Source organism: Staphylococcus sp. HMSC077D08 (genome assembly GCF_001837945.1).
Classification (GTDB): Bacteria; Bacillota; Bacilli; order Staphylococcales; family Staphylococcaceae; genus Staphylococcus; species Staphylococcus epidermidis.
In genome coordinates this window covers 1-57671 of sequence record NZ_KV834805.1, presented here as the reverse complement: position 1 = coordinate 57671, position 57671 = coordinate 1, and the positions used below count along the sequence as shown (strand labels likewise).

Genomic DNA, 57671 nt, shown 5'->3' with positions numbered 1-57671 from the left:
CCATAATTAAAACGAAATGTAATTATAGTATATAGACTTTACTTTAAGCACACAATCATTATTTAAAATATATGAGGAGTTATAACATGTTTATCAATGCAAAAGATTTCGGATTAAAAGGAAAAAGTAAATATAAGGATACAAGAGCGATTCAAAAAGCATTAAATTACGCAAAAAAAGGCAGACACACTGTTTATATACCTAAAGGAACTTATTATATCAGAAAAGCTTTAGTTATTTATGATTCTACAACATTGTTATTGGATGAAGGTGCAATACTTTTAAGACAAGGGAAAGACGCACTATTAAAAAATGGTAGACGTTTAAAGCTATATCACGGCTATAATGGAAATAGTCACATTTATATTAAAGGAGGAACTTTTGATATGAATGGAGGCGAATATCCATATAATAATACAGCCATGTGCATGGGACATGCAGAAGACATTCAAATTTTAGGTGTAACATTCAAAAATATTGTTGGGGGGCATGCACTCGACGCATGTGGAATCAATGGTTTACACATATCAGAATGTGATTTTAAAGGATTTCTTGATATTGATGGAGATCGTTCTTTCTCTGAAGCAGTACAATTGGATATACAAGTACCTGGCGCTTTTCCTAAATTTGGAACTACAGATGGAACGATTACGAAAAATGTTGTCATTGAAAAATGCTATTTTGGTCGTTCAGATCATCCTAAAATGAAAGCGTGGAATAGAGCTATTGGCTCTCATGCCAGTAGATATAACTGCTATTATGAAAACATTCATATCAATCAAAACATCTTTGATAATTTAAATGAGTATGCTTTAACTCCTCTAAAGTCAAAAGACACATTTATTACAAAAAATAAATTTATAAATTGTAATGGTGGAATAAGATTTCTTGGAGTGAAGGATGGTAAAAATGCTGCCGATCCTATTACAGGACAAGTGATGGAAACTCAAGCTGGCGAGAATTTCAATGTGATAGGTAATACTTTTATTGGGAAGATGAAAAGAGATGCGATTCATATTAGAAGTTATCATAACGTCCGACATCAACACGTTTTTATAGCGGCAAATCAATTTGAAGATGCTTCACAATCAATACATTTAGAAAATATTAATGGACTTACTTTAAATCAGGAACAAACAAAAATCAAAATCAAGAGTATTGATGTGAAAAAAATTAGTAATTAAAGATTCAGAAATATATTAATCATTGAATCATTTAGTAAAAATATAAGAGTACAATCTTTAATAGGTAAAATGATTAACGAAATTTTGATAGAACTTGATGACCAACACATATTCACACGATTAAAATAGAAAATGTGACAAGAAAAGATGTTGCACCACGATAATGTCTGTATTCAGTCTTAGGAATTGTTTCTACACTATCATTAGTGGGGATAAGGACTGAAGTTTCCTTTGGTAAAGTAAGTTGAGCCGCATTATATTCTTTATACATTAGGCACCTTGTTAATTTAGTTTAGTGATGTTTATTAAATTATACGAAAGGGCCTTATTTTTTAAGTATTTCAATGTAAAATGGCATATAAACATAAAGTATTTTGGAGAGATTCTTGAGGGAACAGGACAATCTGAAGACTACAGGATGAAGCTGTCCCCTAAGAAAGCAATCCAACTATACGAAGTATTGTAAATAAAGAAGCCCGTAAATGAATTTATAAAAAACTCATTTACGGGTTATTTTGCTAGGAATTATGTCCTAGCCTTTTAACTTTATGGAATTGTAAAAAAATATAGTGTTTTCAAGAATTTTTACAATTCATGTAAAGTTAGTTTTTCTTGTTAAAAGCGCCTATGATTTTAACTTGAAAATCCAAAGTCTCTAAAATTGAAACAATTTTATTCACATCATTATTTATAGCAGTATCGGCTTGAACATAAAAATGATACATTCCTAATTGAGTTTTAAGTGGTCTAGATTCAATCCACGATAAATTTATGTTGAATAAAGTAAAAGTATTTAAAACACTGGCTAAAAGTCCTGGTTTATCATACTTAGGCGTGATAAGAAAGATAGTAGTGTTTGGATGTTCAATAAAATGAGTATGATTTTTTACTACTAAAAATCTAGTTACATTATGAGGATAATCTTGTATATGTTGATCTAAAGTATGGTAACCATAAGTTTCCCCACTCCCAAGAGGAGCTATTGCTCCAATACCATCTTTTATCATGTTAAGGCTTTGAATAGTGCTATCTACATAATCATAGTCAAACTGTTGACGATGAATATAGTTTATTGTTTGACTGATTGCTGGAGCAATTGAATATACTTTATGAATATCATCAAGTGAATTTGAATGATGACCGTAAAGTGAAAAATCTATATCTAGTTGAATTTCACCATGTGCGTATACATCATGATGTGCTAATGAATCTGCCACGATGTTGATAGTACCTTCAATAGAGTTTTCAATAGGGACAATTCCTACAGCCTGTTTATCTTTAGATACGGATTGAATGACTTCATGCAAGTTAGATAATGGAATGAAGTCATACTGTTCATGTGATTCAAATTGCTTAGCGGCTAGATATGAAAAAGTTCCTTTAGGTCCTAGATAATATAAATGCATTATGCCACCTCGTTTAAATTAATGGAAAGGGCACTTCATAGGTTCTTCTTTTTTATAGAAGAAATTCGTATGATGCATTGTATTATCATATCCATGATGATAGTTAGAAGTTAAAGTTGGTGAAAGTGGAGGTGCCAGCCAAGACCACTTACCAGTAACATCTCTGTTTTGTTGATGTTCATTTCGTTCAAACATTTCAAATTGCTTCGCTGCAGTTAAGTGGTCAACAATAGAAACACCATCAGCTTTAAATGAATGATACACAGCATGATTTAACTCTACGAGTGCTCGATCTTTATTAAATGAATTATTTTTAAGTGTATCAAATTCAAAAGCTTCTGCAACTTTTTCTAAAAGATTATAACGATAGGTGTCTGTGAAATTACGTACAGCAATTTCGGTTACCATATACCATCCATTAAAAGGTGCTGTAGGGTAAGTAATACCACCGATTTTTAAATCCATATTTGAAATAATAGGTACTGCATACCATTTTAAACCTAATTTTGAAAGCTTGGGATAGTGTTCATGATGTATAGAAACTTCTTTTACAATATCTTTTGGAAGTTCGTGTATTTTTATAGTGTCGTTAGGCAATTGATAAATCAGAGGTAAAATATCAAAATTTGAACCTTTACCTTTCCAACCTAGATGTTCAGCCAAACGAGTAACCTTTTTTTCAGATGGATCGCCAGCATTTTCATAACCAGCATAACGAATCAATTGATTATTATAAATTTTAGGTGCATCTTCAGGACTAAAAATTGTAATATATGGTTTGATTTTTCCACCGTTTGTAGCTTCTTTAATATGTGTATGTATAAATTTTATAAATTCTTTTTCGTCACATACATCTCGGGCATCTTTAACATTTAAAGAATCCCAAAACAATCTACCAATACAACGATTTGAGTTTCTCCATGCCATTTTTGCACCGTAAGATAATTCTTCATAAGTATGTGTGTAACTACCAGTCAAGTTAATTTCTTGCTCAATCTCTTTCATTCTATTTTCAATTTCATTAGCATTATATTTTAATTCGCTATACATGGTCTGAATAAATGATTTTGCTTTATCTATTAGCATTTAAAACACCTCAATCGTCATTATACGTGAGCATATACTGTTTCTTGAATAATATAGGGAATTGTCATAAATTTGTCGACACTAAATTAGAATTTATTAAGAAATAAATGTAAATCAAACATGCAAGTACCTACTATATATGAATTATGATAAACTAATTGTAAATATTTAGGTCGATTGGAGAGGTTAATGTGTACCAATATAACGACGATAGCTTAATGTTACACAATGATTTATATCAAATTAATATGGCTGAAAGCTACTGGAATGATGGTATCCATGAAAGAATAGCTGTTTTTGATTTGTATTTTAGAAAAATGCCATTTAATAGTGGATATGCGGTATTTAACGGATTGAAACGCGTTGTGAATTTCATCGAAAACTTTGGGTTTACAAATGAAGATATCACATATTTAAAATCGATAGGTTATAAAGAAGATTTTCTAAACTACCTAAAAGATTTGAAATTTACTGGGAATATTAAATCTATGCAAGAAGGTGAAATTTGTTTTGGCAACGAGCCATTATTAAGAGTTGAAGCCCCTTTAATCCAAGCACAACTTATTGAAACTATTTTGTTAAATATCATTAATTTCCAAACATTAATTGCAACTAAAGCCAGTCGAATTCGTCAAATAGCAACTCATGACACTTTGATGGAATTTGGTACAAGAAGAGCTCAAGAAATTGATGCTGCACTGTGGGGCGCTAGAGCAGCCTTTATTGGAGGGTTTGATTCGACAAGTAATGTTAGAGCAGGAAAACTTTTTAATATACCTGTATCTGGCACACATGCACACGCACTAGTACAAACATATGGTGATGAGTACATAGCATTCAAAAAGTATGCTGAGCGACATAAAAATTGTGTGTTCTTAGTTGATACTTTCCATACTTTAAAATCAGGAGTACCAACCGCAATTAAGGTTGCGAAAGAGTTGGGAGATACTATTAATTTTATAGGTATCAGATTAGATTCTGGTGATATTGCGTATCTATCTAAAGAAGCCCGTAGAATGTTAGATGAGGCAGGTTTTACAGAAGCTAAAATTATCGCATCAAATGATTTGGATGAGCAGACTATTACAAGTTTAAAAGCACAAGGCGCTAAAGTTGACGCATGGGGAGTAGGTACAAAACTCATTACAGGATATGATCAACCAGCTTTAGGTGCAGTTTATAAATTGGTTTCTATTGAAACAGATGATGGCACAATGAGTGATCGCATTAAATTATCAAATAATGCTGAGAAAGTCACTACACCAGGCAAAAAAAATGTTTATCGTATCATTAATAACAAAACAGGCAAGGCTGAGGGCGACTATATCACGCTTGAAGGTGAAAATCCTAATGACGAATCTCCATTGAAAATGTTCCATCCTGTTCACACTTATAAAATGAAGTTTATTAAATCATTTAAAGCTGTTAATCTACATCAATCTATTTTTGAAAATGGCAAACTTGTATACAATCTTCCAGATGAATTTGAAGCTCAGGACTATCTTAAAAATAATCTAAATATTTTATGGGAAGAAAATAAACGATATCTTAACCCGCAAGATTATCCAGTAGATTTAAGCACTAAATGTTGGGAAAATAAGCATAAGCGTATTTTTGAAGTTGCTGAACACGTTAAAGAGATGGAGGATGAAAATGAGTAAATTGCAAGATGTTGTAGTTAATGAAATGAAAGTAAAAAAACAAATTGACAGTGTGAAGGAAATCCAAGAAATTAAGCAATTTATTAAAGCGTATGTAAAATCACATTCATTTATACAAACTCTTGTTCTTGGAATATCAGGCGGTCAAGATTCCACTCTAACAGGTAAGTTAGCACAATTAGCAGTAAATGAATTGAAGGAAGAGGGACGTAACTGTAAATTTATAGCAGTGAAATTACCTTATGGTGTGCAACAAGACGCTAATGAAGTAGAAGATGCACTTGAGTTTATTAATCCTGACACAACGTATACAGTTAATATTAAACCAGCAGTTGATCAGAGTGTTCAATCACTTAGTGAAGCAGGCATCAAACTTACTGATTTTCAAAAAGGTAATGAAAAAGCACGTGAACGAATGAAAGTTCAATTTTCAATTGCTTCTAATACTCAAGGTATAGTTTTAGGAACTGATCACTCTGCCGAAAATATTACAGGATTTTACACTAAATATGGAGATGGTGCTGCGGACATTGCACCTATCTTTGGGTTAAATAAAAGACAAGGTAAACAATTACTAGCTTATCTAGGAGCACCTAAACACCTTTATGAAAAAGTGCCAACAGCTGATTTAGAAGATGATAAACCTCAGTTACCAGACGAGGAGGCACTAGGCGTATCTTATCATGATATTGATGATTATTTAGAAGGTAAAGAAATTCCTGCAACTGCTCGGGAAACAATCGAAAAACATTATGTTAGAAATGCACATAAGCGTGAACTTGCTTATACACGATACTCATGGCCTAAAAATAACAAATGAAAATTTTATAAGTGACAAAATGATTGGCGACTGATAAAATAATCTGGATTTAAAAGTAAGAAAAGAGGAATAATATGTCAGCAATTGCTCAAAATCCATGGTTAATGGTCTTAGCAATTTTTATAATTAATGTATGTTATGTCACATTTTTAACAATGAGAACGATATTGACTTTGAAAGGTTATCGTTATGTTGCAGCAGTAGTTAGTTTTATGGAGGTCTTAGTTTATGTCGTTGGTTTAGGGTTAGTAATGTCTAGCTTAGACCAAATTCAAAATATTTTTGCTTATGCATTAGGGTTCTCCGTCGGTATTATAGTAGGAATGAAAATCGAGGAAAAACTTGCGTTGGGTTATACAGTTGTCAATGTTACTTCATCGGAATATGAGTTAGATTTACCAAATGAATTAAGAAATTTAGGATATGGTGTTACCCACTACGAAGCATTTGGTAGAGACGGAAGTCGAATGGTAATGCAAATATTAACACCAAGAAAATATGAATTAAAGTTAATGAATACTGTAAAGAACTTAGACCCTAAGGCATTTATTATAGCGTATGAACCAAGAAATATTCACGGAGGATTCTGGGTTAAGGGTGTACGTAAACGTAAACTGAAAGCTTATGAACCAGAGCAATTGGAAGTTGTAGTAGATCACGAAGAAATAGTAGGTGGTAGCTCAAATGAGCAAAAAGTTTAGAGTTGAAGATCAAGAAACAATTGCAGATTGTCTCGACAGAATGAAAAAAGAAGGATTTATGCCAATACGTCGTATTGAGAAACCAGTTTATAAAGAGAACAAAGATGGCAGTATAGAGATTTTAAAACAGGATATTATATTTGTAGGTGCGTTAATCCAATAAATATGATTAACTATAGAATAATAAAGCCTAGGACATCCACTATTGTCCTAGGTATTTTTATGCATTGATTACTGATCATAATGTTAATGCCAGTCTTATATCAATTGCTTTTAGACACTTGGTGATTCAACTGAAAAGTGTTGTTCTAAAATTTTATAGGCAAAACGAGTTGAAAATTTCACACTAAGAATTAAATAAAGCATTATCTTACATCTAATTATAGTTTTTACTAGATTGTGTTTCTAGATTGATTCAAATAAAATAGTAATAACTAGATAAACACTTATACATTTTAATCAAGTTCTGTTAAACTATAGATGAAAGCTTAGAAACGAACTTTTCTTATAAAAAATGTGATAATGTACAGTTTTTGTAGGAGCTATAATACATACGATAGGAGTTTACAAAGAATGATAGAACGTTATTCAAGAGATGAAATGTCTAGTATTTGGACAGACCAAAATCGCTATGAAGCATGGTTAGAAGTAGAGATTCTAGCGTGTGAAGCATGGAGTGAGTTAGGTTATATTCCTAAAGAAGATGTAAAAAAAATTCGTGAAAATGCCAAGGTAAATGTTGAACGCGCTAAAGAAATTGAGCAAGAAACACGACACGATGTAGTTGCATTTACACGCCAAGTTTCTGAAACTTTAGGTGATGAACGTAAGTGGGTACATTATGGATTAACTTCCACTGATGTAGTTGACACTGCCTTAAGTTATGTAATTAAACAGGCAAATGAAATCCTTGAAAAAGATTTAGAAAGATTTATAGATGTATTAGCTGCCAAAGCTAAAAAATATCAGTATACATTGATGATGGGGCGTACACATGGTGTTCATGCTGAGCCTACAACTTTTGGCGTGAAAATGGCACTTTGGTATACTGAAATGAAACGTAATCTTAAGCGTTTTAAAGAAGTGCGTAAAGAAATAGAAGTAGGGAAAATGAGTGGAGCAGTAGGAACATTTGCCAATATTCCACCTGAAATTGAGGCTTACGTATGTGAACATTTAGGAATAGACACTGCAGCTGTTTCTACACAAACATTACAAAGAGATCGTCATGCTTATTACATTGCTACATTAGCACTGATTGCTACATCAATGGAAAAATTTGCAGTAGAAATTCGTAATTTACAAAAAACTGAAACTAGAGAAGTCGAAGAGGCATTTGCAAAAGGACAAAAAGGATCATCAGCTATGCCACATAAAAGAAATCCAATTGGTTCTGAAAATATTACAGGTATATCTCGTGTGATTCGAGGATATATTACTACTGCATACGAGAATATTCCTTTATGGCATGAAAGAGATATCTCTCATTCTTCTGCAGAACGTATCATGTTACCTGATGTGACAATTGCTCTAGATTATGCACTTAATCGATTTACGAATATTGTTGATCGACTTACAGTTTATGAAGATAATATGAGAAATAATATTGATAAAACGTATGGTTTAATCTTCTCACAACGCGTTCTACTAGCATTAATTAATAAAGGCATGGTACGTGAAGAAGCTTATGATAAAGTTCAACCTAAAGCAATGGAATCTTGGGAAACAAAAACACCATTTAGAGAGCTAATTGAACAAGATTCATCCATAACTGACGTTCTATCAACTGAAGAATTAGATGATTGCTTCGATCCTAAACATCATCTTAATCAGGTCGACACTATATTCGCACGTGCAGGTTTATCTTAATTAAATCAAATTTAATACAAGACAAATGATTCTAATTTCCTATACATTTTTCATGAAACTACTACACTTTAACGAATTAGTAAGTTAAAATAATGAGAGAATATTTGTATAGGGGTTGTTCGAGATGCAAATTGAAAAATTAAGAGGTCAGTCATTAGATGAATTATTTGATGCGATCTTAGCACTAGAAAACAGAGAAGAATGTTATCAGTTTTTCGATGATTTATGTACTGTAAATGAAATACAGTCATTATCTCAGAGACTTCAAGTTGCTAAAATGATTAAACAAGGTTATACTTATGCAACTATTGAAGAAGAGTCTGGTGCATCAACTGCAACGATTTCTAGAGTAAAGCGTTCGTTACAATGGGGTAATGATGCTTATACAATGATTTTGAATAGACTAAATATTGAAACAAAGGCATAAGAATGCATATATTTTCGTCTGATTTCACTGTTTCATTTAATACATTAATAGCTTTGAAAGATTTATTGAAATCTTTCAAAGCTATTTTTTAATGAAGCTAAATTTTTAAAGATAATTAATTTAAGCATTCTGTGTGAACTATTATAACGAATCCACACTGTATCTAGTTATTGAATTTAATAGCAAGATACTCATTTTTGCTTAAAGCATATGTTAAATTAAATATGACTTAAAATCATATATGATTAACTCATTTAGTCTTTAGAACTTAAAACTTAAAAATGCTATAATTTAGGGTATGTTAAATAAAGGAGTTTCATAAAATGTACGACATAACCAAGTGGAAACATATGTTTAAATTAGATCCGGCTAAATCAATTTCGGATGAAGATTTAGAGGCACTGTGTATGTCTAACACTGATGCAATAATTATTGGTGGGACAGATGATGTAACAGAAGATAATGTTATTCATTTAATGAGTAGAGTAAGACGTTATCCTTTACCACTTGTCTTAGAAGTTTCGAATGTAGAAAGTGTGATGCCTGGTTTTGATTTCTATTTTATTCCAACAGTCATGAATAGTAAGGATACAAAATATCATAACGAAATTTTGCTAGAAGCCCTTAAAAAATATGGACATGTGATTAATTTTGATGAAGTTTTTTTCGAGGGATATGTCGTTCTAAACGCGAATAGTAAAGTTGCAAAAATTACCAAAGCTTATACTCAATTAGATATAGAAGACGTCGAAGCATATGCACAAATGGCAGAAGAATTATATCGATTTCCAATTATATATGTAGAATATAGTGGCACATATGGAGATGTTGATAAGGTTAGAGCGATTGCAAATATGCTTCAACATACGCAATTATTTTATGGCGGTGGTATAACAAACATTGACAAAGCTAAAGAAATGTCTAACATTGCGGATACCATTGTTGTTGGCGATATTATATATAACGACATTAAAAAAGCATTAAAAACTGTAAAGATAAAGGAGTCTAATAAATGAATGCGCTAGTAAAAAATATGAATTTAGAGCAAAGTGAAGCGGTTAGAACAACAGAAGGGCCATTACTTATTATGGCAGGTGCTGGATCAGGAAAGACACGTGTGTTAACACATCGCATTGCGTATTTATTAGATGAAAAAGATGTATCACCTTATAATATTTTAGCTATTACGTTTACAAATAAAGCAGCTAAAGAAATGAAGGCACGTGTAGAACATCTTGTGGGAGAAGAAGCGCAAGTGATTTGGATGTCCACTTTTCACTCCATGTGTGTAAGAATTCTGAGAAGAGATGCTGATCGTATTGGCATTGAAAGAAATTTCACTATCATTGATCCTACAGATCAAAAATCAGTGATTAAAGATGTATTGAAAAGTGAAAATATTGACAGTAAACGATTTGAGCCGCGTATGTTTATTGGTGCAATTAGCAATTTAAAAAATGAATTAAAAACACCTGAGGATGCTCAAAAAGAGGCGAATGATTTTCACTCTCAAATGGTTGCAACGGTATACAAAGGTTATCAAAGACAGTTATCACGTAATGAAGCACTCGACTTTGATGATTTAATTATGACAACTATTAATTTATTTGAACGAGTACCCGAAACTCTAGAATACTATCAAAATAAATTTCAATATATACATGTAGATGAGTATCAAGATACTAATAAAGCACAATATACTTTAGTAAAACTATTAGCAAACAAATTTAAAAATTTATGTGTTGTTGGTGATTCTGACCAATCTATTTATGGTTGGAGAGGAGCTGATATACAAAATATTTTATCTTTTGAAGAGGACTATCCTGAAGCAAAGACAATTTTCCTCGAACAGAACTATCGTTCAACTAAGAATATTTTAAATGCTGCAAATGAAGTTATAAAACATAATTCTGAACGTAAACCTAAAGGTCTATGGACTGCAAATTCTGGAGGAGACAAAATTCAGTATTATGAAGCTATGACTGAAAGAGATGAAGCAGAATACGTTGTTAAAGAAATAATGAAGCATCAACGCGGTGGTAAAAAATATAGTGAAATGGCTATATTATATAGAACAAATGCCCAATCACGTGTGCTTGAGGAAACATTCATGAAATCAAATATCCCTTATACAATGGTTGGAGGTCAAAAGTTCTACGACCGTAAAGAAATTAAAGATTTACTTAGTTATTTAAGGGTTATTGCTAATAGCAATGATGATATTAGTTTGCAACGTATTATTAACGTGCCTAAACGTGGTATTGGACCTTCATCTGTTGAAAAAATCCAAACTTATGCACTTCAAAATAATATAAGTATGTTTGACGCATTGGCTGAGGTAGATTTTATAGGTCTCTCAAAAAAGGTAACTCAAGAATGTATCAGTTTTTATGAAATGATTCAAAATTTAATCAAAGAACAAGAATTTCTTGAAATTAGTGAAATCGTAGATGAAGTACTACAAAAATCTGGCTATAGAGACATGCTTGATCGAGAACAAAGTATTGAATCACGAAGTCGATTAGAAAACTTAGATGAATTTATGTCTGTACCTAAAGATTATGAGGAAAATACACCTTTAGAGGAACAATCACTTATTAATTTTTTAACAGATTTATCATTAGTTGCTGATATAGACGAAGCAGATACACAGAATGGTGTCACATTGATGACAATGCATTCAGCAAAAGGTCTTGAATTTCCTATAGTTTTTATTATGGGAATGGAAGAGTCGTTGTTCCCACATATTAGAGCAATAAAAAGTGAAGATGATCATGAAATGGAAGAGGAACGTCGTATTTGTTATGTAGCAATTACACGAGCAGAAGAGTTGCTTTATATCACAAATGCAACGACCAGAATGTTGTTTGGTCGTTCTCAATCCAATATGCCATCTCGATTTTTAAAAGAAATCCCAGAAGACCTACTCGATAGTCATCCCGGTCAAAAAAGACAAACTATATCTCCAAAATCTCAACCTAAAAGAGGGTTTAGTAAGCGTACTACATCAACTAAAAAACAAGTTTCCTCATCTGATTGGAAAGTAGGAGATAAAGTTATGCATAAAGCATGGGGTGAAGGGATGGTTAGTAACGTGAATGAAAAAAACGGATCTGTAGAGTTGGATATTATATTTAAATCAGAAGGTCCAAAACGATTATTAGCTCAGTTCGCACCAATAACAAAGAAGGAGGACTCATAGGGGATGCAAGATGTTAAAAAGCGTGTGGAAAAATTACATGATTTGTTGAATCAATATAGCTATGAATATTATGTACAAGATAACCCCTCAGTGCCTGACAGCGAGTATGATAAGTTATTACATGAGCTGATTGAAATTGAAGAAAAATATCCAGAATTCAAATCGACAGATTCTCCAACAGTGCGTGTGGGTGGCGAAGCCCAGTCTTCTTTTGAAAAAGTAAATCACGACACGCCTATGTTAAGTTTAGGTAATGCGTTTAATGAAGAAGATTTAAGAAAATTTGATCAACGTATTCGTGATAGTATTGGTCAGGTCGAATACATGTGTGAACTTAAAATAGATGGTTTGGCTGTTTCACTCAAATATGAAAATGGTCGTTTTGTCCAAGGACTTACACGTGGTGATGGTACGACAGGTGAGGATATAACTGAAAATCTAAGAACTATACATGCTATACCACTAAAAATTAAAGAACCTCTCAATTTTGAGGTCCGTGGAGAAGCTTATATGCCACGTCGTTCATTCATTCATTTGAATAATGAAAAAGAACAAAATGGTGAACAACCTTTTGCAAACCCACGAAACGCTGCTGCTGGTTCTTTAAGACAACTTGACTCTAAACTAGCTGCGAAAAGAAAATTAAGTGTCTTCTTATATAGTGTGAATGACCTAACCGAGTTTAATGCAACAACACAAAGTGAAGCGCTAGAGGAATTGGATCAACTAGGTTTTAAAACTAACCAAGAACGTGAACGAGTATCAGATATTGAGGGCGTACTTAATTATATAGAGAAATGGACAAGCAAAAGAGAATCTTTATCATACGATATTGATGGTATTGTTATAAAAGTTAACGATTTATCTCAACAAGAGGAAATGGGTTATACGCAAAAATCTCCAAGATGGGCAATTGCTTATAAATTTCCAGCTGAAGAAGTTATTACAAAATTATTGGATATCGAACTAAGTATTGGACGTACGGGTGTTGTGACACCAACTGCAATTCTAGAACCTGTAAAAGTAGCTGGTACTACAGTTTCAAGAGCCTCTCTTCATAATGAAGATTTAATACATGAAAGAGATATACGTATCGGAGATAGTGTTGTTATTAAAAAAGCCGGGGACATCATCCCTGAAGTTGTAAAAAGTATTTTAGATAGACGACCTAACGAATCGGAAATTTATCATATGCCAACACATTGTCCTAGTTGTGGACATGAATTAGTTCGTATTGAAGGAGAAGTTGCTTTACGTTGTATTAATCCAAAATGTCAGGCACAGCTTATTGAAGGACTTATACATTTCGTTTCAAGACAAGCGATGAATATAGATGGCTTAGGTACCAAAATTATTCATCAGCTATACGAAAATCAGTTAATCAAAGATGTCGCAGATATTTTCTATTTAAAAGAAGAAGATTTATTACCATTAGAGAGAATGGGAAAGAAGAAAGTTGATAATCTTTTATTAGCAATAGAAAAATCTAAAGAACAGTCATTAGAGCATTTATTATTTGGACTAGGTATTAGACATTTAGGTGTAAAAGCTAGTCAAGTACTTGCTGAGCGATATGAAACGATGGATCAACTTTTTAAAGTAACAGAAAGTGAATTAATTGAAATTCAAGATATTGGAGATAAACTTGCACAATCTGTTGTAACATATCTCGAAAATAGTGATATTCGTTCATTAATTGAAAAATTAAGTAATAAAAATGTTAATATGTCTTATAAAGGAATTAAAACAACTGAAATTGATGGTCATCCTGATTTTAGTGGGAAAACAATTGTATTAACAGGGAAACTCGAGCAAATGACAAGAAATGAAGCATCTGAATGGTTGAAAATGCAAGGTGCTAAAGTTACAAATAGCGTGACTAAAAGTACTGATATTGTCATAGCTGGAGAAGATGCAGGGTCTAAATTAGCCAAAGCTGAGAAGTACGGTACTGAAATTTGGACTGAAGCAGCATTTATAGAAAAACAAAATGGAATCTAATAATTAGAGGAGTACGTGAATGAAGCGAACAATATTTTTACTCATGTCGATACTGTTATTATTAACGGCTTGCGGAGATGGACATAAAAAAACTTCATCAGATAAAGAACAAAGTGAACATAAGGATAACCATAATAAAAATCAAGTGAAACAAATAGCGACTGATAAAAAAGTTCAAGGAGATAACTATAGGACTATATTGCCCTTTAAAGAAAGCCAGGCTCGTGGATTATTACAAGATAATATGGCAAATGGTTATAATGGAGAAGATTTTGAAAGTGGTTTACTAGAATTAAGTAAAGAAATCTTTCCAACAAATAAGTATTTATATCAAGATGGACAATATTTAGATAAAAAAACGATTAATGCATACTTAGATCCGAAATATACAAAAAAAGAAATTGACAAGATGAGCGAAAAAGAAAAGCAAAGCAAAAATGCTAATGAGAATCTTGGACTCAATCCATCTCACAATGGTGAAACAGATGAAGAGAAAATAGCTGAAAATTCTCCAGCCTATCTTTCAAATATACTCGAGCAGGATTTTTATGGAAACAGTGATTCTAAAGGTAAAAATATAAAAGGCATGTCAATTGGTTTAGCTATGAATAGTGTTTATTATTACAAAAAAGAGAAAGATGGCGAAACATATAGTAAAGATTTATCTGATAAAGAGATTAAAAAGCAAGGTAAACAGATGGCTAGTGAAATGCTCTCTCGTTTACGTGAGAATAGTGATTTAAAAGATATTCCTATTCATTTTGCTATCTATAAACAATCTAGTCAAGATTCCATTACACCAGGTGAATTTATAGTTGGTACTACAGTTGAAGAGGGTAAAACTAAAATTAACTCATGGGATAATATTAATGAAAAAGCAGCCTTAATTCCTTCGTCAACTGCAGCTGATTATGATGAAACGCTGAATAATAACTTTAAACAGTTTAATGATAATTTGCAATCGTATTTTTCAAACTTCACACAAGCAGTTGGTAAGGTTAAATTCGTAAATAAAAAAGCTAAACAACTTACAGTTGATTTGCCTATAGATTATTACGGACAGGCAGAAACGATAGGTATTACACAATATGTTACAGAACAAGCCGAAAAGTATTTTGATAAACTAGATGAGTATGAAATTAGAATCAAAGATGGAAATACTCCACGTGCTCTCATTAGTAAAACTAAAGACGATAAAGAACCACAAGTTCATATTTATCATAATTAGTTACCTATGAAGTATGACACCCATTTCATTGTATAGAAAAGAATAGGATAGAATTCAAATTAAGTTTACTGGTCAATCTAACACCAAAGGAATATATTTGCAATTTGATATTATTGATAATTTTGACTCATTTTTCGAGTCGTCAATAAATTTAAATATAAAAAATTAGCTATGAAGAAATTTATATTGATAGATTTCTTCATAGCTATTTTCTTAAGTGAATGAAAGAAATTGACACTGTATATTAGAAAAGTATTTAAATTATACTTGTAATTGTTATTTAATTAATCAATTTTATAATGTTGATATAGTCTGATAATTGTACATTTATTCTTTAACGATGTGTTTAACTTTATTAAGATTTTCAATAACAACATCATCAGGTTTTTTTGTTAATTTACTTACGATGTACGTAATCAATACGCTAACTATGAAACCTGGTATAATTTCATACATACCAAAGAATGCATTGATTGCAGCCAAAGGTTTAATCCAAGAAATCCAAACAATAACAACTACAGCACCAGCTACCATTCCGCTAATAGCTCCTGCACGTGTTAAATCTTTCCAATACAAAGAGTAGAGTACTAAAGGACTAAAAGCAGCTCCAAAGCCAGCCCAAGCATTACCAACTAAATTTAATATTGTATCGTTTGGATGCCAAGCAATCGTAATAGCAACTATCGCAACAAGTAAAACTGATAAGCGTCCAATCAAAACAAACTCTTTTTGGTGTGATGATGTTTTATCTGAACCTCTGATTAGTTTATAGAAATCTTCAGTTAAAGAACTTGATGTTACTAGTAATTGTGAAGAGATAGTACTCATTATTGCAGCAAGGATGGCTGCTAATAAAAATCCACCTACAAGCGGATGAAATAAAATTTGACTCATCACAATAAATAGTGTTTCAGGATCTTCTAATTTAATATGCTTTTCAGATATAAATGAAATTCCTGTTAATCCCACACCTATCGCTCCTAATAGACCGACTGCCATCCAACTTATTCCCAGACGTCTGGCTTTTGGTAGTAATTTATGTGATTTGATAGACATAAATCTTACTATAATATGTGGTTGACCAAAATATCCGAGTCCCCATGAAAATAATGAAACAATGCCTAAAATAGTGGTTCCTCTAAATAAATCTAAGTTTGTTGGTTTCATTTGAGCAACATCATGAAATGTATCCCAACCGTTGAGCTTAAGCATTGCAACGATAGGTACCATTACCATAGCAATAAGCATAATCACACCTTGAAAAAAATCAGTAATTGATACAGCTAAATAGCCACCAAAGAAAGTGTAAAAAATAACTATAATAGCCACTATCAAAAGTCCTACGTGATAGTTTAATCCAAATGCACTTTCAAAGAGTTTTCCGCCAGAAACGAAACCTGAATGCGTATATAGAGTGAAAAAAACGACAATAATCAATCCTGAAATAATTTTAATAATATTCTTCTTATCATCTAGTCTATTTTTAAAAAAGTCTGGGAGTGTAATAGCATCTCCCGCAACCTCAGTAAATACACGTAGTCTTGGAGCAACAACAAAATAATTAATGTATGCACCTAAGGTTAATCCAATTGTTATCCAAATGGCGGATAAACCTGTACTGTAAACTGAACCTGGAAGTCCCATAATCATCCATCCAGACATATCAGAGGCACCAGCTGATAATGCTGTGATATATGGTCCGATACTACGCCCTCCCAACATAAATTCACTTAAGTTTCCAGTAGCTTGTCGATAACCATAGAAGCCGATAATTAGAAGGATTAAGAAATAGACAATAATCATAACGTAAGTCTGCCAATTTGCATCAATTTGATTACTGAGAGCTGTACCTAATGTAAACATAATTAGCACTCCCTTTTTTTAATAATGATATAAGATACATGTAACATTATACAATGTAACTAAATGTTCAGAAAAGTAAAACTTTTGATGGTAGTATTAAAAGTCTTTGATAAAGGGTGTTTAATCCTAAGTGTGTTTTATGATTAATCAATATCTATTGCATAAATATGTACAAAATTATTATTAGAATTAAAATTTAATTCATCTATCATTTTAAGATATAGAGATGACAATTAGCGGTATTCATATGTAAAAGTTTATTAAACACCTTAAATATCAAGTGTTTATTTTGAGTAACTTATTCATAAATATTTAGATTTTTGGTTCGAAATTTGATACAATTTGGTGATGAATGAGTATTAAGGAGGCTTTTATTTAATGACTAAAGTTACACGTGAAGAAGTTGAACATATTGCTAATTTAGCTAGACTTCAAATTTCTTCTGAAGAAACAGAAGAAATGGCTAATACTTTAGAAAGTATTTTAGATTTTGCGAAACAAAATGATAGTGCCGATACAGAAGGTATTGAGCCAACTTATCACGTATTAGATTTACAAAACGTATTACGTGACGATAAAGCAATCGAGGGCATTCCTCAAGAATTAGCATTGAAAAATGCGAAAGAAACAGAAGATGGTCAATTTAAAGTGCCATCCATCATGAATGGGGAGGACGCTTAAGATGAGTATTCGTTTTGAATCTATCGAAAAATTAACTGAATTAATCAAAAATAAAGAAATTAAACCTTCTGATGTAGTAAAAGATATATACGCAGCTATTGAAGAAACTGATCCAACAATCAAGTCATTCTTAGCTTTAGATAAAGAAAATGCAATAAAAAAAGCCGAAGAATTAGATGAATTACAAGCTAAAGATCAAATGGATGGTAAACTATTTGGAATTCCAATGGGAATCAAAGATAATATCATCACAAAAGATGTAGAAACTACGTGTGCAAGTAAAATGTTAGAAGGGTTTGTACCTATATATGAATCTACTGTAATGAACAAACTACATGATGAAAACGCGGTATTAATTGGTAAATTAAACATGGATGAGTTTGCAATGGGTGGCTCTACAGAGACTTCATATTTTAAGAAAACATTAAATCCTTTCGATCACACAGCAGTACCAGGTGGATCTTCAGGTGGTTCTGCAGCAGCAGTTGCAGCAGGTTTAGTTCCTTTTAGTTTAGGGTCAGACACTGGTGGTTCTATTAGACAACCTGCATCTTATTGTGGCGTAGTTGGTATGAAACCGACTTATGGCCGTGTATCACGTTTTGGTTTAGTTGCATTTGCTTCTTCTTTAGATCAAATTGGACCAATCACGCGTAATGTTAAAGATAACGCATTAGTACTTGAGGCAATTTCCGGTGTTGATGCGAATGATTCTACAAGCGCACCTGTTGATGATGTAGATTTTACTTCTGATATTGGTAAAGATATTAAAGGTCTTAAAATTGCATTACCTAAAGAATATTTAGGTGAGGGTGTTAGTGAAGAAGTGAAGACTTCTGTAAAAGAAGCGGTTGAAACGTTAAAATCACTTGGTGCTGAAGTTGACGAAGTCTCATTACCAAATACAAAATATGGTATTCCATCATATTATGTTATTGCGTCATCAGAGGCTTCAGCAAACTTAGCTCGATTTGATGGTATTAGATATGGATATCATTCTAAAGAAGCACAATCGTTAGAAGAATTATATAAAATGTCCAGATCGGAAGGCTTTGGTGAAGAAGTCAAAAGACGTATCTTCTTAGGTACTTTTGCTTTAAGCTCAGGTTATTACGATGCATACTATAAAAAATCTCAAAAAGTTAGAACGTTAATTAAAAATGATTTTGACAAAGTATTTGAATCTTACGATGTTGTGGTTGGACCTACAGCACCTACAACAGCATTTAATATTGGCGAAGAAATTGATGATCCTTTAACTATGTATGCGAATGACTTATTAACTACACCAGTTAACCTTGCTGGTTTACCTGGTATTTCAGTTCCTTGTGGACAATCAAACGGACGCCCAATTGGTTTGCAATTAATTGGTAAACCTTTTGATGAAAAAACGTTATATCGTGTCGCTTATCAATTTGAAACACAATACAACTTACATGACGCATACGAAAATTTATAAGGAGTGGAAATCATGCATTTTGAAACAGTAATCGGACTTGAAGTTCATGTTGAGTTAAAAACGGACTCAAAAATGTTCTCTCCATCACCAGCACATTTTGGAGCTGAACCAAATTCAAATACAAATGTTATCGACTTAGCTTATCCAGGTGTGTTACCAGTAGTTAATAGACGTGCAGTAGATTGGGCAATGAGAGCTTCAATGGCATTAAATATGGATATTGCTACAAATTCTAAATTCGATCGTAAAAACTATTTCTATCCAGATAATCCAAAAGCATATCAAATTTCTCAGTTTGATCAACCTATTGGAGAAAACGGCTATATTGATATTGAAGTTGATGGAGAAACAAAACGTATCGGTATTACACGTCTTCACATGGAAGAAGATGCAGGTAAATCAACACATAAAGATGGATATTCTTTAGTAGACTTAAACCGTCAAGGTACGCCATTAATTGAAATTGTATCTGAACCCGATATTCGTTCACCTAAAGAAGCATATGCTTACCTTGAAAAACTACGTTCAATCATTCAATATACGGGTGTATCTGATTGTAAAATGGAAGAGGGTTCCCTACGTTGTGATGCTAATATTTCACTTCGTCCATATGGTCAAAAGGAATTTGGTACAAAAACTGAATTGAAAAACCTTAACTCATTTAACTACGTTAAAAAAGGTTTAGAATATGAAGAAAAACGTCAAGAAGAAGAATTATTAAATGGTGGAGAGATTGGTCAAGAAACACGTCGATTTGATGAATCTACTGGTAAAACAATTTTAATGCGTGTGAAAGAAGGTTCAGATGATTACAGATATTTCCCTGAACCAGATATTGTACCATTGTATGTAGATGAAGATTGGAAAGCACGTGTGAGAGAAACAATTCCAGAATTACCAGATGAACGTAAAGCTAAATACGTAAATGATCTTGGACTTCCAGAATATGATGCGCATGTATTAACATTAACTAAAGAAATGTCTGATTTCTTTGAAGGCGCAATTGACCATGGTGCAGATGTTAAACTTACTTCCAACTGGTTAATGGGTGGTGTTAACGAGTATCTTAATAAAAATCAAGTTGAATTAAAAGATACGCAACTAACTCCTGAAAATTTAGCTGGTATGATTAAATTAATAGAAGACGGAACAATGAGTAGTAAAATCGCTAAAAAAGTTTTTCCAGAACTAGCTGAAAATGGTGGAGATGCTAAACAAATTATGGAAGATAAAGGTTTAGTACAAATTTCTGATGAAGCAACATTACTTAAATTTGTAACTGATGCTTTAGATAATAATCCACAATCAATAGAAGATTATAAAAATGGTAAAGGTAAAGCTATGGGATTCTTAGTGGGTCAAATTATGAAAGCTTCTAAAGGTCAAGCTAACCCACAAAAAGTTAATAGCCTATTAAAACAAGAATTAGATAACCGTTAATTCGAAAATTATAATACTTTAAGCTTCTAACAAAGGATATGAACTTTGTTAGAAGCTTTTATTACTTTTGAAAAGTATAGGTATTAAGTTTCTTTATGTTTAAAATTACATATATTTTACCTTTGTAGTACCGAATAGTTTAGAGAAATCGAAAATAAATACTTTTAACTGATGTATAAATCATATAATATAAGTAATGAGTATATGAATTTGAGGGATTAACTATGAGAAAACGTGCAAGAATTATATATAATCCAACATCAGGAAAAGAACTTTTTAAACGTGTATTACCAGATGCACTGATTAAACTTGAAAAAGCAGGTTATGAAACGAGTGCATATGCAACTGAAAAAATTGGTGATGCTACTTTTGAAGCTGAAAGAGCACTAGAAAATGAATATGATTTACTCATTGCAGCTGGAGGTGACGGTACGTTAAATGAGGTGGTCAATGGAATCGCCGAGCAACCCAATCGTCCTAAATTAGGTGTAATACCAATGGGAACCGTTAATGACTTTGGAAGAGCGCTTCATTTACCAAACGATATAATGGGAGCGATTGATGTAATTATTGATGGTCATACAACCAAGGTAGATATTGGAAAGATGAATAATCGTTATTTCATTAACCTAGCTGCAGGGGGAAAACTAACACAAGTATCTTACGAAACACCAAGTAAGTTGAAATCAATTGTAGGACCGTTCGCGTATTACATTAAAGGATTTGAAATGTTACCTCAAATGAAAGCGGTAGATGTACGTATCGAATATGATGATAATATCTTCCAAGGAGAAGCTTTACTATTCCTTCTAGGTTTAACGAATTCAATGGCTGGCTTTGAAAAATTAGTTCCAGATGCGAAGCTTGACGACGGTTATTTCACGTTAATTATTGTAGAAAAAGCAAATCTTGCTGAATTGGGCCATATTATGACATTAGCGTCTCGAGGTGAGCACACAAAGCATCCTAAAGTCATTTATGCTAAAGCGAAGTCTATTAATATTTCATCATTTACTGATATGCAACTTAATGTTGATGGTGAATACGGTGGGAAATTACCTGCAAATTTCCTTAATTTAGAACAGCACATAGAAATTTTCACACCTAAAGATGTATTTAACGAAGAACTATTAGAAAATAATACAATACCTGATATTACGCCAGATAAGCATTGAAATTATTACGACAAATTACGACATCAAATTTAAGGTTAGGAATGCCACACATTATATTCCTAACCTTTTTGTATGTAGGAGGGAAAAAATTGGAAACATTTAAGAAAAACGATGTTAAAACGGGAAAGGTTATTGATTTAACTCATGAGGGACATGGAGTTGTTAAAGTTGATCGATATCCAATTTTTATTCCTAATGCTTTAATTGATGAACAAATTAAATTTAAATTAATTAAAGTGAAAAAGAATTTTGCTATAGGAAAATTGATAGAGGTCATAAGTGAAAGTGATGATAGAGTGACACCGCCTTGTGTTTATTATGCAAAGTGTGGTGGTTGTCAATTACAACATATGACATATAGAGCACAATTGGATATGAAAAGAGAACAAGTAGTTAATCTTTTTCACAGAAAAGGCCCTTTTGAGAATACCATCATAAAAGAAACTATTGGCATGGATAATCCTTGGCGTTACCGTAATAAATCTCAAATTCCTGTAGGTCAAGGTAACTCCAATCAAGTTATAATGGGATTCTATAGACAACGTAGCCATGACATTATAGATATGGATAGTTGTCTTATACAAGATAAACAACATCAAGAAGTAATGAATCGAGTGAAGTACTGGCTCAATGAATTAAATATATCTATATATAACGAAAAAGCGAAAACAGGTTTAATACGTCATTTAGTAGTAAGGACTGGTTATCATACCGATGAAATGATGGTTATCTTTGTTACAAATGGAGCAACATTTAAACAATCAGAACTGTTAGTAAACAAGCTGAAAAAAGAATTTCCAAATATAACAAGTATTAAACAGAATATAAACAATAGCCATTCTAATGTTATTATGGGGCGTCAATCAATGACTTTATATGGTAAAGACAAAATTGAAGACCAATTAAGTGAAGTAATTTATCATATTTCTGATTTATCATTTTATCAAATTAACTCATCACAAACTGAAAAACTTTATCAGCAAGCTCTGAATTATGCTCAATTAACAGGAAAAGAAATAGTATTGGATACGTATTGTGGTATAGGAACGATTGGGCTATATATGGCACCACTAGCCAAACATGTTTATGGAGTAGAAGTTGTTCCGCAAGCCATAAAAGATGCGGAAGACAATGCGACTAAAAACCAACTAAAAAATACGACTTTCGAATGTGGAAAAGCAGAAGATGTTATCTTAACATGGAAATCACAAGGGATTAAACCTGACGTAGTCATGGTAGATCCACCTAGAAAAGGATGCGATGAAACTTTCTTAACTACTCTTTTAAAATTAAATCCGAAAAGAATTGTTTATATATCATGTAACCCTTCAACACAACAAAGAGATGCGCAAATATTGGCTGAACAATACGAGTTAGTAGAAATTACACCAGTTGATATGTTTCCACAAACAACACATATTGAGACTGTAACTTTATTTGTACGTAAAGACGAAGAGTGAATTTAATAGAAGTCAATTCATTATTATTTTGAAGTGATTGTTAAGATTGTATTACAGGCAACTTACTTTATTGAAAAAGGTCTTTTTTAGCTATAATAAAAATTGTATACTATTTTTGAAAATAGAGAACTGGAGGGGTGAATGTGCATAAAATAGATTTATCAGGCAATAAATTTCAAATCCAACGATTTGTTCTGTTACAAATTGTATTGGCGCTATTTACAATACTATTTACTTATAAATGGGCTTATCAAACAACACATATCATTGAACAAAATCTTGTCATTAATCTTATTTTGGGCTTTGTAGGTTTCGCAGTGTTAGTTATTTTGCACGAGTTTATCCATCGTATTTTGTTCATTATATTTTCTAAAGGTGAAAAACCATCTTTAAAATATGATAAAAACAAAATTATTGTACAGTTCTCTCAGACTTGTTTTCATCGATGGCAATTTACAATTATCATGATAGCACCACTTGTTATCATAAGTGCGACCTTACTAGCACTTATTCAAATATATTCCTTCTCATCTTTAATCTTTATGTTTAGTATACATAAAAGTTATTGCATGATAGATGTGTTTTTAGTAGCATTGGCATTACAAAGCAAATTCAAATATATACAAACTTATGGAGAAGGTTTGTATCTTTATCAACAAAAGCCCACTCAAACCTATTATGAATAATCACTAATTATACTGACAAGCGCATATATCAAAGTTGATAATTGATTTAAAAATTTAATTTCTTATTTTTCAACTCGTTTCCATCGTAATAAACAAATATCTCATTAAAATATGCAACTACATTCACATAACCACTTATGTAGGAAAGGATAGGACTATGAATTTATTCTAAAATTGTAGTCCTATTTTTTGCTATTACATTAAGTAAATAAACAATACAAGTATTATCATGTGCACAATACATGTAAAGATAAAACTGATGGCGTATAATAGTATAAAGCTATTTTTTGGAAGACATAGTGAGGTGAGTCGATGACTGAAAGAAGAATTATTCATATAGATATGGATTATTTTTTTGCTCAAGTTGAAATGAGAGATAATCCTAAATTAAAAGGAAAACCTGTCATCGTTGGTGGTAAAGCGAGTCATCGAGGCGTTGTTTCTACGGCATCATACGAAGCAAGAGCTTATGGTGTTCACTCTGCTATGCCTATGACTCAAGCACATAAGCTGTGCCCCAATGGCTATTATATAACAAGCCGTTTTGATGCTTATAGAGAGGTATCTGGTCAAATCATGGAAATATTCAGAAGTTATACAGAATTAGTAGAACCTATGTCTTTAGATGAAGCTTATTTAGATATTACACATTTAGTGAGACCGGATTTATCAGCATCAACTATTGCAAATTATATTCGCAGAGATATATACGAAGTAACACGTTTAACTGCGTCAGCTGGCGTGTCTTATAATAAGTTTTTAGCTAAGTTAGCGAGTGGTATGAACAAGCCAAATGGTTTGACAGTTATTGATTACAATAATGTACATGAAATATTAATGCAATTAGATATTGGAGATTTTCCAGGGGTAGGCAAAGCGTCGAAGAAAAAAATGCATCAACATCATATATATACAGGTCAAGATTTATATAATAAAGATGAATTTGAATTAATACGCTTGTTCGGTAAAAGAGGACGAGGTTTGTATAATAAAGCTCGAGGTATAGACCATAATGAAGTAAAGGCGAGTAGAGTTCGTAAATCTGTTGGGACTGAAAGGACATTTTCTACAGATGTTAACGATGATGATGTTATTTTAAGAAAAATAAGAGAGCTTTCAGGAAAAACAGCAGAGCGTTTAAATAAAATTCAAAAATCAGGAAAAACAGTCACTGTAAAGATAAAGACTTATCAATATGAAACAATCTCAAAACAAAAAAGTTTGAGAGATCCTATTCGTACTGAAACTGATATTTATAATATTGCATATACTTTATATAACGACTTAAAAGATCCAGAGATTCCGATTCGATTAATAGGTGTAACGGTTGGGAGTTTAGTGCAATCTGATTTTAAAAATTTAACAATATATGATTTTATTTAAATGGCTGATGAACTACAGGTTAAGTGGACAATCAGCCTTTATCTTTAAGATTTTTTCCATATATATTTAACATGCTTTGAAGATCATCATAATGTTTCAATAAGCGGTAGGTAATCATTGCACAAGCTTTAGCATCATTTAACGCATCATGATGACCGTGAAAATCTAAATGGTAATGATTCATTAAATGTTTTAGTCCATAACGATATGCATTTATTGTTCGTTTAGCTAATTGATATGAACAAAAGTATGTCAAAGAAGGAGTATCTATATTAAGACTTTTTAAACTTTGATGTAACACATTCATATCAAAAGCAGCATTATGGGCAACAACAGGAAGTTGATCAATAAATTGTAGCATATATGGATAGACATGCTTGAATCCAGGAGCATCTTGCACATCTTCGGGGTGGATGCCGTGTACATTAATATTTGTTTCAGTAAAGTAGTCAAAAGGATTCACAAGGGTATGAAATGACTCTGTTATTTGATTATCAATAACTTTAACCATTCCTACAGAGCATATGCTTGTTCGTTTACCGTTAGCAGTTTCAAAGTCCAGTGCAACAAATGCATTTTGTGCCATTATTTCATTCCTTTCAATTATTTTTGGTTATGTGAGTATTTAATGTCAATATTTTATTACAATAACAATTTTATAGATAGTAAAACGGGTTAAAACAAATGATTTATGCATTAAAAAAACCCTTAAATCATTTATCTTTGAGGAGATTTAAGGGTAAATAACACAATATTTAGGAATAAGTTATTGTAATTATTACTCGTTGAATGAACGCGCTGCTAATTCTTTTTCATATAAGTAAAGTGTATTACAATCGTCACCAATACGAGTAAGGTAATCTATATGAGTTTCAAATGTAGATTCTTCTTCAACTTGTTCATCTAAGAACCAGTTTAAAAATGAAATTGTAGCATAATCTTTATCATTCCGAGCTAATTCTGATAGATTATAGAAACGTTGAGTAACATCACGTTCTTGAGCTAAACTATCTTTAAATGTTTCTAAAATAGAAGAAAATTCTACTTTAGGAGCTTTAATTGTATCAAAAATAGCATGTTCGCCACGATCATTGATATAGTCATAGATTTTTTTACCGTGGAAACGTTCCTCTTTAGCTTGTTCTATATAAAAATTTGCAAATCCGTCATAAGATTCTTTGTCACAGTATGCCGCCATTGCCATATATGCGTGCGCTGCAAAATATTCTTGATTCATCTGTTCATTTAAAGCTGCTAATAGTTCTTTACTTAACATCTTCAATCACCCCGTATAAATAAAAATAAGATTCTTGTATATTATAACAAAACATTTCTCAATAGCAAATAATAATTATTCTAATCTATAAGTAGTGATTATCGTTTTTATTAATAATTATTCTAATTTGTGAAATGAATAGCACATCTTAGATGAGAATCTTTTTTGTTATACCCTTTACGTGTTATAATTACTCGAGTGCAAATTGGAGGAGGAAACGCATGAGACAATGGACTGCAACCCACATGGCTAAGTTAGCAAGGAAAGCAAGTATAGCTGTAGGTAAAAAGGGTACAGACTTGCCGGGACAGATTGCAAGACGTGTGGATCATAATATTTTAAGAAAATTAGCTAAACAAGTAGATGACATTGTTTTTATTAGTGGGACTAATGGTAAAACGACTACATCTAACTTAATTGGACATACTTTAAAGAAAAATCAAATAAACATTATTCACAATAATGAAGGGGCAAATATGGCAGCAGGGATAACTTCTGCTTTCATTATGCAAAGCTCTAAGGATACTAATATTGCGATAATTGAAATAGATGAAGGATCTATACCACGTGTTTTAAACGAAATTACACCCTCTATGATGGTGTTTACAAATTTCTTTAGAGATCAAATGGATCGATTTGGTGAAATCGATATTATGGTTGATAATATTGCCAAATCAATAAGTAACAAAGGGATAAAATTATTATTAAATGCAGATGATCCGTTTGTGAGTCGTTTGAAAATTGCAAGTCATTCCATTGTGTATTACGGAATGAAAAAATTTGCACATGAATTTGAACAAAGTACAATGAATGAAAGTAAATATTGTCCTAATTGTGGACGATTATTGCAATATGACTATATACATTATAATCAAATTGGACATTATCACTGTGAGTGTGGATTTAAACGAGAAGCACCTACATATGAAGTGTCATCGTTTGAAGCTTCACCATTCTTAAAAATGATAATAAACCAAAGTGAGTTTAATATGAAAATTGCAGGAGATTTTAATTCTTATAATGCAATAGCAGCTTATACCGTATTAAGAGAATTGGGATTAAATGATGATGCAATACGCAAAGGATTTGAAACATATACGTCTGATAATGGTCGAATGCAGTATTTTTCAAAAAATAAGAAGGAAGCTATGATTAATCTAGCAAAAAATCCAGCTGGAATGAATGCAAGTTTATCAGTAGGCGAACAAATTGATGATAAAAAAGTTTATGTTATTAGTCTTAATGACAACGCGGCAGATGGTCGAGATATTTCATGGATATACGATGCTGACTTTGAAAAGCTGGCTACCCAAGATATCGAAGCTATCATTGTAAGTGGTACACGTGCTGAGGAACTACAATTACGTCTCAAACTTGCTGAAGTTGAAGTGCCTATTAAGGTTGAAAAGGATATCTACAAAGCGACTGCATTAACTATGAAATACAGTTCATTTACGGTAGCAATTCCAAACTATACATCATTAACACCAATGCTTGAACAACTTAATCGCTCATTTGAAGGAGGGCAATCGTAAGATGAATGAACTAACGGTTTATCATTTCATGTCAGATAAGCTTAATTTATACAGTGATATTGGTAATATCATGGCATTAAAACAAAGAGCTAAAAAAAGAAATATTAAGATAAATGTTAAAGAAATCAATGAGACTGAAGGAGTCACATTTGATGATTGCGATATTTTCTTCATTGGTGGTGGGAGTGATAGGGAACAAGCGCTTGCCACAAAGGAATTAAATAAGATTAAAACGTCGTTAAAAAATGCAATTGAAGATGGTATGCCTGGGTTAACTATATGCGGTGGTTATCAATTTTTAGGTCATAAGTATATTACTCCTGATGGTACCGAGTTAGAAGGATTGGGTGTTCTTGACTTCTATACCGAGTCTAAAAAAGAACGCTTAACTGGAGATATCATTATAGATAGTGATACTTTTGGCACGATTGTTGGATTTGAAAATCATGGTGGTAGAACATATCATCCGTATGGAACATTAGGTCGAGTAACGTATGGTTATGGTAATAATGATAACGATCGAAAAGAAGGTATACACTATAAAAATCTATTAGGTTCTTATCTTCACGGCCCAATTTTACCAAAAAATCATGAAATAACTGATTATCTACTTGAGAAAGCATGTGAAAGAAAAGGCATACTATTTGAGCCTAAAAAGATTGATAACACCGAGGAAGAAGCTGCTAAGCAAGTTCTGATTAAACGTGCAAAAGAAAATAAAAAATAACTCAATACAACTTAATTTTTAAAAATGATTGTTAATCATGACAATAATTGATTATTAGTATAAAGACTTATCATATTAATGCCTCTAGAACATCAATGTATGTTCTAGAGGCATTTTAACGTATTAGCAGCCATTGACTGAATTGTAAATAACTTATGAAGATGTTAATTAACAAAAGGTCAGGAACGAAGTGATGAGCATTTTCTTCTAAAACGCTAAAGAAAATGTGGAAAGTGGGATGTGTTGAGATGAAAAAAACAATTTCTTCTATATGAATACGTAGCACCTTTTGATATACATTTAGGAAACGTTAATGTTCATTGACCTTGAAACATTGACACTCAAGTGCTAATTTCTATTATCTACGAAAAAAATACTTTGAAACATATAATAGTTGTTAAACTGTAATTGAACCATACAATAAATATAGGAGTGAAAATATGAAGATTTTTAAATTGACGTCATTGACTCTAGCTGCTTTAACGTTAGCCTTTCCGTTTTCACATGTCGCACAAGCACATACTTACTTAGAAAAGCATCATCAAACAAACGAAACCAAACAATCTCATAGCTTTTCATTAGAAGGTGAGGCAGGTAAAAATCCAACATTTTTAACTCAACCTCAATTTATTACTTCTCTAGATAATGGTCATTTAAATATTAATGGTTATCAGATTCAACAAGATGATACTAATGATATTGAATACAAAAAGATTTATGATCAAGAAATCAGAGCTACAAGCAATCATACAGCGATAAGTGTACGTTTCAGTATTAATAATCAATCACTATCACTTGAAAGTATGAAAGATGCATACCCAAAAGAGAGATTGAATCATATTCCACATACAAGCAGTGATTCACAATATCCAGAAGACGGTATATATGTGTATCATGGTAAAATGATTAAATTACAATACAAAGTGACACAAGGATTTGTTACGAGCGTGACGATAGGTGAAGGTGTAGACGAATAGTTTGCCAAACATTCAAATTTAAAGCGTTAACGAGATTTATGCGTATATTTATATGTATCAAGAAAGCCGTAGATAAACTTTGTTCTACGGCTTTGTATCATATTTAATTATTTTTTGAATAGGTAATAAAGTAATTATTTTTAACGTCATATTATTTTGCATAACGTGAATCTAAAATTTTGTATATGAGTAGAATTTCATATATGAGTGTACTTTTCATTTGATTTTGGTCAAACTCATCCATCTGTTTAACAGAAGACTTTAATGTTGCAATAGATTCTTTTTGACGTGTAAAGCTTCCTTTTTGAATGATGCCATTAATACTATTACTAATATTAATCAATGCTATCTTCTCATTAGCATCAAATGCAATAGACGTATGTTTGGGTAAATAAATAATGTTAGATAAATGTGAAATAAATAAACGGTTGTTATAAGCGCGATTTGTAAGGCGATTTAATAATTTCCAATTATCTTCATTTTTATGATAATGAAGTTCATCTCTTTGATAACTCATTAATGTTTCAGCTTTTTGAGCAATTATGTTTAATTTTGATAATTCTTTACTAGTCTTCTCTGAGCTGAATTTTCCTAATAATAACTCATTACAGCGTACATAAAATAAATTATACATTTTTTTCTCACTAAGGGCTAATTGCTCTTCAAGTTGATGATAATACTTAGGTGGTAAGATGATAAAATTGACTAATCCAGCCGTAACAAGCCCTATAAGAGCTGTAAGTAACCGTGAAAAGAAATTGAATACATATGCTTCATGTATACCTGGAATCATCGCAACGGAAGTTAATACTGCAACAGTTGTTCCTACCTGTAAATTAAGTTTAGTGCAAATCAAAATGGTAAATGTAGCACTTAAAGCATAACTTAACGGCGATTGATCACCGAAGACATATGTAAAGACAACAGCAAATAACGCACCGATAACTGTTGCTGGTAGCCTTTTATACCCCTTTTTTAATGATGCTTTAGCAGTAGGTTCAATTGTAACAATTGCAGTAAGTATGGCAAAAATTGGAGTGAGGTTTAACAACATACAAAATAAAGACGTAAAAAAAGTAGCCAAACCAGTTTTAATAGTTCGCGCTCCAATTATATGTCTATACCATTTATTATTCATATCATACTGACTCCTCTTAAGAAAAGGAAATTCGAAAAGACTTTACTTTAGACAAATTCTCTTTCTTTGAAAATTAATTTAACTATTACGAATCGTTATACATTCATATTTAGTATATCAAAAAATTTTTGCTATAATAAGATGTAATATAATTTATAAAGGAACGGGATAAAATGATTGTTAAAACTGATGAAGAATTACAAGCGTTAAAAGAAATAGGTTACATTTGTGCAAAAGTCAGAGATACTATGAAAGAAGCTACTCAACCTGGAGTGACTACCCGTGAATTAGATCACATTGCCAAAGATTTATTTGAAGAGCATGGAGCGATTTCAGCGCCTATTCATGATGAAAACTTCCCAGGTCAAACTTGCATTAGTGTTAACGAAGAGGTCGCGCATGGAATCCCTGGTAAACGAGTAATTCGTGAAGGTGACCTAGTTAATATTGACGTATCAGCTTTAAAAAATGGGTACTATGCTGATACTGGTATTTCATTTGTTGTAGGGAAATCAGATCAACCACTTAAGCAAAAGGTCTGTGACGTAGCCACAATGGCTTTTGAAAATGCTATGAAAAAGGTGAAACCAGGTACAAAATTGAGTAATATTGGAAAAGCTGTTCATGCAACGGCACGACAAAATGACTTGACTGTGATTAAGAATTTAACTGGACATGGTGTTGGACAATCACTTCATGAGGCACCTAATCATGTCATGAATTATTTTGATCCTAAAGATAAAACATTATTAAAAGAAGGGCAAGTCATTGCAGTAGAACCATTCATATCAACACATGCTACATTTGTAACTGAAGGTAAAAATGAATGGGCATTTGAAACTAAGGATAAAAGTTATGTCGCCCAAATTGAACACACGGTTATAGTAACTAAAGATGGTCCGTTACTTACAACTAAGATTGATGATTAATTAAATATTAGTAATTCAAATTAGAATTTAAGATTATGATTTACTTTTTTCATATCTCGTCAGACTAAAGTATGAAGCGTATATGGTTCCGAAGCCTATTTCATTAGGTTTCGGAATTGTTTTATAATAAAGCTTAATCAGTGACGAGGTGATATCATTGAATATTTTAGATTCATATTTACAACAATTTATAAAACGTATTACTAAAAAAAATATCAATGACTATAAAATGTCATTAGATAAGCAAATTAAAAATATTGATACTTATATTAATTATTTAAGAGAAAAAAGATTACAACTAAAGAAGTTAATTGACACCCTCACGCTCTCATTAGAAAATAAATATATAGATTTAGTAAACAATCAAGCAATCTATTGTGCTGAAGAAATACATGATAATGATATTGATATGATTAAATCACAATTAAATGATGCTGAGTCTTATTATGCGAGAATTGAAGCGGATATAAATTTACAATCTAGAATGAAAATAACTACTGAAGAAGCATTCCACTTTATATATCATATGAGTGCTGTAGCATAGAAAGGTGGCGAAATATGACACGCAAATATATATCAACTGAAATGTTGATTATTTTTACTGCTTTAATGATTATTGCCAATTTTTATTATATATTTTTTGAGAAAATTGGTTTTTTACTAGTACTCCTATTAGGATGTGTACTGGTATATGTAGGATATGTGTATTTCCATAAAGTTAGAGGACTATTATCTTTTTGGATAGGAACTTTATTAATTGCTTTTACACTTTTGTCTAATAAGTACACGATTATTATTCTATTTGTCTTTTTAATTGTAGTCATCATACGTTACTTGGTTTATAAGTTTAGACCTTTAAAAGTGATTGCTACAGATGAAGACATCACATCACCCATTTTCATTAAACAAAAATGGTTTGGTGAACAACATACACCAGTGTATGTATATAAATGGGAAGACGTACAAATTCAACACGGTATAGGAGACATACACATTGATATGACAAAAGCAGCAAATATTAAGGAAACAAATACCATAGTTGTGCGTCATATTTTAGGTAAAGTACAAGTAGTTGTACCTCTTAATTATAATATAAATTTACATGCGACTCTCTTCTACGGTACTGCTTATGTGAATGATAAATCTTATAAGATTGAGAATAACCATGTTCAAATTGAAGAAAAAACGAAAGATGATAATTATACTGTTAATGTTTACGTTTCATCATTCATTGGAGACGTAGAGGTGATTTACAGATGAATCACTACATAAGAGCTATAGGCTCAATGCTTATATTAGTATATAGTATGCTTATTGCTTTTTTATTTATTGATAAAGTGTTTGTAAATATTATCTTTTTTCAAGGGATGTTTTATACACAAATATTTGGAATACCTGTTTTTCTATTTTTAAATTTATTAATTGTTTTTTTATGTATTATAGTTGGATCTGTTTTAGCTTATAAAATTAATCAACAAAATGATTGGATTATTTCCCAAATAGAAAGATCAATAGAAGGACAAACAGTAGGTATCAATGATCAAAATATCGAATTATATACAGAAACGATAGATATTTATCATACACTAGTTCCATTAAATCAAGAATTACATCGACTTAGAATGAAGACTCAGAATTTAACTAATGAAAACTACAATATTAATGATGTAAAAGTCAAAAAGATTATCGAAGATGAGCGACAACGACTTGCAAGGGAATTGCATGATTCTGTTAGCCAACAATTATTTGCTGCGAGCATGATGCTATCGGCAATAAAAGAGTCGAAATTAGAACCACCTTTAAATCAACAGATACCAATTCTTGAAAAAATGGTTCAAGACTCACAACTTGAAATGAGAGCTTTGTTGTTACATTTAAGACCGATAGGTTTAAAAGATAAGTCTCTAGGTGAAGGTATTAAAGATTTAGTCATCGATTTACAAAAGAAAGTACCAATGAAAGTTTTGCATGAAATTCAAGATTTTGAAGTGCCAAAAGGTATTGAAGATCATTTGTTCAGAATTACACAAGAAGCTATTTCAAATACATTGAGACATTCAAATGGTACGAAAGTAACTGTGGAATTATTTAATCAAGAGGATTATCTTTTACTAAGAATTCAAGATAATGGAAAAGGATTTAATGTAGATGAAAAATTTGAACAAAGTTATGGTTTAAAAAATATGCGAGAACGAGCGTTAGAAATTGGTGCGACGTTTCATATTGTATCTTTACCTGATTCAGGTACACGAATTGAAGTTAAGGCACCATTGAATAAGGAGGAGAACTCAAGTGGCGATTAAAGTTTTATTTGTTGATGATCATGAAATGGTAAGAATCGGTATTTCAAGCTATCTTTCAACACAAGAAGATATAGAAGTAGTAGGTGAGGGTGCTTCTGGTAAGGAGGCTATCACTAAAGCGCATGAGCTAAAACCAGATTTAATATTAATGGATTTACTTATGGACGATATGGATGGTGTAGAAGCTACTACTGAAATAAAAAAAGATTTACCTCAAATTAAAGTAGTCATGTTAACAAGCTTTATAGAAGATAAAGAAGTTTATCGTGCACTTGATTCTGGAGTAGATAGTTATATTTTAAAGACAACAAGTGCAAGTGATATAGCTGACGCTGTGCGTAAAACGTATGAAGGTGAATCAGTATTTGAACCAGAAGTGTTAGTAAAAATGCGCAACCGTATGAAAAAACGTGCCGAGCTTTATGAAATGTTAACAGAAAGAGAAATGGAGATCTTATTACTTATAGCTAAAGGATACTCTAACCAAGAGATTGCAAGCGCCTCTCATATCACCATCAAAACAGTAAAAACTCATGTAAGTAACATACTGAGTAAATTAGAAGTACAAGATCGAACACAAGCAGTAATCTATGCGTTTCAGCATAATTTAATTCAATAAATTATTAAAGGCGAAAGTAACAGTGCATCTACCGATACTTTCGCCTTTCGATATTATCAGTCGGTTGTGTGATGTTCTTCTTTAGATTGATGATTGATATTATAAGTATCATCTTCATTAGAAATATCTACATCTTTATTATCTTTGTAGTATTCATAAGTCGTATTTTCGTTATAATGATTTTCATTGTTATCATCATGTTTAATAGCGGCTTCTTCAGGTGTGTGACCAGCTATGACTTTTCTTTGGTGAATAATTGCATTGATTTCAGCACCGATAATAATAATAAAGCTTGTGATATACAACCATAAGAATAAAATGATAATACCAGCTAAACTTCCGTATGTTTTCGAATAGTTACTAAAGTTTGAAATATAGTAACCGAATGCAAACGACCCTAGTAACCAAATAATGGAAGTGAAAATAGCGCCAGGAATAACGGAACGTAATTTTGTTTTAACATTAGGTGCAACTGAATAAAGTACAGTAAATATGATGAAAATAATAATCAATGGAATAACAATTCGTACTAAATTAAAAATCCATTCAATTTGATTATCAATACCTAGTGGTCCAAATAAAAATTTATTAATGACTGGACCTAGTGTAATAAGTACAACAGCAACAACAAATACTGCACCTAAAACAAGTGTGTATAGTATACTTAATAATTTAACTACTATACCGTTTCGAGAATCCTCAACGTCATAAGCAACATTAAATGAGTTAATAATAGCGGACATTCCATTTGATGCTGACCAAATAGCTAAAATTAACCCAACTGACAAAATACCTCCACTGGCAGTGTCAGAGATATCTTTAACAATTCCGCCAACGATACTAGCTGTTTCTTGATCAGGGACATATTGACTTACTTTTTGATTAATCTGATTAGCATCAATCGTGATGAATTGACCAAGTAGCGTAAGTAAAAAAATTAGCATTGGGAAAAGTGCTAATACAAAATGATACGTCATCTGTGCTGCTAAACCTGCAGCGTCATCTTTACCTATCCTATAAATAAGGTAGGAAAAGAAATTAGAGTTTTCGGTGTATTTTGCTGGTTTATTCAGCCGAGAAACAAAAAATACTTGATTCTTTTTTTTAGGTTTCTTCGATTGGAATTCTTGCGGTTCTATATATGTACGGTCAACTTCTATTTTTTTATTCTTTTTATGCTCTTTATCTTCTATTGAATTAAGATATTTAGAAGTTGTTTTCTCTTTTTTTGACATAACAATCTCCTTCGCTTTTTATGTTTTACATTTAAACTTGTATTCCCATATTTGCGGTATAGTAAAACAAAAATGGTTTTATTTATATATGATAAATCCAATACCCTTTAAAAAGTAATGTATTTTTAACACTCAATGATTATTTTGGCCTAAATTAAATAGAAAGGCAATAGTTTTTGAATATTGATTTATAGTTTTAAACACGAGTTAAAGTATTAAACAAGGGCGAGTCAAAGTTTAACAATCAATGTAGAGTTTATAATCAACAAAGATAAAAAGAGTGGAGCAAAATTCATCTAGAATGAATTCCGTTCCACTTCATAGTCATTGAATATCATAAACTTATATGCCTACATTTTCCAATTGAAGTCCTACTTTCTCAGAAAATGCTACGTATTTAAAAGTTTATTTACCTAAGCGTTGATTTTTACGATTTACAAAAGTTTCTTTAGCATCTTTAATTGAACGTTCTAATTCAGGATTATTGCGACGTATTTCTTCTAATGTATCCTTCCAATACATTACTTCATCTTTGATGCTACTTATTTTTGAAGGTTTACGTGTACGATTTCCTTCTTTGATGTCTTTGAATGATTGTTTTAAAGAATGACGTGTAGATTTATCAGCAAGAGCAGCCGCGCCACCAATTACGGCACCAATTAAAATACCAGGTACTAATTTATTTTCCATAGTTGAATTACCTCTCTTTCAAATTTGCATCTTTTACGATGTAGTCAATTAAATTATCACAAGATGATTGCACCATCTCGAAAACACCTTCAAAATTATTAGTGTAGTATGGATCTGGTACATCACTCTCTTCCATGTTACTAAATTCTAGCAATTTGAACAATTGTCCTTGTAAATTTGGATTGATTTGTTTGATATTGTCTACGTTACTTTGGTCCATAGCAATAATATAGTCAAAATCATCATCAGGTTCGAAAAGTTCGCTCACCATACCATCATAAGGAATATGGTACTTCTGTAGAATTTTTTGTGTTCCATTATGTGGAGGTTCGCCTAAATTCCAACGTCCTGTACCTCTAGAATGAACTTTTATATCTGAAATGCCTCTTTCTTGTAGTCTTTGCCTCATGATAGCTTCAGCCATTGGAGAACGACATATATTACCTAGACATACAAATGCTACATGTATCATAAGTATTCACTCCAAACTATGTATTTATATGCCCATTTTATATACTATCTAAACAATAAGAAAGTACTTAACCTCAAATTCTATCAAAGTTTAACAAAATATGATATTTTGATAGAATATTGAACTAAAGAGGTGAATTAAATGTCATTATCTAATGAAGAAATGATTTCTAATATTAGACAAAAATTAAATATTGTAAATCAAGCATTACTTAATCCGGAAAAATTTAAATCAACACCTCATCAAGACATAAGCGAAATATATGAATTCGTAATGTCTAAAGATTCATTCTCGCCTAGTGAGGTTACGGCCATTGCGGACCATTTAGGACAACTTAGACAAGATATGGAGGATTAATATGACGAGTTATCATAATAAGTTAAAACAATATGCAGAATTATTAGTAAGAGTGGGAATGAATGTACAGCCACATCAACCAGTATTTATACGTTCATCTGTCGAAGCTTTAGAATTAACTCATTTAATCGTTGAGGAAGCATATAAAGCAGGGGCAGAAGATGTTCGAGTGAGTTACACAGACCCGAGATTAAAAAGATTAAAATTTGAAAACGAATCAGTTGAACACTTTGAAAACCAAGAACTCAAACAATATGATATTGAAGAGCGTCTTGATTATGTTAATCGTGGTGCAGCGAACTTGGCACTCATTGCTGAAGATCCAGAGCTATTAAGTGGAATAGACGCGCATAAGTTAAAAGCGTATCAAACTGTATACTCAAAAGGATTTAAACCATATATGGAAGCAAGTCAAAAAAACCAGTTTCCATGGGTAGTGGCTGCTTTTCCTACGCGAGATTGGGCACATCGTGTCTATCCTGAGTTGGATGTTGAATCGGCATATATTAAATTCATTGATGAAGTATTTGATATTATTCGTGTAGATGGACAAAATCCAATTGAAAATTGGGAAAAACACGTTAAAGATTTAAGTGTTCACGCTAAACGATTACAAGAGAAAAACTATCAAGCTTTACATTACATATCAGAAGGCACGGATTTAATAGTAGGGTTACCTGAAGGACACATATGGGAAGATGCAACAAGTTATGTAAATGGGGACGGTCAACCTTTTATTGCTAATATCCCTACAGAAGAAGTTTTTACAGCTCCAGATAGAAACAATGTTAATGGATATGTAACAAACAAATTACCTTTAAATCTTAATGGTAACATTATAGACGGGTTTACATTGACTTTTAAAGATGGTGTGATAGTTGATGTCAAAGCAGAAAAAGGTGAGAAATTACTTAAAGATTTGATTGCAACTGATGAAGGTGCATGTAGATTAGGGGAAGTAGCACTAGTGCCCGACGATTCACCAATATCAAACCGACGCACAATATTCTATAACACTCTTTTTGATGAAAATGCATCATGCCACCTAGCTATTGGGTCAGCTTATAGTTTTAATATCAAAGGTGGTACTGAAATGACTACAGAAGAAAAAATTACAAATGGACTTAATGATTCCAATATTCATGAAGATTTCATGATTGGTAGTCCTGATTTAACAATTTATGGGATATTGCAAGATGAAACAAAAGAATTAGTTTTTAAAAATGGAAATTGGGCTAAATAGTATAAGTGGAATAAACAATCAATTTATTGAAATGAATTGGGAGTTTGTTTAAATATTATAAATTGGGGAGATTATGATTTATGGCTAACACAAATAGAAAAAGCAAAAAAATGTCAGATGCTAAATGCGTCAAAACAAGACAGGTATATCCACAAGATACAAATCATCATCACACAATGTTCGGTGGAACTTTAATGGCAAATATAGATGAAATAGCTGCTATTACTGCTATGAAGCACGCTGGGAACCCAGTTGTTACTGCATCAACAGATTCTGTTGACTTTTTAAGACCTATTACAACAGGTGATATTTTATCATATGAAGCAATGGTTTCTTATGCTGGAACAAGTTCAATGGAGATATGTGTTCAAATTGTTATCGATGATGTTTATAAGAACGAGCGCCATTTGGCTGCTTTAAGTTTTTTAACTTTTGTAGCATTAGATAGTGATGGAAAGCCAACATCAGTACCTGATGTTGAACCTGAAACATCTGTAGAAAAATGGTTCCATGAAACTGCACCACAACGTGTTGCTAGACGTAAAGAACGTCGTAAAGAAAGTATAGATACAATTGAATATTTATCTAGAGTTAGACATATCGAAAAGTAAGAATTTAGTAATTAATTTAAATGATAAGATAATATAATTTTAACAATAAAGTTTTCTTTTTTAATAAAACAGTAACCACTCTATGAATGTTGAAAACTACATAGAGTGGTTACTGTTTGTTTATACCAAAATTAGTTACGAAAATATTTGATATTGATGCATTTTTTGTTCTTTTTTCTTGAAATCAGTATTTGGGTAATACATATTTTTAACTAAAACATTTGGACCAAGACAGTGATATTCTGCACAATGACAATTTAAAGATTGTGCAAGATCAGTGTTTAACCACTTGTTGAATACATCTGTCAATTTATCCTTTTGTATATTAGATATTGTACCATTTTCATCACCAAAGTCAGTCACAATAACATCGCCAGTAAATACATTAACATTCAAACGGCTACGACCATCTGGGTCATTTCTCATTGTAACATTCTTTGATTTTCTTAAACGTTGCAATAAATGTTGATCATATTCATCATTTAAACAAGGATAGATAGGTAGAGTACCAAACAACATCCATGTGTTTTCATCACGTATATCTAATAAATGATGAATAGCTTCTTTCATTTCTTTAAGAGATAATACATTTAATTGACTAGCAAAATCAGATGGATACATTGGGTGAATCTCATGACGGCTACATTTCATGTCTTTTACCACTTCGTTATGTATTTTATTTAGATAAGGGACTGTGCTTTGATTAAGCATTGTTTCTGCCGAAACGAACATACCTTGGTCTGATAAAGTGCTGGAATTTTCAAGCATTTGCTCATATAATTTCAACTTGGCTTTTAGAGGAGGTTGTTTTCTCATTGCACCAAAGCCAACATCAGTAAACTCTTGAATGGTTCCCCAATTATGTGAAATGTGCATAACATCTATGTATTCTGCAATATCTAAATACCGGTCTTGAGGTAAAGTTAAATTTGAATTCATTTGAACATAAATACCACGATGTTTGGCATACTTAAGTAGAGGCTTAACGACGTTTTTGATTGATTTTTTGGAAAACATGGGTTCTCCACCTGTAATAGACAATGTTCTTAAGTTAGGTATCTCGTCCAAACGTCGATAGATGATATCCATTGGAAGAGGATCAGGATCTTTAGTTTGTAAAGTGTAACCAACTGCACAATGACTGCAACGCATATTACATAAATTTGTAGTTGTAAATTCTATATTACTCAATGTTAATTGGTTATGTTCTAAAATATCATTGTATGCTTCCCATGGGTCATTGTTGATAGAAATAGGGGATTTGTTTGATATTATCATAATTTATTACTCCTAAAATTAAAAAATTTCCATCTACTTTGTTTTGATTATGTGCAAAATGTACAATGAATATTATTATGATTATATCGCTTTTTGTCAAATTCTGTTAGGATAATATTATCGTAGTAAATACAAGTAAAAAGGAGTTCCAATATTTAATGAGTGAACAGCAAACGATTGATCAAATTAAAACACGATTAAACAAATTTATTGAAGACATTGATCACGTAAATCCGGATGAGGTACGTGTAGAAGATATTGATGAGTGGATTGGTTTACTTGATCAGTTGGAAGAAAAAGTGAAACAAGTTTCAAAATAATTATTTAGGAAGTCTAGGACATCAATCACAATCCTAGACTTTCTTAACGTATAACCACTGAATAATTAAAACATAAAAGGTTTCCATATAATTTAGTATTGGGGTCCCAACAAAGAGAATTTCAGATAGAAATTCGACAGACAAAGCAAGTTGGGGTTGGGGCCCCAACAAAGAGAATTTCAGATAGAAATTCAACAGACAAAGCAAGTTGGGGTTGGAGAATGACAATGTAATAATATTAATAAGTTTAGCTTTTTTTAATTTGGAAAATTTAGCAATAGATGTTTAACACCCTATTTTTTTGTCTATACTATACTTAGATTGAAAAGCAGATAAATGAAAGGTGATGTCAAATTATGACAAAAAAAGTAGCAATTATTCTAGCAGATGAATTTGAAGATATAGAATTAACAAGTCCTAAAGAAGCATTAGAAAATGCTGGATTTGAAACAGAAGTGATTGGTGATACAGCTAACCATGAAGTTGTTGGTAAGCACGGTGAGAAAGTCACTGTTGATGTTAGCATTGCTGATGCCAAACCTGAAGACTATGATGCATTATTAATTCCTGGTGGATTTTCACCTGACCACTTACGTGGTGATGAAGAAGGTCGCTATGGTACTTTTGCTAAGTATTTCACTAAAAATGATGTTCCAACATTTGCAATTTGTCACGGTCCATTAGTATTAGTTGATACTGACGATTTAAAAGGACGTACAATTACGGGTGTTATTAACGTACGCAAAGATTTATCAAATGCTGGTGCGAATGTTGTAGATGAATCAGTAGTGGTAGACAACAACATTGTAACAAGTCGTGTACCTGATGATTTAGATGACTTCAATAGAGAAATTGTAAAAAAATTAGAAGCATAAATCGCGATTTACAATGAACTAATTTGCATTCATTATTATGATTTTAAATTATTGATTAAGGCTGTTGTTAAAGTTTTTGACTTTCTCAACAGTCTCTTTTTTATGGCATCAAATAAATGATTAAAAACTGAATTTTGACAAGTAAATGATATCTTTTAAATGACAACTTGAGTATAAATGAATAAATTATACTTTTGACTTTACTTAAGTCTTAAAATTACTGCTACACCTTGGGACTGATTTTTTAACTTAACTATAGCTAAACGGTTAAACAATTGGTAAACTCACTTTAAAAGGGTGAGTTTGAGAAAAGGAGAAAACCCATGAAAAGAAGCGATAAATATACGGCTGATTATATTGAACAACATTATGAGTCTCAACGACCTCATTACAATACGTATTATCAACCAATAGGGAAACCACCGAAAAAGAAAAAAAGTAAAAAAATTTTCTTAAAAGCAATTATCACTATATTAATTTTATTGATTATATTTTTTGGTGTCATGTACTTTATTTCTTCAAGAGCAAATGTAGATGATTTAAAATCAATAGAAAATAAAAGTGATTTTGTTGCTACCGAAAATATGCCTAACTATGTAAAAGGCGCATTTATTTCAATGGAGGATGAGCGTTTCTATAAACATCATGGCTTTGATATAAAAGGAACGACAAGGGCATTGTTTTCAACTATTAGCGATAGAGATGTGCAAGGTGGAAGTACAATTACGCAACAAGTTGTAAAGAATTATTATTACGATAATGAACGATCCTTTACAAGAAAAATCAAAGAATTGTTTGTAGCGCGTAAAGTTGAAAAGCAATACAGTAAAAATCAAATTTTAAGTTTTTATATGAATAATATTTATTATGGTGATAATCAATATACTGTAGAAGGTGCTGCAAATCATTATTTTGGTGTAACGGTAGATAAAAACAATTCAAATATGAGTCAGATTAGTGTGTTACAAAGTGCCATATTAGCAAGCAAAGTAAATGCGCCAAGTGTGTATGACGTAAATGATATGTCGAATAATTACATCAATAGAGTTAAAACCAATTTAGAGAAAATGAAACAACAAAATTTTATTAGTGAATCACAATATCAAGAAGCTATGTCTCAACTTGGAAATTAAACGACAAACAAATAAAGATGATATAAATATATTGGTATTAGTTTATAGAAGCAATACTTTTATTAACTATTTAATGATGATGTTGTGTCAATCTTTTAAAACATTTTGAGTCGATAGATAAATAAATTTGAAGGAGTAGGACAGGATGAAATCTGTTTTACTTCTTTTTTATTGCATAAAGTAAATATATAAAATTCAAAGTCTTTTATGAAACATCTAATGATGTGTAATAATATATGTAAGAAAAAACGTTTGAATATAGAAGTAGGGATAGTAAAATGCCAAAGGTAACTAAAATAGAAGTACAAAAAAAGAATAAAGAACGCTTTAATCTCTTTTTAGATGGAGAATTTGAAATGGGAATAGATATTGATACACTAGTTAAATTTAACTTAAAAAAAGATCAAATACTTGAACCGTCAGATATGCAGAACATTCAAGAATATGATCACTACCGTCGAGGTGTTAATCTCGCAATTCAATACTTGTCTTATAAGAAACGTACTGAAAGAGAAGTTATACAGTATTTAGAAAAAAACGATATTCAAAGTAATGCTATTCAAGATGTCATTGACTATTGCTATAAGGAAAAGTTTATTGATCATGAAGATTACGCAGAAAGTTTAAAAAATACCATGATACATACTACAGATAAAGGGCCAGAAATATATAGACAAAAACTCTACCAATTAGGTATTGAAGTTACGATTATTGAAAAATATGTCAAAGCATATGAACAACAACAACCATTAGATGACGTTATTAAAGTTGGTAAAAAAGTGATGAAGTCTAAAAAAGGCCCTGAAGCAAAGGTAAAGCAAAAAGTAACACAGTCACTTCTCCAAAAAGGATATAATCTTGAAACGATTCAACTAGTTATGAATGAAATAGATTTTTCTCAAGACGAAGAAACATTAGACCATTTATTGCAACGTGATTTAGAGAAAGTCTATAATAAAAATTGTAAAAAATATGACAGTGATAAAAGTGTTATTAAAACCATAGAGGCACTTATGAGAAAAGGCTATAATTATGATAAAATTAAATCTAAATTAGAAGAAAGTGGTATATCGTATGAATAAAAAGAAAATGAGTGAAATGTCCGAGCAAGAACTTAGACATGAAATACAATTATTTAAAGAAAAAATGCGTAAAGCAGAGATGAATGGCATTATGAATGAATATGATGTTTATCAAAGTAAAGTGATTATAGCAGAAAGCTATCTAGTGGATCGCAATAAAATTGAACCTGGAAAAATCTATAAACTCAATGATGGTAGTAAACAGTACTTTAAAGTAGAACGACTCAAGGGTGTATTTGCATGGGGGTTTAGAATAAACAGTAGTGAACCTGAGGAAGGTCTACCATTAGCATTATTAAAATTTTAGAAGGATGTATAATTGATGGGAAGCTCAATAGTTTTAAAATTACTCAAGGTAACACATTACTATAGAAATCATAGTTCAAAAAAATGGTATCGACCATTGGGTTATGATGCCGAGGACATCAACCTAAATAATATTTCTTTGCACATTTATCAAGGTGAAGCATTAGGTATAATCGGTGAACCTGGATCTTCTAAAACTTTGATTGGTCGAATTTTAAGTGGTTCAGTGAAACCTGATAAAGGTAAGGTTGTTCGAACTAAAAACTTGTATTTCGGTGATATTGATGATCGAAAGATTAATAATTTAACTGTGAGCCAATATGTGAGCGAACTCGTACAACTTTTTCCTTATGAAGTAACTGAGCATAAAGTTGAACAAATTATTCATTGGGCACATTTAGGTGATCACATAGAGGAAAAGGTTTCTAATTTAAGCGAAAAATCATACGCACAACTTTTACTTAGTATTGCACGTTCTTCAAAAAACGATATTATCATCTTAAATCACGTTTTATCACATTTAGATGAAACATTTATAGAAAGAGCTTCCATTTTATCAACAGATTATATTGAAGCAAATAAAACTCTAGTCTTAATCGATAATGATATAGAAAAGATAAGTAAAACAAGCAACTACATAACATGGGTATCACATGGCCAGATACGCAAGGAAGGTTCTCTAAATCAGGTGTTACCAACTTTTAGAGAACATGAAAAAGATCGTAATAGTTTAAAATCAGAAATGGAAATTGAGAACTTTGATTATGATTGGAAGAAGAATCGATCTCGGATTCCTGAAATGACTTATAATTTCAAAAGAATAGAACGTTATAATCATGCTAAGCCACCAAAATTTCTAGTGAGATTTTGGACATTATTTGTCAGCTTTTTGATGGGGCTTGTTTTAATGACTGTACTTTTCTTTAATAACTTAGGTATGGTCAAACTAGGGAATATTAATACTCAAGCATCCATACAGAATCAGAATAAAGATACTTACGAAGAAAAACTTGCATATGGATTAGCATTAGATGGATCAGTTACTTTAAACGGGTCTAAAAATTTAAAAGTACCTAAGTATAGTTTAATTACAATTACGGGTGAAAATAACAAAAGGTACCGCGTCGAATTGAATCAAAGGACATATAGTATTAGTAAAAATCAAGTGTTTTATTTCAATCCAGCTGGGTTATACGAATCTCATACTTTTAAGAAATTATCACCTTATATAAAATCAAATTATAGTACTTACGTAGAGTACTTTAACAGTCACTTACATCAAAAACATGATAAAGTAACAGAAACGCTTAGACCTGATAAAGATAAACAGTATGTTGTACCGATCACGCAACAACCTATAAAAATGATATTTGGTGATAATGATAAACTGTCTGGATTTGTTATTCCAATGACAAATAAAACGGAATTGAAAAAAACATTTAATATCACGAAGGATGTATGGATTACAAAAAATGGAAGCGGTTATTTTATCGCTGACATGAAAGAAGAAAAATGGATTTATATTGAATTGTAGGTGTGAAAATGATAGATAATTTAATTGTATATATTAAAAACTTACCACATCTTTTTAGTTTTTGTACTCAAAGGCTTAAGCAAACATGGAAGTGGTTTGCAATTAGCCTAATTATAGGACTAGTAATTATTCTAGCATTAGAAGGATTTTTTAATTTTAACCATACTACTGATATTGTTCAAGTGCGTTGGTTATTCAGAATTTCATCACTCATCATATTCAGCATAATTATACAATCTATTTATATAGCTTATAAGTACTATATCAGAGATTTCGTTGTCATGAAGTCATTTCATATATCTGCTGTCACACCTACTATAGTTATAGCGATGTTAGGTTTAATAACAATACTTATTCTGGGTATAGTTATTATTATCCTTAAGCCTGTGAATTTTGAAGCATCAATACTTTCATTTTTATATTATTTAGTAATTATAGCCATTTTTATCAGTGTGACTTCGATAATGTTGGGCTTACTGAATTATGCAATTAAACATGTAAAACTGATATTTATTATAGTAAGTGCTATCAGTTTCTTTATGGTTCCAATTACATACATCCCTAAGACAAATTTAAATGTGATTAATCATATTATGATGTTAAATCCTCTGTATTATTTCGTAAATGGTAGTTCGCAAGCAATAGTATTTGGTACAGTCAGTATGAGCAATTTACCTTATCATTTATATATTATTATTTTAATTGGAATCATGTGTGTGATTAATTATGCGCTTGTGCGTCACATAGCATTTGATAAATATCAAAGCCAATCTAACCAAAAGAGTTATTCAAAAGAGAAAAAGAATAAAGAAAAGGAACGTTGAAACGTAAATTTAGATAAATAAATAGTTCAATAAAGTGTACGATATTTTATTAAATTAAGAATGCCTCAGACATCAATTAAAGTCTGAGGCATTCTTAACTTATAGGCAGTCGATGGCTAAATTGAAATTCTTTCATATCAAGTTTTCTTCAATATTAGCATCGTAGTTAATACGAATTTTGTAACACTCAAATATATTATGAAAATAATTTACGTTGTAATTTATCTTCGCTAAATACCCACCCAATATAAGAGTGATCAATTTCATTTTCATGTGTTAAATGTGCAATAGCTACAAAAGAATAACGACCTTTATTTAAGTATCTTAAATCCATAAGTCGAATTTCCGTTGTGCCATCATCTAATGGCGTAGTTTGCCAACGATAAATTGAAGAAAAGTTTAAAAATGTATAAATATCTTTATTACCTTTAACTTTCCATAATATCGAATCAGGAGTCATAGACTGGCGTTTAACTTTATCAGTGAAAACTACATTTTTCCATTTGGAAACACCGACATAATCATGCTTATCTGTTTGTATTGCGACCCGCCATACATGAAATTTCATTGTTGGAGCTACGAATACTTTTACTGGTGTATGCGATTGCTCAATTTTTTGAAGTGCTTGTTTTCTAATTGCTGCTTGCATCTTAAATCTTACAATATAATAGCCTATGAGAATTAATATGATTGGAAAGAAAACAATATATGGATGAATACCTAATATCCACAATAAGACACCGATACTTAAAATAATAAATATTATCGGATCAAAGGTATTAATCACGCTTAATTGAATCCATTTGTTAGTTATGGGACGCAATGCTTGAGTACCATAAGAATTAAAAATATCTACAAAGACATGTAAAAACACTGCTAGTTGTGCCCACAACCATACATGTAAGGGGTTCGTGTGACTAAATATTACAAATATAAAAAATGTAATTAATATAGGCCATAATATTGTAAAAGGTAATGAATGTGTAATTCCTCTGTGATGTGAAATATATGTCGCATTATCCTTTAGTTTCAGTACGGTGTCACCGTCTGGTATTAAAGAACCTGCGATTAAAGTCGTCGCAGTAGCAGCAAATGATCCTGCCATAACTGGATCTTGCGTTGCTAAAGCTGTAAGACCCACACCCATAACGATATGTGTGGCTGTGTCCATAATTGCTCACTCTTTTCTTCTTTGTTTAATATATATTATAATCTAAAAGTTGAAATAACAAAATTAACTTACTTTAAATAAACATATACTAAGTAATGTAATATAGAGTCATGTTAAAGTTAACATAAGAATGCTTTTAATAATACATTCTTATGAAACTAATAGAGAGGGAAGGTTTTATGTATCTAGAAAATTCTTTTAAAAAAGATATTGAAGATTGGTTTCATAAAAATCAAAGAGATATGCCTTGGAGAGAAACGACTAATCCTTATTATATTTGGCTAAGTGAAGTGATGTTACAACAGACGCAAGTAAACACTGTTATAGATTACTACTATAGATTTATACATAGGTTCCCTACAATTCAGTCGTTGAGCGAAGCTAGTGAAGATGAAGTGTTGAAGTATTGGGAAGGTTTAGGCTATTATAGCAGAGCGCGTAATTTCCATACTGCCGTAAAAGAAGTTAATAATAATTATGATGGTGAGGTACCATACGATCCTGAAACATTTAAAAAGTTAAAAGGTGTGGGTCCATATACTCAGGCGGCGGTCATGAGTATAGCTTTCAACCATCCTTTAGCAACTGTCGATGGTAATGTTTTTAGAGTATGGTCACGATTAAACAATGACTATCGTGATATAAAGTTACAGTCTACTCGAAAAGCATTCGAACAAGAATTACACCCATATGTGTTGAAGGATGCGGGAACATTTAATCAAGCGATGATGGAGCTAGGGGCGTTAGTATGTACTCCAAAATCACCATTGTGTTTGTTTTGTCCTATTCAAGAACACTGTGAGGCATTTCATATGGGGACTGCACAAGAATTACCAGTAAAAACTAAAAATTTAAATAAGAAAAACGTTGAGCAAAAAGTTTTTCTGATTCGTAATGATAATGGTCAATATTTACTTGAAAAGCGTAAAGAAAAACTTCTTAACGGTATGTGGCAATTTCCAATGAGAGAACAAACAAATGCAAACGATGTGATATCTGATGATTTAGGAAAAAGAATCGAAACAATTAACGAACCAGTATTTAAATTAAAACATCAATTTACCCATCTTACATGGGATATTGAAGTATACAATGTTACAGCACCTCTTAATATACAGGAGAATGATTTACCTCAACAAATGACGTGGTTTAATTTAGATGATAGGGATAAGTATACATTTCCCGTACCAATGGATAAAATATATAAGTTTATTGAAGGTTAATTTATAAACATCAATCTCATATGCCACTTATAAATGATAGGTTAATCAAGCATATTAAAATATGATATAATCTAAATGGTTAAATACGATAAAGGTGGTGTGGAGTATGGTAAAGGAATCCATACCTAAAGAAGGAGAAAATATTAAGATTCAAAGTTATAAACATGATGGTAATATTCATCGTGTCTGGTCAGAAACCACAATTTTAAAGGGAACAGAACATGTGATTATTGGTGGTAATGATCACACTTTAGTAACTGAAAGTGACGGGCGTACATGGATTACTCGAGAACCAGCAATTGTATACTTTCATTCTGAATATTGGTTTAATGTTATTTGTATGTTTAGAGAAGATGGTATTTATTATTATTGTAATTTATCTTCGCCTTTTGCATGTGACGAAGAAGCTTTAAAATATATTGATTATGATTTAGATATCAAAGTTTATCCGAACGGAAAATATCATTTACTTGATGAAGATGAGTACGAGCAACATATGAACCAAATGAATTACCCTCATGATATCGATATTATTTTAAGAAGAAATGTTGATATTTTACAACAATGGATAGAACAAAAAAAGGGGCCTTTTGCTCCTGACTTTATAAAAGTATGGAAAGAACGTTATAAAAAAATTAGAGATTATTAAGCAAAATAGATGTAAATAAGATTAAAATAATTTATATTGTAAAAGTAATCTATAAAAATTCATAAATGAAGTGTAACAACAATGATAATTTGTTAGTTCATCTTTCTAACTTAATATCTGATAGAGTGTCTTCGTGTATTAGAGGTTGAGACATTAACATTTGTATCTTTTATTTTTAAAGTGTATACAAATGCAATGTGCCAACCTCTCTTCATTTTCAAATTATTAGGAGGGAAGGCGCATGATAAAACGATATTTAAAGTTTGTAAAACCTTATAGATATCGTATTATTGCAACAATTATAGTAGGAATTATTAAATTCGGTATTCCCATGCTCATACCTTTATTGATTAAATATGCTATAGATGGCGTGATTAATAATCATTCGCTTACAAATCAAGAAAAATTTAGTCACCTTGGTGTAGCAATAGGAATTGCATTATTTATATTCTTAATTGTTCGTCCGCCGATTGAGTTTATTAGACAATATTTAGCTCAATGGACAAGTAATAAAATACTATATGATATTCGTAAACAATTGTATAATCACTTGCAAGCACTAAGTGCTCGATTTTATGCAAATAATCAAGTCGGTCAAGTCATTTCAAGAGTGATTAATGACGTCGAACAAACAAAAGACTTCATTCTTACTGGATTGATGAATATCTGGCTTGACTGTATAACGATTATTATCGCACTTTCTATTATGTTCTTCCTTGATGTAAAATTGACGTTTGCTGCTATTTTTATTTTTCCATTTTATATTTTAACTGTTTATTTTTTCTTTGGAAGATTACGTAAACTTACACGTGTGCGCTCACAAGCTCTAGCAGAAGTACAAGGCTTCTTACATGAGCGGGTTCAAGGAATGTCTGTTATTAAAAGTTTTGCTATTGAAGACAATGAAGCGAAAAATTTTGATAACCATAACAAAAACTTTTTACAACGAGCATTCCAACATACAAGATGGAACGCGTATTCTTTTGCTGCTATTAATACTGTTACAGATTTAGGTCCAATAATTGTGATTGGCGTGGGTTCATATTTAGCAATTACCGGGTCGATTACTGTCGGAACTCTAGCAGCATTTGTCGGTTATCTAGAACAATTATTTGGACCACTTAGAAGACTAGTATCTTCATTTACTACACTTACACAAAGTTTTGCATCTATGGACAGAGTATTTCAATTAATGGATGAGGATTACGACATCAAAAATGGCATTGGAGCACAGCCAATTAAAATCAGTGAGGGTCAAATTGATTTAAAACATGTGAGTTTCAAATATAATGAAAATGAAAAAGAAGTATTACACGATATTAATTTAACAATTAACAAAGGTGAAACTGTAGCTTTTGTAGGTATGAGTGGTGGAGGAAAATCTACTTTGATTAATCTTATACCAAGATTTTATGATGTGACTCAAGGTGAAATACTTATCGATCATCATAATGTTAAAGAGTTCCTAACTGGTAGTTTGAGGAATCAAATAGGCTTAGTACAACAGGATAATATTCTTTTTTCTGATACTGTTAAGGAGAATATTTTGTTGGGTAGGCCTGATGCGACTGATGATGAAGTCGTAGAAGCTGCAAAAATGGCGAATGCCCATGATTTTATTTCAAACTTACCGAATGGATATGATACTGAAGTAGGGGAACGTGGAGTTAAATTATCAGGTGGACAAAAACAAAGGTTGTCAATTGCACGTATCTTTTTAAATAATCCTCCTGTTTTAATATTAGATGAAGCAACAAGTGCATTGGATTTAGAGAGTGAAGCAATTATTCAAGAAGCACTTGATGTTTTAAGTAAGGATAGAACAACATTAATTGTTGCACATCGTTTATCGACAATTACTCATGCAGATAGGATAGTTGTAATGGAAAATGGACGAATTGTTGAGACTGGCACACACCAACAATTAATTAATAAACGCGGTGCATATGAGCATCTTTATAGTATTCAAAATTTATAAAACATTGAAAATGCCTGAGACTGTTGTTGTCTCAGGCATTTTTGTACTGTTGGCAGTTATTAAAAATAAGAACTATTTTACCTATAGTCAAAACAGCTAACTAGTAGAATTTCACTGGTTAATCCAATAAAATTCTGATTTACCATTGTATTATAAGTCAAAGTCCTCATCTGAAATGTCTATATCAGTATCAGAACGGTGATAGGTAAAGAAACTTAAACGGATGCGATCTAAGTGTTCAAGTTGATATCTGTATTCTTCAATTTCAGCAATAATTTGCATCATATTGCTATAAGAATATTGCGTCTGATGTGGGTTTTTAATTAATTCTTGCTGAAAAGCATCCATCAAGTTTTTCTTCTGAGGATTGTCAACTTCATAATCTAGTTGAGTGACATCATATCTAGCTTTTTTAGATAAACTCTTAAATATTTGTTCATGTAAAGTAACTAATGAATCAAGTTCTAATTTGATTTGTAAAAGTAATTGATTATTTAGTTGATATAAATCATTTTGATATCGTGACATTCGTTTTAGCACTTCATATGCTTGTCTAGTCGTTCTAACTACTTCTCTAAATAGTATTTTTTTTCTATTCTGTTGATAAATATGTTTTTTTGTTAATGGTCTTTCTTCATTGTAATAGTCGAAAATCTTTTCTAATTTATTGATGCGTGAGTTTAGTTGATCACCATCCTGTTTAATATTATGAAATTCTGATGTGTCATTGAGTACAAGTTTAAACCACACAAATATATCAGAAGAAATATTCATTGAATTATAATAAATTTTTGTTTCAAACTTAGGAGGTAAAAAAATTAGATTGACAATAGAAGAACTCAATACACCAATCATCACTAGTACAAATCTAAAAAATGCAGCAACATAGAAAGAACCAGTATGTTGCCCCATAATTATAAGAGCAGTTACGCTTGCAAGTGTTGCTACATGAGCTAGATTAAATTGGAACAAAATTGCAATGAGTAAAATAACGGTAACGCCCATGATAATGAAATTATCACTGAATATCGTTACCATTGTTACTGCAAGTAGTGCACCAATCACATTACCAATAGCTTGTTCAGAAACAGTTTTGATTGAGCGATAAACACTTGGTTGCATGGCAACTACTGCACTGACACCTGCTAACGTTTTTAGACCAATATTATCAGGAAGTAAAGAAGCGATAGACATAGCTAAGATAATGGCTATACCAGTTTTGAAAATCCGAGCTCCAAGTCTCAAATTAAATGCTCCTTTTAATTATTTTGAGTAATAATAATACTCTCATTCATTATTGTTATACACCCCTGAACTTAAATAATCAAGTTTATCTATATGCAATGTGGTTTTTAGATGAAAAATTTTAAGAAATTAAGTAAATAGTTTTATTTTGTACTTTATAAGCTATTAAATTTTATAAACTATCATAAATTTTACTTAAGAAAAGTGAAAACGCAAATTTCAATTAAATTTTCAACAGTTAATTCATAATTGAACATAAAAAGAACTTGAACACATAGGTAATGTGTCAAGTTCTCATACTGTAGGTTATTTCATTTTACTAAATGCATAATCAGCTGCTTCTAGTGTACGATCAATATCTTCTTCAGTATGTTCTGTAGTTAAGAACCACGCTTCAAATTTAGAAGGTGCGAGATTAATGCCTTGGTTCAACATTAATTTAAAGAATTGAGCGAAAGCATCTCCATCAGAGTTTTCAACTTGTTCATAATGCGTAACTTTTTCATTTGTGAAATACAATGTCAGTGAGCCATAGATTCTATTTATTGTTGCTGTAATTTGATGCTTATCTATTAATTTTTGTAACCCTTCTTCAAGACGACGACCTAATTGATCAAGTTTATCATAAACACCTTCTTGTTCAAGAACCTCTAATAAAGCAATACCTGCTCTCATTGATAACGGGTTACCGGCCATTGTTCCGGCTTGATAAGCTGGACCTAGTGGTGCAACGTGCTCCATAATATCTTGTCGACCACCGTAGCCACCAATTGGTAAACCACCGCCAACAATCTTACCAAAAGCTGTGAGATCTGGTTTAACACCTAATAAATCTTGAGCTGCACCATAATGGAAACGAAAAGCAGTGATAACTTCATCATAGATAACTAATGTTCCATTATCATGAGAAATTTTATTTACTTCTTCTAAGAAGCCTGGTTGTGGCATGACCATCCCAAAATTACCCACAATCGGCTCTACTAATACTGCTGCAATATCGTCTTTCCAATAATCAATAGCTTCTCTATATGATTCTATATCATTAAACGGTACTGTAATAACCTCTTGTGCAACACTTTGGGGGACACCAGCAGAATCAGGAGAACCAAGTTGAGAAGGTCCACTACCAGCTGCCACTAAAACTAAATCAGAATGACCATGATAAGAGCCTGCAAACTTAATAATTTTGTTTCTTTTAGTGTAAGCACGAGCAACTCTAATTGTCGTCATAACTGCTTCAGTACCTGAGTTTACGAAACGGATCTTTTCTAAAGAAGGAACAGCTTCTCTAAGTTTTTTTGAGAATTTTATTTCTAATTCAGTAGGTGTCCCATAAAGCACACCTTTTGCTGCTTGATCTTGGATTGCTTCGGTAATATGCGGGTGTGCATGACCAGTTATTATTGGTCCATAAGCTTGTAGATAGTCGATATATTTATTACCATCTACATCATATAAGTAAGCGCCATGACCTTCTTTCATTACTACTGGTGCCCCGCCACCTACTGCTTTATACGACCGTGAAGGTGAATTCACACCTCCCAAAATATATTCATTAGAAAGTTGCTGAAGACGTTCGCTTTCAGTAAATTTCATATCTATCAACCTCTTTTTATTTAATATTTTCAATTAATATCGTATCATAAAAGCAACACAATTAAGAAATAGGTGAGTATATGATTAGTAAAGGTGAACAATTTCCCTCTTTTTCTTTAGAAAATCAAGATGGTAATTTTATTTCAAATGAAACAATTAAAGGTCGTAAAACAATTCTTTATTTTTATCCAAGAGATAATACACCAACGTGTACTACTGAAGCTTGTGAATTTAGAGATCACATTGAAGATTTTAACCAACTTGATGTAGATATATATGGAATAAGCACAGACTCTAAAAAGAAACATCAAAATTTTATAAAAAAACATCAATTGAATTTTGACTTACTTGTAGATAAAGATTATCAACTTGCTGATAAAGTAGGGGTTTACCAATTGAAAAAATCATTTGGCAAGGAGAATATGGGGATTGTAAGAACAACATTTATTCTCGATGAAAATGGTAACATTATTGATGTGATTGAAAATGTAAAGGTAAAAACGCAAATTGAAACAATAAAAAATATTCTGGAGGGTTAATTTTGAAAATTGTTAGCTTAAATAGATTAAATGAAATAGAAAACGAATTAAGAAAACAATTTCCAAACGAAGAATTTAAATTTTATGACAAAGCTATAAATATCCCAATCAATGATAGAAAAACTATGGACATTTTAATAGGTTATGATGGCAAAATAGATCGTCACTTTATCGAACATTGTATCAACCTTAAATGGATTGCATGGTTTGCAACAGGTGTAAATAATTTACCGTTAAATTATATTAAAGAGCGAGATATCATTCTAACAAATGGTAAAGGTATACAAGCTAAACAAGTTTCTGAATATATAATGACATTCATTTTGGATGATTATAAAAAAATGAAAACTTCCTATAGAAATCAAATTGAAAAAAATTATGACTCCAGAATTACTGGTAAAAGATTAAACGAAGAGACTTTATTGTTATTGGGAACAGGTGCGATTGCACAAAGGGCTGCTTATTTAGCCAAAGCTTTTGGAATGAAAGTGATAGGGGTTAGTAAGTCAGGAAAAAATGTTGAACAATTTGATGAAGTATATACAATTGAAGAGTTAGATAATGTTATTGAAAAGGCGAATATTATTGTTAATGCATTACCTGAAACTGAAGAAACAATTCACTTATTAAAAAGAAAACATTTCATACAAATGGACAATAATGTTTTATTTATAAATGTAGGAAGGGGAACAATTGTTGATGAGGAAATGCTCATCAATGTACTCAAGGATCGATTAATCAGACATGCTTATTTGGATGTTTTTGAAAAAGAACCACTTAGTAAGGATAATCCTTTATATGATTTAGACAATGTGACTATAACTGCTCATATTACAGGTAATGATTCTAATAATAATAGAGAAGCTACGGATATTTTCAAAAAGAATCTTGAGCATTTTCTCAATAATTATGATGTAATTGAGAATAAAGTAGACTTAGATTATGGTTACTAATTGAAAATAGCAAGTATTTATTGACATTTATTTATAGCAACAGTTATATTAATATTAAGTAATAATAATTATTATTTAGAAAGATGGTGAAAAAAGTGAGTGCGGAACTTGAATCTATTGATCATGAACTTGAAGAGTCCATTGCGTCATTAAGACAAGCGGGCGTTCGTATTACACCCCAAAGACAAGCAATTATGCGCTATCTTATATCTTCACATTCACATCCAACAGCAGATGAAATATATCAAGCACTTTCACCTAAATTTCCTAATATAAGTGTTGCTACTATCTATAATAATCTAAGAGTATTTAAAGATATTGGTATAGTCAAAGAGTTAACATATGGTGATTCATCTAGTAGGTTTGATTTTAATACACATAATCACTACCACATTATATGTGAAAAATGTGGTAAAATCGTTGACTTCCATTATCCACAATTGGATGAAGTAGAGCAATTAGCTCAACATGTAACAGATTTTGATGTTACTCATCATCGGATGGAAATATATGGAGTATGTAAAGATTGCAAAGAAGAAGAAAATTGATGAAAGTAAGTTCATAGAAGCAAAATAAAAATTTAGTCATTATTGATACTTTTGTGAAGTTTTATTGAGATAAAATAATGATGAAATAGTATGACTGTTTAGCAATTTCATATAATTAATCGTATATAAGTAGTAGGGGCTGTAATAATTTGTACAGCCTCTTTTTTTTTACATAAGACTTCGTTTTGCAGATGTACAAAACGAAAGTATTTACACTATATAATTATAATGTACTATATGTAGATATATATTCACTCATTAAGTAAATTTTAACTTAAAAAATCAACAATAAATATTGACGTTACGTTTATATCTTGATACTATATAAAAGTCGTCAAAAGCAGTTTAATTAATTGAAAAGAAAAAGTTAAGAACTTTAAAATTTAGTTAACAAAGTGTAATTTTGACTATTGAAATTAAAATCAATACATTATAAAATGTTATTTGTTGAATTAATTAAGAATCGACAAGAAATAAAATATAAATTAATTCTTGACTTAATAAATTCCATTTGTTACAATAATGTATTGTAAGTGTTAAAGAACATTGAAAACTGAATGACAATATGTCAAC

56 protein-coding genes are annotated in these 57671 nt (G+C 31.4%); 42 read left to right on the top strand and 14 right to left on the bottom strand.

The features are described from left to right. Positions 1 to 86 precede the first annotated feature (86 nt). Positions 87 to 1184 carry a glycosyl hydrolase family 28-related protein gene (locus HMPREF2663_RS08970; protein WP_002447472.1) on the top strand — a complete coding sequence of 366 codons (1098 nt, stop codon included), beginning with the start codon at positions 87 to 89 and terminating at the stop codon, positions 1182 to 1184. 112 nt (positions 1185 to 1296) lie between these two features. Here HMPREF2663_RS08970 and HMPREF2663_RS12895 read toward each other — a convergent pair whose 3' ends face one another. The 3 genes from HMPREF2663_RS12895 to HMPREF2663_RS08960 all read right to left on the bottom strand — a co-directional run bounded on the left by HMPREF2663_RS12895 (position 1297) and on the right by HMPREF2663_RS08960 (position 3676). After that, a complete protein-coding gene (locus HMPREF2663_RS12895) occupies positions 1297 to 1455 on the bottom strand; it encodes a hypothetical protein (RefSeq protein WP_002447471.1) in 159 nt (52 codons plus the stop codon). A 331-nt stretch (positions 1456 to 1786) separates the two neighbouring features. Further along, complete coding sequence (locus HMPREF2663_RS08965) at positions 1787 to 2590, bottom strand: prephenate dehydratase (RefSeq protein WP_002447470.1); 804 nt, start codon at positions 2588 to 2590, stop codon at positions 1787 to 1789. A gap of 18 nt (positions 2591 to 2608) precedes the next feature. Further along, a complete protein-coding gene (locus HMPREF2663_RS08960) occupies positions 2609 to 3676 on the bottom strand; it encodes a nitric oxide synthase oxygenase (protein ID WP_070846261.1) in 1068 nt (355 codons plus the stop codon). 191 nt (positions 3677 to 3867) lie between these two features. On the opposite strand from HMPREF2663_RS08960, the gene HMPREF2663_RS08955 reads away from it, so the two are divergent. The 10 genes from HMPREF2663_RS08955 to HMPREF2663_RS08910 all read left to right on the top strand — a co-directional run bounded on the left by HMPREF2663_RS08955 (position 3868) and on the right by HMPREF2663_RS08910 (position 15585). Beyond that, complete coding sequence (locus tag HMPREF2663_RS08955; RefSeq protein WP_002501573.1) at positions 3868 to 5337, top strand: nicotinate phosphoribosyltransferase; 1470 nt, start codon at positions 3868 to 3870, stop codon at positions 5335 to 5337. Further along, positions 5330 to 6157: an ammonia-dependent NAD(+) synthetase gene (nadE, locus tag HMPREF2663_RS08950; RefSeq protein WP_002475806.1), complete on the top strand. Its 828-nt coding sequence runs from the start codon at positions 5330 to 5332 to the stop codon at positions 6155 to 6157. Before HMPREF2663_RS08955 ends, nadE begins: the two co-directional genes overlap by 8 nt. Before the next feature lie 74 nt (positions 6158 to 6231). Then, positions 6232 to 6858, top strand: a complete 627-nt coding sequence (locus HMPREF2663_RS08945) for a DUF2179 domain-containing protein (RefSeq protein ID WP_002458559.1) — start codon at positions 6232 to 6234, stop codon at positions 6856 to 6858. Further along, positions 6842 to 7021, top strand: a complete 180-nt coding sequence (locus tag HMPREF2663_RS08940) for an NETI motif-containing protein (RefSeq protein ID WP_002447465.1) — start codon at positions 6842 to 6844, stop codon at positions 7019 to 7021. Before HMPREF2663_RS08945 ends, HMPREF2663_RS08940 begins: the two co-directional genes overlap by 17 nt. 410 nt (positions 7022 to 7431) lie before the next feature. After that, positions 7432 to 8727: an adenylosuccinate lyase gene (gene purB / locus HMPREF2663_RS08935; RefSeq protein ID WP_002458558.1), complete on the top strand. Its 1296-nt coding sequence runs from the start codon at positions 7432 to 7434 to the stop codon at positions 8725 to 8727. A 124-nt stretch (positions 8728 to 8851) separates the two neighbouring features. Next, positions 8852 to 9154 carry a YerC/YecD family TrpR-related protein gene (locus tag HMPREF2663_RS08930; RefSeq protein WP_002458557.1) on the top strand — a complete coding sequence of 101 codons (303 nt, stop codon included), beginning with the start codon at positions 8852 to 8854 and terminating at the stop codon, positions 9152 to 9154. A gap of 323 nt (positions 9155 to 9477) precedes the next feature. Continuing rightward, on the top strand, positions 9478 to 10170 hold the full coding sequence (locus tag HMPREF2663_RS08925; protein WP_070846259.1) for a heptaprenylglyceryl phosphate synthase: 693 nt from the start codon (positions 9478 to 9480) through the stop codon (positions 10168 to 10170). Continuing rightward, positions 10167 to 12356, top strand: coding sequence for a DNA helicase PcrA (gene pcrA / locus HMPREF2663_RS08920; RefSeq protein ID WP_070846257.1), 2190 nt, complete (start codon positions 10167 to 10169; stop codon positions 12354 to 12356). Before HMPREF2663_RS08925 ends, pcrA begins: the two co-directional genes overlap by 4 nt. Before the next feature lie 3 nt (positions 12357 to 12359). Continuing rightward, positions 12360 to 14357 (top strand): NAD-dependent DNA ligase LigA, encoded by a 1998-nt coding sequence (gene ligA / locus HMPREF2663_RS08915; protein ID WP_070846255.1) that lies wholly within the window; start codon positions 12360 to 12362, stop codon positions 14355 to 14357. 19 nt (positions 14358 to 14376) lie between these two features. Then, positions 14377 to 15585, top strand: coding sequence for a CamS family sex pheromone protein (locus HMPREF2663_RS08910; RefSeq protein ID WP_070846253.1), 1209 nt, complete (start codon positions 14377 to 14379; stop codon positions 15583 to 15585). A gap of 327 nt (positions 15586 to 15912) precedes the next feature. On the opposite strand, the gene putP is transcribed toward HMPREF2663_RS08910, so the two are convergent. Further along, positions 15913 to 17448 carry a sodium/proline symporter PutP gene (gene putP, locus HMPREF2663_RS08905; RefSeq protein ID WP_070846251.1) on the bottom strand — a complete coding sequence of 512 codons (1536 nt, stop codon included), beginning with the start codon at positions 17446 to 17448 and terminating at the stop codon, positions 15913 to 15915. A 378-nt stretch (positions 17449 to 17826) separates the two neighbouring features. On the opposite strand from putP, the gene gatC reads away from it, so the two are divergent. From gatC to dinB, 7 genes are all read left to right on the top strand, one after another. After that, positions 17827 to 18129 (top strand): Asp-tRNA(Asn)/Glu-tRNA(Gln) amidotransferase subunit GatC, encoded by a 303-nt coding sequence (gatC, locus tag HMPREF2663_RS08900; protein WP_001830435.1) that lies wholly within the window; start codon positions 17827 to 17829, stop codon positions 18127 to 18129. 1 nt (position 18130) lies between these two features. Beyond that, positions 18131 to 19588 carry an Asp-tRNA(Asn)/Glu-tRNA(Gln) amidotransferase subunit GatA gene (gene gatA, locus HMPREF2663_RS08895; protein WP_002458553.1) on the top strand — a complete coding sequence of 486 codons (1458 nt, stop codon included), beginning with the start codon at positions 18131 to 18133 and terminating at the stop codon, positions 19586 to 19588. Positions 19589 to 19600: 12 nt separating this feature from the next. After that, positions 19601 to 21028 carry an Asp-tRNA(Asn)/Glu-tRNA(Gln) amidotransferase subunit GatB gene (gene gatB / locus HMPREF2663_RS08890; protein ID WP_002457087.1) on the top strand — a complete coding sequence of 476 codons (1428 nt, stop codon included), beginning with the start codon at positions 19601 to 19603 and terminating at the stop codon, positions 21026 to 21028. A gap of 224 nt (positions 21029 to 21252) precedes the next feature. Continuing rightward, on the top strand, positions 21253 to 22203 hold the full coding sequence (locus HMPREF2663_RS08885) for a diacylglycerol kinase (protein ID WP_046044400.1): 951 nt from the start codon (positions 21253 to 21255) through the stop codon (positions 22201 to 22203). A gap of 89 nt (positions 22204 to 22292) precedes the next feature. Beyond that, positions 22293 to 23663, top strand: coding sequence for a 23S rRNA (uracil(1939)-C(5))-methyltransferase RlmD (gene rlmD, locus HMPREF2663_RS08880; RefSeq protein WP_070846249.1), 1371 nt, complete (start codon positions 22293 to 22295; stop codon positions 23661 to 23663). A gap of 143 nt (positions 23664 to 23806) precedes the next feature. Further along, complete coding sequence (locus HMPREF2663_RS08875) at positions 23807 to 24349, top strand: DUF3267 domain-containing protein (protein ID WP_070846247.1); 543 nt, start codon at positions 23807 to 23809, stop codon at positions 24347 to 24349. A 312-nt stretch (positions 24350 to 24661) separates the two neighbouring features. After that, positions 24662 to 25732, top strand: coding sequence for a DNA polymerase IV (gene dinB, locus HMPREF2663_RS08870; protein WP_070846245.1), 1071 nt, complete (start codon positions 24662 to 24664; stop codon positions 25730 to 25732). A 31-nt stretch (positions 25733 to 25763) separates the two neighbouring features. Here dinB and HMPREF2663_RS08865 read toward each other — a convergent pair whose 3' ends face one another. Continuing rightward, positions 25764 to 26318: a 3'-5' exonuclease gene (locus HMPREF2663_RS08865; RefSeq protein WP_002487329.1), complete on the bottom strand. Its 555-nt coding sequence runs from the start codon at positions 26316 to 26318 to the stop codon at positions 25764 to 25766. A gap of 192 nt (positions 26319 to 26510) precedes the next feature. Further along, positions 26511 to 27008, bottom strand: a complete 498-nt coding sequence (gene ftnA / locus HMPREF2663_RS08860; protein ID WP_002447449.1) for an H-type ferritin FtnA — start codon at positions 27006 to 27008, stop codon at positions 26511 to 26513. A 221-nt stretch (positions 27009 to 27229) separates the two neighbouring features. Between ftnA and HMPREF2663_RS08855 the strand changes: the two genes are divergently transcribed. The 3 genes from HMPREF2663_RS08855 (at position 27230) to HMPREF2663_RS08845 (ending at position 30247) form a co-directional block, all read left to right on the top strand. Continuing rightward, positions 27230 to 28543 (top strand): lipid II isoglutaminyl synthase subunit MurT, encoded by a 1314-nt coding sequence (locus tag HMPREF2663_RS08855; protein WP_070846243.1) that lies wholly within the window; start codon positions 27230 to 27232, stop codon positions 28541 to 28543. A 1-nt stretch (position 28544) separates the two neighbouring features. Further along, complete coding sequence (locus HMPREF2663_RS08850) at positions 28545 to 29270, top strand: lipid II isoglutaminyl synthase subunit GatD (RefSeq protein WP_070846242.1); 726 nt, start codon at positions 28545 to 28547, stop codon at positions 29268 to 29270. A gap of 440 nt (positions 29271 to 29710) precedes the next feature. Next, positions 29711 to 30247: an immunodominant staphylococcal antigen IsaB family protein gene (locus tag HMPREF2663_RS08845; RefSeq protein WP_002447446.1), complete on the top strand. Its 537-nt coding sequence runs from the start codon at positions 29711 to 29713 to the stop codon at positions 30245 to 30247. 151 nt (positions 30248 to 30398) lie between these two features. Here the strand turns inward: HMPREF2663_RS08845 and HMPREF2663_RS08840 are convergent, their stop codons facing one another. Next, positions 30399 to 31385, bottom strand: coding sequence for an FUSC family protein (locus HMPREF2663_RS08840; protein ID WP_070846239.1), 987 nt, complete (start codon positions 31383 to 31385; stop codon positions 30399 to 30401). A gap of 173 nt (positions 31386 to 31558) precedes the next feature. Between HMPREF2663_RS08840 and map the strand changes: the two genes are divergently transcribed. From map to vraR, 5 genes are all read left to right on the top strand, one after another. Then, entirely contained in the window at positions 31559 to 32314 is a 756-nt protein-coding gene (map, locus tag HMPREF2663_RS08835) for a type I methionyl aminopeptidase (protein WP_002447444.1), read from the top strand. A gap of 157 nt (positions 32315 to 32471) precedes the next feature. After that, positions 32472 to 32858, top strand: coding sequence for a hypothetical protein (locus HMPREF2663_RS08830; RefSeq protein WP_002490302.1), 387 nt, complete (start codon positions 32472 to 32474; stop codon positions 32856 to 32858). A gap of 14 nt (positions 32859 to 32872) precedes the next feature. Next, positions 32873 to 33574 carry a cell wall-active antibiotics response protein VraT gene (liaF, locus tag HMPREF2663_RS08825; protein WP_002447442.1) on the top strand — a complete coding sequence of 234 codons (702 nt, stop codon included), beginning with the start codon at positions 32873 to 32875 and terminating at the stop codon, positions 33572 to 33574. Then, on the top strand, positions 33571 to 34617 hold the full coding sequence (locus HMPREF2663_RS08820; RefSeq protein ID WP_002447441.1) for a sensor histidine kinase VraS: 1047 nt from the start codon (positions 33571 to 33573) through the stop codon (positions 34615 to 34617). Before liaF ends, HMPREF2663_RS08820 begins: the two co-directional genes overlap by 4 nt. Further along, positions 34607 to 35236 (top strand): response regulator transcription factor VraR, encoded by a 630-nt coding sequence (gene vraR / locus HMPREF2663_RS08815; RefSeq protein ID WP_002473914.1) that lies wholly within the window; start codon positions 34607 to 34609, stop codon positions 35234 to 35236. Before HMPREF2663_RS08820 ends, vraR begins: the two co-directional genes overlap by 11 nt. A 56-nt stretch (positions 35237 to 35292) precedes the next feature. On the opposite strand, the gene HMPREF2663_RS08810 is transcribed toward vraR, so the two are convergent. From HMPREF2663_RS08810 to HMPREF2663_RS08800, 3 genes are all read right to left on the bottom strand, one after another. Further along, entirely contained in the window at positions 35293 to 36471 is a 1179-nt protein-coding gene (locus HMPREF2663_RS08810) for a YihY/virulence factor BrkB family protein (RefSeq protein ID WP_002487362.1), read from the bottom strand. A gap of 405 nt (positions 36472 to 36876) precedes the next feature. Beyond that, complete coding sequence (locus HMPREF2663_RS08805) at positions 36877 to 37161, bottom strand: YtxH domain-containing protein (protein ID WP_002447438.1); 285 nt, start codon at positions 37159 to 37161, stop codon at positions 36877 to 36879. A gap of 7 nt (positions 37162 to 37168) precedes the next feature. Further along, positions 37169 to 37633, bottom strand: a complete 465-nt coding sequence (locus HMPREF2663_RS08800) for a low molecular weight protein-tyrosine-phosphatase (RefSeq protein WP_001830437.1) — start codon at positions 37631 to 37633, stop codon at positions 37169 to 37171. Positions 37634 to 37774: 141 nt separating this feature from the next. Between HMPREF2663_RS08800 and HMPREF2663_RS08795 the strand changes: the two genes are divergently transcribed. From HMPREF2663_RS08795 to HMPREF2663_RS08785, 3 genes are all read left to right on the top strand, one after another. Next, positions 37775 to 37990, top strand: coding sequence for a DUF1128 domain-containing protein (locus HMPREF2663_RS08795; protein ID WP_001830421.1), 216 nt, complete (start codon positions 37775 to 37777; stop codon positions 37988 to 37990). A 1-nt stretch (position 37991) separates the two neighbouring features. Further along, a complete protein-coding gene (locus HMPREF2663_RS08790; protein ID WP_070846237.1) occupies positions 37992 to 39233 on the top strand; it encodes an aminopeptidase in 1242 nt (413 codons plus the stop codon). Positions 39234 to 39313: 80 nt separating this feature from the next. Next, on the top strand, positions 39314 to 39844 hold the full coding sequence (locus HMPREF2663_RS08785; protein ID WP_002447436.1) for an acyl-CoA thioesterase: 531 nt from the start codon (positions 39314 to 39316) through the stop codon (positions 39842 to 39844). Positions 39845 to 39979: 135 nt separating this feature from the next. Here the strand turns inward: HMPREF2663_RS08785 and yfkAB are convergent, their stop codons facing one another. Then, complete coding sequence (gene yfkAB / locus HMPREF2663_RS08780) at positions 39980 to 41122, bottom strand: radical SAM/CxCxxxxC motif protein YfkAB (RefSeq protein WP_070846236.1); 1143 nt, start codon at positions 41120 to 41122, stop codon at positions 39980 to 39982. A gap of 158 nt (positions 41123 to 41280) precedes the next feature. Between yfkAB and HMPREF2663_RS08775 the strand changes: the two genes are divergently transcribed. The 7 genes from HMPREF2663_RS08775 to HMPREF2663_RS08745 all read left to right on the top strand — a co-directional run bounded on the left by HMPREF2663_RS08775 (position 41281) and on the right by HMPREF2663_RS08745 (position 47196). Further along, entirely contained in the window at positions 41281 to 41442 is a 162-nt protein-coding gene (locus HMPREF2663_RS08775) for an SE1561 family protein (RefSeq protein WP_001830395.1), read from the top strand. Positions 41443 to 41798: 356 nt separating this feature from the next. After that, positions 41799 to 42317 carry a type 1 glutamine amidotransferase domain-containing protein gene (locus HMPREF2663_RS08770; RefSeq protein ID WP_002447434.1) on the top strand — a complete coding sequence of 173 codons (519 nt, stop codon included), beginning with the start codon at positions 41799 to 41801 and terminating at the stop codon, positions 42315 to 42317. 323 nt (positions 42318 to 42640) lie between these two features. Next, positions 42641 to 43450: a monofunctional peptidoglycan glycosyltransferase SgtB gene (sgtB, locus tag HMPREF2663_RS08765; RefSeq protein ID WP_002458542.1), complete on the top strand. Its 810-nt coding sequence runs from the start codon at positions 42641 to 42643 to the stop codon at positions 43448 to 43450. A gap of 278 nt (positions 43451 to 43728) precedes the next feature. Further along, positions 43729 to 44532, top strand: coding sequence for a recombination regulator RecX (gene recX / locus HMPREF2663_RS08760; protein ID WP_002487342.1), 804 nt, complete (start codon positions 43729 to 43731; stop codon positions 44530 to 44532). Then, the gene (locus HMPREF2663_RS08755) at positions 44525 to 44839 is read left to right on the top strand and encodes a YfhH family protein (protein WP_001830430.1); all 315 of its coding nucleotides are present in this window, start codon (positions 44525 to 44527) and stop codon (positions 44837 to 44839) included. Before recX ends, HMPREF2663_RS08755 begins: the two co-directional genes overlap by 8 nt. 15 nt (positions 44840 to 44854) lie before the next feature. Further along, positions 44855 to 46372, top strand: coding sequence for an ATP-binding cassette domain-containing protein (locus HMPREF2663_RS08750; protein ID WP_002487345.1), 1518 nt, complete (start codon positions 44855 to 44857; stop codon positions 46370 to 46372). An 8-nt stretch (positions 46373 to 46380) separates the two neighbouring features. Beyond that, positions 46381 to 47196, top strand: a complete 816-nt coding sequence (locus HMPREF2663_RS08745; RefSeq protein ID WP_002458541.1) for a hypothetical protein — start codon at positions 46381 to 46383, stop codon at positions 47194 to 47196. Positions 47197 to 47392: 196 nt separating this feature from the next. Here the strand turns inward: HMPREF2663_RS08745 and HMPREF2663_RS08740 are convergent, their stop codons facing one another. Beyond that, a complete protein-coding gene (locus tag HMPREF2663_RS08740) occupies positions 47393 to 48367 on the bottom strand; it encodes a metal-dependent hydrolase (protein ID WP_002447429.1) in 975 nt (324 codons plus the stop codon). Positions 48368 to 48546: 179 nt separating this feature from the next. Between HMPREF2663_RS08740 and mutY the strand changes: the two genes are divergently transcribed. The 3 genes from mutY (at position 48547) to HMPREF2663_RS08725 (ending at position 52217) form a co-directional block, all read left to right on the top strand. Next, complete coding sequence (gene mutY / locus HMPREF2663_RS08735) at positions 48547 to 49590, top strand: A/G-specific adenine glycosylase (protein ID WP_002495654.1); 1044 nt, start codon at positions 48547 to 48549, stop codon at positions 49588 to 49590. Between the two features lie 106 nt (positions 49591 to 49696). Beyond that, positions 49697 to 50239 carry a nucleoside tri-diphosphate phosphatase gene (locus tag HMPREF2663_RS08730; RefSeq protein ID WP_001830384.1) on the top strand — a complete coding sequence of 181 codons (543 nt, stop codon included), beginning with the start codon at positions 49697 to 49699 and terminating at the stop codon, positions 50237 to 50239. A gap of 241 nt (positions 50240 to 50480) precedes the next feature. Further along, positions 50481 to 52217, top strand: coding sequence for an ABC transporter ATP-binding protein (locus HMPREF2663_RS08725; RefSeq protein WP_002447427.1), 1737 nt, complete (start codon positions 50481 to 50483; stop codon positions 52215 to 52217). Between the two features lie 150 nt (positions 52218 to 52367). Here the strand turns inward: HMPREF2663_RS08725 and HMPREF2663_RS08720 are convergent, their stop codons facing one another. Together HMPREF2663_RS08720 and HMPREF2663_RS08715 are read right to left on the bottom strand one after the other, a co-directional pair. Next, positions 52368 to 53462 (bottom strand): FUSC family protein, encoded by a 1095-nt coding sequence (locus HMPREF2663_RS08720; protein ID WP_002447426.1) that lies wholly within the window; start codon positions 53460 to 53462, stop codon positions 52368 to 52370. A 306-nt stretch (positions 53463 to 53768) separates the two neighbouring features. Beyond that, positions 53769 to 55058, bottom strand: a complete 1290-nt coding sequence (locus HMPREF2663_RS08715) for a glutamate-1-semialdehyde 2,1-aminomutase (RefSeq protein ID WP_002447425.1) — start codon at positions 55056 to 55058, stop codon at positions 53769 to 53771. Between the two features lie 80 nt (positions 55059 to 55138). Between HMPREF2663_RS08715 and bcp the strand changes: the two genes are divergently transcribed. The 3 genes from bcp to perR all read left to right on the top strand — a co-directional run bounded on the left by bcp (position 55139) and on the right by perR (position 57098). Beyond that, a complete protein-coding gene (gene bcp / locus HMPREF2663_RS08710) occupies positions 55139 to 55597 on the top strand; it encodes a thioredoxin-dependent thiol peroxidase (protein WP_070846234.1) in 459 nt (152 codons plus the stop codon). A gap of 2 nt (positions 55598 to 55599) precedes the next feature. Further along, a complete protein-coding gene (locus tag HMPREF2663_RS08705) occupies positions 55600 to 56550 on the top strand; it encodes a phosphoglycerate dehydrogenase (RefSeq protein WP_002458537.1) in 951 nt (316 codons plus the stop codon). A 95-nt stretch (positions 56551 to 56645) separates the two neighbouring features. Further along, positions 56646 to 57098: a peroxide-responsive transcriptional repressor PerR gene (gene perR / locus HMPREF2663_RS08700; protein WP_002458536.1), complete on the top strand. Its 453-nt coding sequence runs from the start codon at positions 56646 to 56648 to the stop codon at positions 57096 to 57098. The last annotated feature ends 573 nt before the right edge of the window (positions 57099 to 57671 follow it).

Bases quoted from the DNA above. Each gene is read 5' to 3' on its own strand.
- HMPREF2663_RS08820 (WP_002447441.1), top strand. From the start codon at position 33,571: ATGAATCACTACATAAGAGCTATAGGCTCAATGCTTATATTAGTATAT.
- HMPREF2663_RS08755 (WP_001830430.1), top strand. From the start codon at position 44,525: ATGAATAAAAAGAAAATGAGTGAAATGTCCGAGCAAGAACTTAGACAT.
- HMPREF2663_RS08805 (WP_002447438.1), bottom strand. From the start codon at position 37,161: ATGGAAAATAAATTAGTACCTGGTATTTTAATTGGTGCCGTAATTGGT.
- recX (WP_002487342.1), top strand. From the start codon at position 43,729: ATGCCAAAGGTAACTAAAATAGAAGTACAAAAAAAGAATAAAGAACGC.
- bcp (WP_070846234.1), top strand. From the start codon at position 55,139: ATGATTAGTAAAGGTGAACAATTTCCCTCTTTTTCTTTAGAAAATCAA.
- HMPREF2663_RS08865 (WP_002487329.1), bottom strand. From the start codon at position 26,318: ATGGCACAAAATGCATTTGTTGCACTGGACTTTGAAACTGCTAACGGT.
- HMPREF2663_RS08910 (WP_070846253.1), top strand. From the start codon at position 14,377: ATGAAGCGAACAATATTTTTACTCATGTCGATACTGTTATTATTAACG.
- HMPREF2663_RS08855 (WP_070846243.1), top strand. From the start codon at position 27,230: ATGAGACAATGGACTGCAACCCACATGGCTAAGTTAGCAAGGAAAGCA.
- HMPREF2663_RS08925 (WP_070846259.1), top strand. From the start codon at position 9,478: ATGTACGACATAACCAAGTGGAAACATATGTTTAAATTAGATCCGGCT.
- HMPREF2663_RS08715 (WP_002447425.1), bottom strand. From the start codon at position 55,058: ATGAAATTTACTGAAAGCGAACGTCTTCAGCAACTTTCTAATGAATAT.
- dinB (WP_070846245.1), top strand. From the start codon at position 24,662: ATGACTGAAAGAAGAATTATTCATATAGATATGGATTATTTTTTTGCT.
- HMPREF2663_RS08785 (WP_002447436.1), top strand. From the start codon at position 39,314: ATGGCTAACACAAATAGAAAAAGCAAAAAAATGTCAGATGCTAAATGC.
- gatC (WP_001830435.1), top strand. From the start codon at position 17,827: ATGACTAAAGTTACACGTGAAGAAGTTGAACATATTGCTAATTTAGCT.
- HMPREF2663_RS08770 (WP_002447434.1), top strand. From the start codon at position 41,799: ATGACAAAAAAAGTAGCAATTATTCTAGCAGATGAATTTGAAGATATA.
- map (WP_002447444.1), top strand. From the start codon at position 31,559: ATGATTGTTAAAACTGATGAAGAATTACAAGCGTTAAAAGAAATAGGT.
- HMPREF2663_RS08795 (WP_001830421.1), top strand. From the start codon at position 37,775: ATGTCATTATCTAATGAAGAAATGATTTCTAATATTAGACAAAAATTA.
- HMPREF2663_RS08745 (WP_002458541.1), top strand. From the start codon at position 46,381: ATGATAGATAATTTAATTGTATATATTAAAAACTTACCACATCTTTTT.
- HMPREF2663_RS08850 (WP_070846242.1), top strand. From the start codon at position 28,545: ATGAATGAACTAACGGTTTATCATTTCATGTCAGATAAGCTTAATTTA.
- HMPREF2663_RS08730 (WP_001830384.1), top strand. From the start codon at position 49,697: ATGGTAAAGGAATCCATACCTAAAGAAGGAGAAAATATTAAGATTCAA.
- gatA (WP_002458553.1), top strand. From the start codon at position 18,131: ATGAGTATTCGTTTTGAATCTATCGAAAAATTAACTGAATTAATCAAA.
- HMPREF2663_RS08960 (WP_070846261.1), bottom strand. From the start codon at position 3,676: ATGCTAATAGATAAAGCAAAATCATTTATTCAGACCATGTATAGCGAA.
- HMPREF2663_RS08725 (WP_002447427.1), top strand. From the start codon at position 50,481: ATGATAAAACGATATTTAAAGTTTGTAAAACCTTATAGATATCGTATT.
- HMPREF2663_RS08965 (WP_002447470.1), bottom strand. From the start codon at position 2,590: ATGCATTTATATTATCTAGGACCTAAAGGAACTTTTTCATATCTAGCC.
- ligA (WP_070846255.1), top strand. From the start codon at position 12,360: ATGCAAGATGTTAAAAAGCGTGTGGAAAAATTACATGATTTGTTGAAT.
- ftnA (WP_002447449.1), bottom strand. From the start codon at position 27,008: ATGTTAAGTAAAGAACTATTAGCAGCTTTAAATGAACAGATGAATCAA.
- HMPREF2663_RS08885 (WP_046044400.1), top strand. From the start codon at position 21,253: ATGAGAAAACGTGCAAGAATTATATATAATCCAACATCAGGAAAAGAA.
- sgtB (WP_002458542.1), top strand. From the start codon at position 42,641: ATGAAAAGAAGCGATAAATATACGGCTGATTATATTGAACAACATTAT.
- HMPREF2663_RS08945 (WP_002458559.1), top strand. From the start codon at position 6,232: ATGTCAGCAATTGCTCAAAATCCATGGTTAATGGTCTTAGCAATTTTT.
- liaF (WP_002447442.1), top strand. From the start codon at position 32,873: ATGACACGCAAATATATATCAACTGAAATGTTGATTATTTTTACTGCT.
- HMPREF2663_RS08775 (WP_001830395.1), top strand. From the start codon at position 41,281: ATGAGTGAACAGCAAACGATTGATCAAATTAAAACACGATTAAACAAA.
- pcrA (WP_070846257.1), top strand. From the start codon at position 10,167: ATGAATGCGCTAGTAAAAAATATGAATTTAGAGCAAAGTGAAGCGGTT.
- HMPREF2663_RS08750 (WP_002487345.1), top strand. From the start codon at position 44,855: ATGGGAAGCTCAATAGTTTTAAAATTACTCAAGGTAACACATTACTAT.
- purB (WP_002458558.1), top strand. From the start codon at position 7,432: ATGATAGAACGTTATTCAAGAGATGAAATGTCTAGTATTTGGACAGAC.
- yfkAB (WP_070846236.1), bottom strand. From the start codon at position 41,122: ATGATAATATCAAACAAATCCCCTATTTCTATCAACAATGACCCATGG.
- HMPREF2663_RS08940 (WP_002447465.1), top strand. From the start codon at position 6,842: ATGAGCAAAAAGTTTAGAGTTGAAGATCAAGAAACAATTGCAGATTGT.
- HMPREF2663_RS08970 (WP_002447472.1), top strand. From the start codon at position 87: ATGTTTATCAATGCAAAAGATTTCGGATTAAAAGGAAAAAGTAAATAT.
- HMPREF2663_RS08845 (WP_002447446.1), top strand. From the start codon at position 29,711: ATGAAGATTTTTAAATTGACGTCATTGACTCTAGCTGCTTTAACGTTA.
- HMPREF2663_RS08840 (WP_070846239.1), bottom strand. From the start codon at position 31,385: ATGAATAATAAATGGTATAGACATATAATTGGAGCGCGAACTATTAAA.
- HMPREF2663_RS08810 (WP_002487362.1), bottom strand. From the start codon at position 36,471: ATGTCAAAAAAAGAGAAAACAACTTCTAAATATCTTAATTCAATAGAA.
- mutY (WP_002495654.1), top strand. From the start codon at position 48,547: ATGTATCTAGAAAATTCTTTTAAAAAAGATATTGAAGATTGGTTTCAT.
- HMPREF2663_RS08740 (WP_002447429.1), bottom strand. From the start codon at position 48,367: ATGGACACAGCCACACATATCGTTATGGGTGTGGGTCTTACAGCTTTA.
- nadE (WP_002475806.1), top strand. From the start codon at position 5,330: ATGAGTAAATTGCAAGATGTTGTAGTTAATGAAATGAAAGTAAAAAAA.
- HMPREF2663_RS12895 (WP_002447471.1), bottom strand. From the start codon at position 1,455: ATGTATAAAGAATATAATGCGGCTCAACTTACTTTACCAAAGGAAACT.
- putP (WP_070846251.1), bottom strand. From the start codon at position 17,448: ATGTTTACATTAGGTACAGCTCTCAGTAATCAAATTGATGCAAATTGG.
- HMPREF2663_RS08800 (WP_001830437.1), bottom strand. From the start codon at position 37,633: ATGATACATGTAGCATTTGTATGTCTAGGTAATATATGTCGTTCTCCA.
- HMPREF2663_RS08790 (WP_070846237.1), top strand. From the start codon at position 37,992: ATGACGAGTTATCATAATAAGTTAAAACAATATGCAGAATTATTAGTA.
- HMPREF2663_RS08930 (WP_002458557.1), top strand. From the start codon at position 8,852: ATGCAAATTGAAAAATTAAGAGGTCAGTCATTAGATGAATTATTTGAT.
- gatB (WP_002457087.1), top strand. From the start codon at position 19,601: ATGCATTTTGAAACAGTAATCGGACTTGAAGTTCATGTTGAGTTAAAA.